This is a genomic window from Vreelandella sp. 162(4c), assembly GCF_058152265.1.
In genome coordinates, this window is sequence record NZ_CM176981.1 from 5,425,735 (window position 1) to 5,478,692 (window position 52,958).

52 protein-coding genes and 4 tRNA genes (1 of these 56 running past the window's edge) are annotated in these 52,958 nt (G+C 55.0%); 25 read left to right on the forward strand and 31 right to left on the reverse strand.

What is annotated here, in order from left to right; all coding sequences use genetic code 11:
- Window positions 1–97, forward strand: partial view of an ammonium transporter gene (gene amt / locus AC4EYZ_RS25065; RefSeq protein ID WP_474191932.1) — the final stretch only. The gene continues 3,284 nt to the left of window position 1, outside the view; only the last 97 of its 3,381 coding nucleotides appear in the window; the start codon falls outside the window, past its left edge; the stop codon is at window positions 95–97.
- A 123-nt stretch (window positions 98–220) separates the two neighbouring features.
- Here amt and AC4EYZ_RS25070 read toward each other — a convergent pair.
- The 5 genes from AC4EYZ_RS25070 to AC4EYZ_RS25090 form a co-directional block, all read right to left on the reverse strand.
- Window positions 221–295, reverse strand: a tRNA-His gene (locus tag AC4EYZ_RS25070).
- A 34-nt stretch (window positions 296–329) separates the two neighbouring features.
- Window positions 330–404: transfer RNA gene (locus AC4EYZ_RS25075), tRNA-His, on the reverse strand.
- A gap of 76 nt (window positions 405–480) precedes the next feature.
- Window positions 481–557, reverse strand: a tRNA-Arg gene (locus AC4EYZ_RS25080).
- Window positions 558–649: 92 nt separating this feature from the next.
- Window positions 650–726, reverse strand: a tRNA-Pro gene (locus AC4EYZ_RS25085).
- 36 nt (window positions 727–762) lie between these two features.
- The gene (locus tag AC4EYZ_RS25090; RefSeq protein WP_022523505.1) at window positions 763–921 is read right to left on the reverse strand and encodes a hypothetical protein; all 159 of its coding nucleotides are present in this window, start codon (window positions 919–921) and stop codon (window positions 763–765) included.
- A gap of 14 nt (window positions 922–935) precedes the next feature.
- Between AC4EYZ_RS25090 and folD the strand changes: the two genes are divergently transcribed.
- Together folD and mtnN are read left to right on the forward strand one after the other, a co-directional pair.
- A complete protein-coding gene (gene folD / locus AC4EYZ_RS25095; protein WP_009286677.1) occupies window positions 936–1,808 on the forward strand; it encodes a bifunctional methylenetetrahydrofolate dehydrogenase/methenyltetrahydrofolate cyclohydrolase FolD in 873 nt (290 codons plus the stop codon).
- Window positions 1,809–1,846: 38 nt separating this feature from the next.
- Complete coding sequence (gene mtnN, locus AC4EYZ_RS25100) at window positions 1,847–2,554, forward strand: 5'-methylthioadenosine/S-adenosylhomocysteine nucleosidase (protein ID WP_009286676.1); 708 nt, start codon at window positions 1,847–1,849, stop codon at window positions 2,552–2,554.
- 69 nt (window positions 2,555–2,623) lie between these two features.
- On the opposite strand, the gene pyrC is transcribed toward mtnN, so the two are convergent.
- Window positions 2,624–3,661 (reverse strand): dihydroorotase, encoded by a 1,038-nt coding sequence (gene pyrC / locus AC4EYZ_RS25105; protein WP_027959405.1) that lies wholly within the window; start codon window positions 3,659–3,661, stop codon window positions 2,624–2,626.
- A 224-nt stretch (window positions 3,662–3,885) separates the two neighbouring features.
- On the opposite strand from pyrC, the gene AC4EYZ_RS25110 reads away from it, so the two are divergent.
- Genes AC4EYZ_RS25110 through AC4EYZ_RS25120 form a run of 3 tightly spaced genes read left to right on the forward strand, consistent with a single transcriptional unit; the run spans window position 3,886 to window position 6,164 of the window.
- Window positions 3,886–4,302 carry a hypothetical protein gene (locus AC4EYZ_RS25110; protein WP_022523508.1) on the forward strand — a complete coding sequence of 139 codons (417 nt, stop codon included), beginning with the start codon at window positions 3,886–3,888 and terminating at the stop codon, window positions 4,300–4,302.
- Window positions 4,303–4,309: 7 nt separating this feature from the next.
- The gene (locus AC4EYZ_RS25115) at window positions 4,310–5,581 is read left to right on the forward strand and encodes an ATP-binding protein (RefSeq protein ID WP_027959404.1); all 1,272 of its coding nucleotides are present in this window, start codon (window positions 4,310–4,312) and stop codon (window positions 5,579–5,581) included.
- A 43-nt stretch (window positions 5,582–5,624) separates the two neighbouring features.
- Window positions 5,625–6,164: a response regulator transcription factor gene (locus AC4EYZ_RS25120; protein WP_009286672.1), complete on the forward strand. Its 540-nt coding sequence runs from the start codon at window positions 5,625–5,627 to the stop codon at window positions 6,162–6,164.
- A gap of 61 nt (window positions 6,165–6,225) precedes the next feature.
- Here the strand turns inward: AC4EYZ_RS25120 and AC4EYZ_RS25125 are convergent, their stop codons facing one another.
- Window positions 6,226–6,999, reverse strand: a complete 774-nt coding sequence (locus tag AC4EYZ_RS25125; RefSeq protein ID WP_022523510.1) for a 3-hydroxybutyrate dehydrogenase — start codon at window positions 6,997–6,999, stop codon at window positions 6,226–6,228.
- A 73-nt stretch (window positions 7,000–7,072) separates the two neighbouring features.
- Window positions 7,073–7,498 (reverse strand): [NiFe]-hydrogenase assembly chaperone HybE, encoded by a 426-nt coding sequence (gene hybE / locus AC4EYZ_RS25130; protein WP_027959403.1) that lies wholly within the window; start codon window positions 7,496–7,498, stop codon window positions 7,073–7,075.
- A gap of 183 nt (window positions 7,499–7,681) precedes the next feature.
- Between hybE and AC4EYZ_RS25135 the strand changes: the two genes are divergently transcribed.
- Window positions 7,682–7,945: a GrxA family glutaredoxin gene (locus AC4EYZ_RS25135; protein ID WP_027959402.1), complete on the forward strand. Its 264-nt coding sequence runs from the start codon at window positions 7,682–7,684 to the stop codon at window positions 7,943–7,945.
- 104 nt (window positions 7,946–8,049) lie between these two features.
- Window positions 8,050–8,817 carry a VOC family protein gene (locus AC4EYZ_RS25140; protein ID WP_027959401.1) on the forward strand — a complete coding sequence of 256 codons (768 nt, stop codon included), beginning with the start codon at window positions 8,050–8,052 and terminating at the stop codon, window positions 8,815–8,817.
- Between the two features lie 93 nt (window positions 8,818–8,910).
- On the opposite strand, the gene AC4EYZ_RS25145 is transcribed toward AC4EYZ_RS25140, so the two are convergent.
- Window positions 8,911–9,576 carry a CoA transferase subunit B gene (locus AC4EYZ_RS25145; protein ID WP_022523514.1) on the reverse strand — a complete coding sequence of 222 codons (666 nt, stop codon included), beginning with the start codon at window positions 9,574–9,576 and terminating at the stop codon, window positions 8,911–8,913.
- A 63-nt stretch (window positions 9,577–9,639) separates the two neighbouring features.
- A complete protein-coding gene (locus AC4EYZ_RS25150; RefSeq protein WP_009286666.1) occupies window positions 9,640–10,338 on the reverse strand; it encodes a CoA transferase subunit A in 699 nt (232 codons plus the stop codon).
- A 164-nt stretch (window positions 10,339–10,502) separates the two neighbouring features.
- On the opposite strand from AC4EYZ_RS25150, the gene AC4EYZ_RS25155 reads away from it, so the two are divergent.
- The 3 genes from AC4EYZ_RS25155 to AC4EYZ_RS25165 all read left to right on the forward strand — a co-directional run bounded on the left by AC4EYZ_RS25155 (window position 10,503) and on the right by AC4EYZ_RS25165 (window position 13,301).
- Complete coding sequence (locus tag AC4EYZ_RS25155) at window positions 10,503–11,399, forward strand: LysR family transcriptional regulator (protein ID WP_027959400.1); 897 nt, start codon at window positions 10,503–10,505, stop codon at window positions 11,397–11,399.
- Between the two features lie 106 nt (window positions 11,400–11,505).
- On the forward strand, window positions 11,506–12,387 hold the full coding sequence (yihG, locus tag AC4EYZ_RS25160; RefSeq protein ID WP_027959399.1) for a 1-acylglycerol-3-phosphate O-acyltransferase, YihG family: 882 nt from the start codon (window positions 11,506–11,508) through the stop codon (window positions 12,385–12,387).
- Between the two features lie 116 nt (window positions 12,388–12,503).
- Window positions 12,504–13,301, forward strand: coding sequence for a LysM peptidoglycan-binding domain-containing protein (locus AC4EYZ_RS25165; protein ID WP_027959398.1), 798 nt, complete (start codon window positions 12,504–12,506; stop codon window positions 13,299–13,301).
- A 92-nt stretch (window positions 13,302–13,393) separates the two neighbouring features.
- On the opposite strand, the gene gcvT is transcribed toward AC4EYZ_RS25165, so the two are convergent.
- Window positions 13,394–14,506, reverse strand: a complete 1,113-nt coding sequence (gene gcvT, locus AC4EYZ_RS25170; protein ID WP_230805175.1) for a glycine cleavage system aminomethyltransferase GcvT — start codon at window positions 14,504–14,506, stop codon at window positions 13,394–13,396.
- 123 nt (window positions 14,507–14,629) lie between these two features.
- Window positions 14,630–16,039, reverse strand: a complete 1,410-nt coding sequence (locus tag AC4EYZ_RS25175) for an alanine/glycine:cation symporter family protein (protein WP_022523519.1) — start codon at window positions 16,037–16,039, stop codon at window positions 14,630–14,632.
- Window positions 16,040–16,429: 390 nt separating this feature from the next.
- Between AC4EYZ_RS25175 and gcvH the strand changes: the two genes are divergently transcribed.
- A complete protein-coding gene (gcvH, locus tag AC4EYZ_RS25180) occupies window positions 16,430–16,819 on the forward strand; it encodes a glycine cleavage system protein GcvH (RefSeq protein WP_022523520.1) in 390 nt (129 codons plus the stop codon).
- A gap of 103 nt (window positions 16,820–16,922) precedes the next feature.
- Entirely contained in the window at window positions 16,923–19,817 is a 2,895-nt protein-coding gene (gcvP, locus tag AC4EYZ_RS25185; protein WP_414120263.1) for an aminomethyl-transferring glycine dehydrogenase, read from the forward strand.
- A gap of 64 nt (window positions 19,818–19,881) precedes the next feature.
- Here gcvP and AC4EYZ_RS25190 read toward each other — a convergent pair whose 3' ends face one another.
- Window positions 19,882–20,787, reverse strand: a complete 906-nt coding sequence (locus AC4EYZ_RS25190; protein WP_009286662.1) for a LysR family transcriptional regulator — start codon at window positions 20,785–20,787, stop codon at window positions 19,882–19,884.
- 218 nt (window positions 20,788–21,005) lie between these two features.
- On the opposite strand from AC4EYZ_RS25190, the gene ppnN reads away from it, so the two are divergent.
- Both ppnN and AC4EYZ_RS25200 read left to right on the forward strand, forming a co-directional pair.
- A complete protein-coding gene (ppnN, locus tag AC4EYZ_RS25195) occupies window positions 21,006–22,388 on the forward strand; it encodes a nucleotide 5'-monophosphate nucleosidase PpnN (protein WP_022523522.1) in 1,383 nt (460 codons plus the stop codon).
- 224 nt (window positions 22,389–22,612) lie between these two features.
- On the forward strand, window positions 22,613–23,347 hold the full coding sequence (locus tag AC4EYZ_RS25200) for a sulfite exporter TauE/SafE family protein (RefSeq protein WP_233974000.1): 735 nt from the start codon (window positions 22,613–22,615) through the stop codon (window positions 23,345–23,347).
- Window positions 23,348–23,468: 121 nt separating this feature from the next.
- Here the strand turns inward: AC4EYZ_RS25200 and AC4EYZ_RS25205 are convergent, their stop codons facing one another.
- From AC4EYZ_RS25205 to hemN, 11 genes are all read right to left on the reverse strand, one after another.
- A complete protein-coding gene (locus AC4EYZ_RS25205; RefSeq protein WP_009286659.1) occupies window positions 23,469–24,305 on the reverse strand; it encodes a DUF6694 family lipoprotein in 837 nt (278 codons plus the stop codon).
- A 104-nt stretch (window positions 24,306–24,409) separates the two neighbouring features.
- Window positions 24,410–25,399, reverse strand: coding sequence for a GTP 3',8-cyclase MoaA (gene moaA / locus AC4EYZ_RS25210; RefSeq protein ID WP_022523526.1), 990 nt, complete (start codon window positions 25,397–25,399; stop codon window positions 24,410–24,412).
- A complete protein-coding gene (locus tag AC4EYZ_RS25215) occupies window positions 25,396–25,800 on the reverse strand; it encodes a putative zinc-binding protein (protein ID WP_009286657.1) in 405 nt (134 codons plus the stop codon). Before AC4EYZ_RS25215 ends, moaA begins: the two co-directional genes overlap by 4 nt.
- Before the next feature lie 52 nt (window positions 25,801–25,852).
- A complete protein-coding gene (locus AC4EYZ_RS25220; RefSeq protein WP_474192359.1) occupies window positions 25,853–27,115 on the reverse strand; it encodes a molybdopterin molybdotransferase MoeA in 1,263 nt (420 codons plus the stop codon).
- On the reverse strand, window positions 27,112–27,690 hold the full coding sequence (gene moaB / locus AC4EYZ_RS25225; protein ID WP_474192358.1) for a molybdenum cofactor biosynthesis protein B: 579 nt from the start codon (window positions 27,688–27,690) through the stop codon (window positions 27,112–27,114). Before moaB ends, AC4EYZ_RS25220 begins: the two co-directional genes overlap by 4 nt.
- A 35-nt stretch (window positions 27,691–27,725) precedes the next feature.
- Window positions 27,726–28,547 carry a peptidylprolyl isomerase gene (locus AC4EYZ_RS25230; protein WP_474192357.1) on the reverse strand — a complete coding sequence of 274 codons (822 nt, stop codon included), beginning with the start codon at window positions 28,545–28,547 and terminating at the stop codon, window positions 27,726–27,728.
- Window positions 28,548–28,586: 39 nt separating this feature from the next.
- Complete coding sequence (narI, locus tag AC4EYZ_RS25235; RefSeq protein WP_039858452.1) at window positions 28,587–29,279, reverse strand: respiratory nitrate reductase subunit gamma; 693 nt, start codon at window positions 29,277–29,279, stop codon at window positions 28,587–28,589.
- A gap of 13 nt (window positions 29,280–29,292) precedes the next feature.
- Window positions 29,293–30,114 carry a nitrate reductase molybdenum cofactor assembly chaperone gene (gene narJ, locus AC4EYZ_RS25240; RefSeq protein ID WP_474192356.1) on the reverse strand — a complete coding sequence of 274 codons (822 nt, stop codon included), beginning with the start codon at window positions 30,112–30,114 and terminating at the stop codon, window positions 29,293–29,295.
- On the reverse strand, window positions 30,107–31,669 hold the full coding sequence (narH, locus tag AC4EYZ_RS25245; protein ID WP_226249902.1) for a nitrate reductase subunit beta: 1,563 nt from the start codon (window positions 31,667–31,669) through the stop codon (window positions 30,107–30,109). The genes narJ and narH overlap by 8 nt, the downstream gene beginning before the upstream one ends.
- Complete coding sequence (locus AC4EYZ_RS25250; protein ID WP_490204066.1) at window positions 31,666–35,448, reverse strand: nitrate reductase subunit alpha; 3,783 nt, start codon at window positions 35,446–35,448, stop codon at window positions 31,666–31,668. Before AC4EYZ_RS25250 ends, narH begins: the two co-directional genes overlap by 4 nt.
- Window positions 35,449–35,622: 174 nt before the next feature.
- On the reverse strand, window positions 35,623–37,008 hold the full coding sequence (hemN, locus tag AC4EYZ_RS25255) for an oxygen-independent coproporphyrinogen III oxidase (RefSeq protein ID WP_490204067.1): 1,386 nt from the start codon (window positions 37,006–37,008) through the stop codon (window positions 35,623–35,625).
- Window positions 37,009–37,249: 241 nt separating this feature from the next.
- On the opposite strand from hemN, the gene ubiU reads away from it, so the two are divergent.
- From ubiU to AC4EYZ_RS25290, 7 genes are all read left to right on the forward strand, one after another.
- The gene (ubiU, locus tag AC4EYZ_RS25260) at window positions 37,250–38,245 is read left to right on the forward strand and encodes a ubiquinone anaerobic biosynthesis protein UbiU (protein ID WP_088701521.1); all 996 of its coding nucleotides are present in this window, start codon (window positions 37,250–37,252) and stop codon (window positions 38,243–38,245) included.
- Between the two features lie 9 nt (window positions 38,246–38,254).
- Window positions 38,255–39,202 (forward strand): U32 family peptidase, encoded by a 948-nt coding sequence (locus AC4EYZ_RS25265; protein WP_474193200.1) that lies wholly within the window; start codon window positions 38,255–38,257, stop codon window positions 39,200–39,202.
- 137 nt (window positions 39,203–39,339) lie between these two features.
- Window positions 39,340–41,091, forward strand: coding sequence for a ribonucleoside triphosphate reductase (locus tag AC4EYZ_RS25270; RefSeq protein ID WP_474192654.1), 1,752 nt, complete (start codon window positions 39,340–39,342; stop codon window positions 41,089–41,091).
- Window positions 41,092–41,135: 44 nt separating this feature from the next.
- Complete coding sequence (nrdD, locus tag AC4EYZ_RS25275; protein ID WP_273190359.1) at window positions 41,136–41,300, forward strand: anaerobic ribonucleoside-triphosphate reductase; 165 nt, start codon at window positions 41,136–41,138, stop codon at window positions 41,298–41,300.
- A gap of 70 nt (window positions 41,301–41,370) precedes the next feature.
- On the forward strand, window positions 41,371–42,120 hold the full coding sequence (locus AC4EYZ_RS25280; protein ID WP_474192653.1) for an anaerobic ribonucleoside-triphosphate reductase activating protein: 750 nt from the start codon (window positions 41,371–41,373) through the stop codon (window positions 42,118–42,120).
- A gap of 119 nt (window positions 42,121–42,239) precedes the next feature.
- On the forward strand, window positions 42,240–42,686 hold the full coding sequence (locus AC4EYZ_RS25285; protein ID WP_022523538.1) for an Rrf2 family transcriptional regulator: 447 nt from the start codon (window positions 42,240–42,242) through the stop codon (window positions 42,684–42,686).
- A 127-nt stretch (window positions 42,687–42,813) separates the two neighbouring features.
- Window positions 42,814–43,290 carry a DUF4870 family protein gene (locus tag AC4EYZ_RS25290; RefSeq protein ID WP_342583993.1) on the forward strand — a complete coding sequence of 159 codons (477 nt, stop codon included), beginning with the start codon at window positions 42,814–42,816 and terminating at the stop codon, window positions 43,288–43,290.
- Window positions 43,291–43,362: 72 nt separating this feature from the next.
- Here the strand turns inward: AC4EYZ_RS25290 and AC4EYZ_RS25295 are convergent, their stop codons facing one another.
- The gene (locus AC4EYZ_RS25295; RefSeq protein ID WP_490204068.1) at window positions 43,363–44,574 is read right to left on the reverse strand and encodes an NnrS family protein; all 1,212 of its coding nucleotides are present in this window, start codon (window positions 44,572–44,574) and stop codon (window positions 43,363–43,365) included.
- A gap of 264 nt (window positions 44,575–44,838) precedes the next feature.
- Between AC4EYZ_RS25295 and hmpA the strand changes: the two genes are divergently transcribed.
- Complete coding sequence (hmpA, locus tag AC4EYZ_RS25300) at window positions 44,839–46,011, forward strand: NO-inducible flavohemoprotein (protein ID WP_009286645.1); 1,173 nt, start codon at window positions 44,839–44,841, stop codon at window positions 46,009–46,011.
- Between the two features lie 56 nt (window positions 46,012–46,067).
- Here hmpA and ubiT read toward each other — a convergent pair whose 3' ends face one another.
- The gene (ubiT, locus tag AC4EYZ_RS25305) at window positions 46,068–46,565 is read right to left on the reverse strand and encodes a ubiquinone anaerobic biosynthesis accessory factor UbiT (protein ID WP_022523541.1); all 498 of its coding nucleotides are present in this window, start codon (window positions 46,563–46,565) and stop codon (window positions 46,068–46,070) included.
- A 156-nt stretch (window positions 46,566–46,721) separates the two neighbouring features.
- Here ubiT and AC4EYZ_RS25310 point away from each other — a divergent pair, with 156 nt between their 5' ends.
- Window positions 46,722–47,333 (forward strand): cytochrome c oxidase subunit 3 family protein, encoded by a 612-nt coding sequence (locus tag AC4EYZ_RS25310; RefSeq protein WP_238326099.1) that lies wholly within the window; start codon window positions 46,722–46,724, stop codon window positions 47,331–47,333.
- Window positions 47,334–47,348: 15 nt separating this feature from the next.
- Window positions 47,349–47,651 (forward strand): cytochrome C oxidase subunit IV family protein, encoded by a 303-nt coding sequence (locus AC4EYZ_RS25315; protein WP_022523543.1) that lies wholly within the window; start codon window positions 47,349–47,351, stop codon window positions 47,649–47,651.
- A gap of 40 nt (window positions 47,652–47,691) precedes the next feature.
- Here the strand turns inward: AC4EYZ_RS25315 and AC4EYZ_RS25320 are convergent, their stop codons facing one another.
- From AC4EYZ_RS25320 to AC4EYZ_RS25340, 5 genes are all read right to left on the reverse strand, one after another.
- A complete protein-coding gene (locus AC4EYZ_RS25320) occupies window positions 47,692–47,889 on the reverse strand; it encodes a hypothetical protein (RefSeq protein WP_022523544.1) in 198 nt (65 codons plus the stop codon).
- A gap of 11 nt (window positions 47,890–47,900) precedes the next feature.
- Window positions 47,901–49,844, reverse strand: coding sequence for a nitric oxide reductase activation protein NorD (locus AC4EYZ_RS25325; protein WP_053857058.1), 1,944 nt, complete (start codon window positions 49,842–49,844; stop codon window positions 47,901–47,903).
- Between the two features lie 8 nt (window positions 49,845–49,852).
- Window positions 49,853–50,665: a CbbQ/NirQ/NorQ/GpvN family protein gene (locus AC4EYZ_RS25330; protein WP_022523546.1), complete on the reverse strand. Its 813-nt coding sequence runs from the start codon at window positions 50,663–50,665 to the stop codon at window positions 49,853–49,855.
- A gap of 64 nt (window positions 50,666–50,729) precedes the next feature.
- Window positions 50,730–52,085 (reverse strand): cbb3-type cytochrome c oxidase subunit I, encoded by a 1,356-nt coding sequence (locus AC4EYZ_RS25335; protein ID WP_022523547.1) that lies wholly within the window; start codon window positions 52,083–52,085, stop codon window positions 50,730–50,732.
- 38 nt (window positions 52,086–52,123) lie between these two features.
- On the reverse strand, window positions 52,124–52,576 hold the full coding sequence (locus AC4EYZ_RS25340; RefSeq protein WP_022523548.1) for a c-type cytochrome: 453 nt from the start codon (window positions 52,574–52,576) through the stop codon (window positions 52,124–52,126).
- Between the last annotated feature and the right edge of the window lie 382 nt (window positions 52,577–52,958).

The window sequence follows — 52,958 nt, forward strand, 5'->3', positions numbered from 1 at the left end:
CCACATGGGAATCAACTACGCGCAGGGGTATTTGCTGGGCAGGCCTGAGCCGCTCACCCATATGGCGGGTAACCGCATTAAGGTGATGCCGCGCTAGCTACAATAAAGGGGGAGTCTAAAAGCCAGAAACACAAAAACCCCAGTTAAGGGCATACTCTCTAAAAGAAGGGGTAAACTAAAAGGAAATTAAAAATAGCAGAAGCGATATATGCTGGGGTAATGGGGTGGATGATGGGACTTGAACCCACGACCACCGGAGTCACAATCCGGGGCTCTACCACTGAGCTACACCCACCACAACCTAAAACTGGAAACGCAAATATTGTCACTGGGGTGGATGATGGGATTTGAACCCACGACCACCGGAGTCACAATCCGGGGCTCTACCCCTGAGCTACACCCACCAAAGACAATCTTACGTAGAACAAATAGCATGCGCTTGAAGATATGATTCTGACAGGTTGTTACCACTGAATTAGGTGGCACGCCCAGCAGGAATCGAACCCGCAACCTACGGCTTAGAAGGCCGTTGCTCTATCCGGTTGAGCTATGGGCGCACATATAGTATTCATATAATACGAATACCGATGAGCACTAGACCACAACTGCAGCTTGGAAAAGCAAACTACTACCTTTCATGCTAAGTGATTGGTCGGGATGGAGGGATTCGAACCCCCGACATCCTGCTCCCAAAGCAGGCGCGCTACCAGACTGCGCTACATCCCGATTTTTATCACCTTAGACGCTACCGTGCTGCCCGTCTCAAGCGAGGCATATATTACTATTTTTAATTTTAAAGTCAACCATTAAAGTGATTGTTCGTGAAGGCGCTTTGCCTGGATGCTCCAGCGTGCGAAAATTACCGCCTTTAAAGCGCTGTGGCTTGAGCGCTTTAATGCCTAGGCTATTTTTAACATTCACAGGGACTCCATTACATGACCGCCCAACTAATCGATGGCAAAGCCATCGCTGCTACTGTCCGCCAACAGGTTGCCGAAAAGATCGCTGCACGCCGTCAAACCGGCGGACGGGCACCGGGACTAGCCGTGGTTGTGGTCGGGGACGATCCCGCCTCTCATGTGTATGTCAGCAATAAGCACCGCGCCTGCGAACAAGCTGGCATTCTCTCCTTTCAGCATGCCCTACCCGCTACAACCTCACAGCATGAACTGGAAGCCCTGGTTGATCAGCTCAACAGCGACCCGACCGTTGATGGCATCTTGGTTCAACTGCCACTGCCCAAGCATCTCGATGCCGAGCCCATTTTAGAGCGTATTCTGCCTGGCAAAGACGTCGATGGGTTTCACCCCTACAACATTGGCCGCTTAGCGCAGCGTATGCCCGCCCTACGCCCCTGCACGCCGAAAGGAATCATGACCCTACTGGCACAGAGCGATATTGCGCTACGCGGCTTAGATGCCACCGTTGTGGGCGCCTCTAACATTGTAGGCCGCCCTATGGCGCTGGAGCTGATGCTGGCAGGCTGTACCACCACCGTATGTCACCGTTTTACCCGCAACCTTGAAGATCACGTAAGCCGCGCCGACATCCTGGTCGTGGCCGTCGGCAAGCCGGGTATTGTGAAAGGCGAATGGATTAAGCCGGGCGCTATCGTGATCGACGTAGGCATCAATCGTCAGGAGGATGGCACGTTAAAAGGCGATCTTGATTTTGCCACCGCCGCCGAACGCGCCAGCTTTATCACCCCCGTACCTGGCGGCGTGGGGCCGATGACCGTAGCTACTCTGCTGGAAAATACCCTTGAAGCCGCCGAGAAGCACGATTTAGCTCCCCTAGAGCACGCCTGAGTTAAACAACACCACTTTTAATGTAGGAGCATGGCGCAGTGAAGCGTATTGGTATTATTGGCGCAATGGCGCAGGAAGTGAGCACCTTGGTGAGTCAGTTGGACAATCCCCAACGCTACGAGCACGCGGGTTTTGTCTTCCATACCGGCACGCGTTACGGCCTTGAGGTCATTGTGCTGCAGTCAGGGATTGGTAAGGTCAATGCCGCAGTAGGCACGGCTATTTTATTAGAGCGCCATCAGCCCGATGCCATTATCAATACCGGTTCCGCCGGTGGCTTTGCCGCCGATTTAGCCATTGGCGATGTAATCATTTCAGACGAAGTACGCCATCACGACGTCGACGCCGTGGTATTTGGCTACGAGATAGGCCAAGTGCCAGGGATGCCCGCCGCCTACTTGGCCGACAAATCGCTGCGAGAGGTGGCGCGTAATGCCATCGCCTCGTTAGGTGAAGTCCAGGTACGCGAAGGCTTGATCGCCACCGGTGACGCCTTTATGGCTGACCCTGCAAGGGTAGACGCTACCCGTGCCCAGTTCCCTAGCATGCTTGCGGTAGAGATGGAGGGCGCAGCCATTGCTCAAACGTGCCACCTCTACCAGTGCCCCTTCGTGGTGATCCGCGCGCTCTCTGACATTCCTGGCAGTGGCGACAACCACCTCTCCTTCGATGAATTTCTGGAAGTGGCCGCCGACCACTCATCGCGCATGGTTGACCAAATGCTTAAGCAACTTGGCAACGTCTAACAGGGCTTACTAAGCGCTTGGAGCCGTCGACCGTTAAAGCGTCGACGGTTCTTGTTAAGACCTGGCTTGTTAAGACCTAACCGCCCAGTTAAGCGTCTCCCCCGCCAGCAATGGAATAATGTTCTCTCCCTGAGCGTAAGGATAACTCTCCGGCAGTGTCCAACCCCGTCGCTCTAGCGTAATGGTGTCTGCGTTAGCCGATAACCCATAAAAACGCGGCCCATTCAGGCTGGCGAAGGCTTCCAACTTATCCAGGGCACCCATTTCATCGAAGGCGGTGGCGTAAAGCTCAATGGCCGCGGGGGCAGTATAGGCACCGGCACAGCCGCAGCTTGACTCTTTAGCCCCCTGGGAGTGGGGCGCGCTATCGGTGCCCAAAAAGAACTTATGGCTACCGCTGGTGGCTGCTTTAAGCAGCGCCTGGCGATGCTGCTCACGCTTTAGAATGGGCAGGCAGTAGTAGTGAGGACGAATCCCACCCACCAGCATCTTATTGCGGTTAAACAGCAGGTGATGCGCAGTAATGGTGGCGGCCACATTATCCGGTGCCTGGGCAACAAACTCTGCGGCTTGCTGGGTGGTGATATGCTCACACACTACTCTCAGCGCCGGATGGCGTTCCAGCAGCGGTTTTAGCACTGTTTCAATAAACACCGCTTCGCGATCAAAAATATCGATCTCAGCATGGGTGACTTCACCGTGCACCAAAAGTGGCATGCCAACCTTAGCCATCATTTCGATAGTGGCGTCACAGTGGGCCAAATCGGTCACCCCTGAATCGGAGTTAGTCGTGGCACCCGCCGGGTAAAGCTTCACCGCTTTGACAATGCCACTTTGTGCCGCGCGCTCGATCTCTTCCGGTGGAGTTGTATCGGTGAGATAGAGCACCATTAAGGGCTCGAAGGTACTGCCCGCTGGCAAGGCAGCAAGAATACGCTGACGATACTCAAGCGCCTGGGCCGTAGTGGTAACCGGCGGGGTGAGATTGGGCATAATGATCGCCCGCCCCATCTGCGCTGCGGTATGGCCTACCACCGCGTTGAGCGCCTCATCGTCGCGCAAGTGAAGGTGCCAGTCATCGGGGCGGGTCAGTGTTACAGTGTCCACGGCATGTCCTGTAGTGGTGTTAAGTCGGGTAAAATACGCCATGTACAGTATACGCAATTGCGCGATGGGATAAATCCGCTCCTCAAGTGCCCACACCCCAGCCCAAGTATCGTATTATGGCGGCGCTGTTTTAGAGACACAGCTCTTTCAAGATCCAGATCTAACGGTTAGTTTTTGCAGTCGTTTATAAAAGTTAGTTTTTGACGCTAAGGATTCGGTTGTTTATGCAGAACGTGCGCCGCTATGCGGATATTATTGCCAGCCTGGAAGGATTGATGTGGCTAAGCCTCGCTTGGTCGATTTCGCTCTCCGTTCATATCGGCAGCACAGAACCCACTCTTGCTAGCTTATTGGTGATTGGTGCTCTAGTGGTTTTCTGCTGGGCTCATCGGCCACTGCGTTACCTGTTGCGCCGCTACCATATTCGCAAGCGGCGCACCGATATGTGGATCCATACCCTGGCTCTGCCGTTGCTGCTGGCGATGTTCCTCCACATCATGCTTGAAGCGTTATTGGGTAGCGCCTGGTTGCCGCCTAAAATGCTGCTGTTCAATATATTGGCATCGGCTGGCTGGACAACCTACGTGATGACCCTGTTGATTAAATCTGTCATTCATGGCTTTAAAGCCAAAACCAAGTAAGCCCATCATGCCGACTGCCCTACCCCTCCCGCTTTCTACACCCAACCGTAACTTGGTGCGACTGACTATTGTGCGCGGCATCACCTGGACGGGTTTTTTACTGGCGATTGTGGTGGGCGTTGAACTGCTCGCCTTCGATTTACCGGTGACCGCCGTGGTGAGCGTGGTCATTTCAATGGGCGTACTCAATATTGCCACTTGGTGGCGCCTGGGCCGTCCCCGCGCGGTGACGCACCTTGAGTATTTGCTGCATTTACTTGCCGATATCACCGGCTTAACACTACTGTTCTATTTCTCGGGCGGTTCCACCAACCCTTTTATTACCTACTACCTGGTGCCGGTTACCATCGCCGCCGCCACCCTGCCCTGGCGCCATGCCTGGATCATCGCCGCATGCTCCATGGCGGGCTATACCTTTTTAATGTTCTCCTACCACCCCATCCCGCAACTGGGCCATATCAACAGTGATAGCCCCTTGAGCCTGCATATACTAGGCATGTGGCTTAACTTTGGCCTCTCTGCGGGGCTGGTAACCTTTTTTATCTACAAAATGGCTCACGCGCTGCGTAGCCGTGATCAGGCGCTCTCCCGCACTCGGGAAGCGGCCCTGCGCAATGAGCAGGTGTTGGCGGTCGCAACCCAGGCCGCGGGCACTGCCCACGAACTGGGCACACCACTCTCTACCATGGCAGTCCTCCTCAAAGAGATGCAGGCCGATGCCCCCGCCGATTCGACGCTTGATCAGGACATTAACTTATTGCGCCAGCAGGTCGACGTATGCAAATCACGTCTACAAAATTTGGTCTCCAATGCTGACCGGCGGCGTATGGCAGAACCCGAAGTGCTCGATGCAGAAGTGTGGTTAGCGGGGGTTGTTCAGCGCTGGTTGGTGCTCCGTCCTGATGTGAGCCATCAGTTCGATGTGGCAGAGAAACGCGGAAGACCTTGGCTGGCCGTCGATGCCACGCTCGACCAAGCATTGACCAATTTGCTCAATAACGCCGCTGACGCCAATCCTGAGCACATTGCCATACGCTTAGACTGGCAGAGTGAGAGCGTGGTGATCGATATTCGTGACCATGGCCCAGGTGTCGCCATGTCGATCGCCGACCAGTTGGGTGAGACGTTTATTTCGACTAAAAGCAAAGGCATGGGCATCGGCTTGTTTTTAACCCATGCCACCATCAATCGCTTTGGTGGTGGTGTAAGCCTGTATAATCACCCGGAAGGGGGTACGCTAACGGAAGTCACGCTGCCCCGCTGCGCAGCGCCAACTTAATCGCGCCCGCCCCAAGCACCGCCAGTTATGGATTGAGGACAACATGCAAACGCGAGAGCAACGCCTGCTAATCATAGATGACGATGAAATGTTTTGTCATGTGCTGAACCGTGCCCTTACGCGCCGCGGTTACGACGTTATAGTTGCCCACGATGCCGAGCAGGCCCTGACCATGGCCGCGCAGCATTCACCCACCATGGCGACCCTTGATTTAAAACTGGAAAACAGCTCAGGTTTAAAACTGCTTCCGGAGCTGCTTGCCACCGTGCCCCAGTGTCGCATTGTGGTGCTGACCGGCTACTCCAGCATTGCCACCGCAGTGGAGGCGATTAAGCTCGGCGCGGTTAACTACCTGTGTAAGCCGGTGGATGCCGACGATGTATTAACCGCATTCGAGCGCCAAAGCGGTGACCCGGATATTGAGCTTGCAGACAATCCGCCATCGATTAACCGCATCACCTGGGAGCATATTCAGAAAGTGCTGCAGGAGCACGACGGCAATATATCCGCCACCGCACGAGCGCTGGGCATGCACCGCCGCACCCTGCAGCGCAAACTACAAAAACGCCCCGTACGTCGTTAAAGCCTGCAACAAAGCACCCCGCCAACCACATCAAGGTCACTGGCGGGGCCAAACTGATTAATTAATGCGCCGTCCAGCCTAAATCGATATTAAAGCTTGAGCCAGTCACAGCACCGGCTGCGTCGGATGCCAGATAAGCGACTAATTGCGCCACCTCTTCAGGTTCGATCAAGCGCTTGATGGCCGCCTGTTTGAGCATGACTTTCTCGATGACCTCCTGCTCATCCATACCGTGCAATTTAGCCTGGTCGGCGATTTGGTTGTCCACTAACGGGGTTTTCACATAGGCAGGACATACCGCATTCGCGGTGATGCCTTGTTCACCGCCCTCTAGCGCCGCCGTTTTGGTCAAACCAATCATGCCGTGTTTGGCACTGATGTACGCCGCCTTCCCTGGTGAAGCCACCTGAGCGTGTATCGAGGCCACGTTAACGATGCGTCCCCAACCCTTTTCACGCATATGCGGCCAAGCCGCCTGTGTTAGTAAGAAAGGCGCCGTTAGCATCAAGTCCATAATCTGACGCCACTTTTCCTCGGGGAAGGTCTCAATCGGGGCAACGTGCTGAATCCCAGCGTTATTGACCAATATATCAACACCGCCAAAGCGCTTGACCGCATCCGCCACCGCCGCACGGCAGGCGTCGGGATCGGTTAGATCCGCCTCAAAGAACGCCGCGCCGGATTTTTCAGCGACCGCCTTACCCGCCGGATTAAAATCGACGGCAAGCACTTGATGACCTAATTCGCAAAAGTGCTTAACCACAGCGGCACCGATCCCGCTGCTAGTACCGGTTACCAGCGCAACTCGCGGTGTTGTAACGGCTTGGGAAGTCATGGGTAATTTCCTTTTTCACTGCGTGGATGGAAGATACTGTTTGTAGAAATCCTGACAGTATAGCTGGCTGCACTTAGGCGTTGAGCTCTTCATCGGGTTGCATTAAACGCGCCATCATTTGCTGCGCCAGCCTTGCGGCCTCCTGCATGCTCTCCAGCTCGCTTAAATCTCGCAAAATGGCGCGCTTATAGAGTCCGTAGCCGCCTGGCAAGCGCTCAAGAGATAGTGGGTATGTGCCTGAAGGCAGAGAAAGCGTAAGCGTATCCGCCAGAGTCTCGGTCAGCAGGGAGTGGTCAGGCACTGCAACCAGCCACAGCTCGCAGGGCGTAATCAACGCCCCCACCATGTGCTTAGCGCCATGATGCTGGAAGCATAGCGCATCAACCCCTAAACGCGGGTTCCAGTCACTTTTTCGTTTAATGGATGGCAAGTGCCTATCTCGGTACGCTTTCGACAGATCAGTAAGAAAGGTGTATTCGTCAGCGGTGAGCGTTTGCATAGGCTTGTTGGTTTTCCCAGGTGATAACGGACATTAATGGTTCGTGTAGCGAGCTACTATTGGCGAAACGAGCTCTGCTCAGCCACAATGGGCGCGAATTTATCGCTTAGCCAAACGGCTATTTACCCTTCAGTTACTGTCTACCTGATAACTTACTCAGTTTATCGTAAAGGAGCACCACCTATGTTCGTGGTTATTTTTGGTCGGATGTCATGTCCTTTCTGCGTACGCGCAAAACAGCTGGCCGAGCATTTGGAAAAAGTCGGAAAAATTGAAGGCTATCGCTATGTGGATATGCCCTCTGAAGGCGTCACTAAAGAAGATATCGCCAAAACAGCGGGTAAACCCATTCACACTGTCCCGCAGGTATTTGTCGATCAAACCCATGTAGGCGGCTTTACTGAATTTGATCGGTTTGTCCGCGATCAACAGCTACTTGCCGTTTAACCGCTCGTTAATAGCCGTTGAACCCTTGCTTACCCCGCTTGCCTATACTGAGCAGTTATTTAATGGCTCACGCTAGGTGTGCCACTTTAGGCAAGGAGTTCACCATGCAGCGTCAGGAGTTCGTTCAGCAGCTGTGGCTTGACTATGTACATACCCATCCCGACATCGGCGCCCTTAGACTTTGGCCACTATCAACGGCGGCTGAATATTTAACGCTGGTAACGCTCAATTACGGGCCCTTTGCCGCTGCCGCGCTTACCGGCAATTTAGCTCATATGGGCTATCGCGTCATGGGCCATTACGCCATGGCCGATAAAGGCCTATTGGTGCAACTACTCGCGCCAAGCGACGGCAGTAGTTGGCTGGTGCTGGCAGAACTGCAAATAGGCACATTGTCCAAGGCGCCCCGGGAAGCCATTGAAGGGCTGGTGCAACAATCTCACCCTCAGGATTGCAAGGGGCATAATTTGCTCTGCCGCGGTCGCCCCTGGCCGATGCCTAGCTGGGCGCTTTATCAACAGCTACAGCAAGCTCACCCCTTGGCTGCCTGGATAGCGGTGATGGGCCCTCGATTGCATCACGCTGGCTTTGATTGTGGGCAGTTGGGGGAACCCTTGAAAACGCTGGATCAACGCCTAAGTGAAGTGGGCATGCCAAGCCTTGAGGGCCAGCAAAACGGTGTCTTCACGGTATCATCACTGCTTGATCACCGCTTCTACCCCACCACACCACAGAAAACAGTCTTCGCCAATGGCGATGAACATCGCCTCTGCCTAGGCGGCCTGGCGTTAGCCCAAAAGCACGTTGAAGATAATCACGAGCGTATTGCCGATTTACTGCTACCCCACCATACGCGCTGTGAAATGGCCTGAGACGCTAGCAGTAATGGCGCTAGCGTCTCACTGTGCAGTTTATTTAACCCTCTAACCTTCGGCTGTTTATCATTCGGGCTAATGGGAGCGTACTTACTCGGCATCAAACGTCATTTCGGGAACATGGTCAGGCACAATCAGCTTGCCCGCCGTCTTCTCGACGATTTCCTCAACGCTTACGCCCGGAGCGCGCTCCTTGAGAATAAAGGCACCGTCTTTGATTTCAAGATAAGCTAAATCTGTCAACACGCGGTTAATGCAGCCTGCGCCGGTCAGCGGTAGTTCGCATTTTTCCAATAGCTTGGATTCGCCGTGCTTAGAGGCATGGGTCATAGTGCAAATGATATTGTCGGCACCGGCAACGAGATCCATGGCACCGCCCATGCCTTTGATCAACTTCCCTGGAATCATCCAGGACGCGATATTGCCCTGCTGATCCACCTCGAAAGCCCCCAGCACGGTGAGATCCACGTGGCCACCACGAATCATCGCAAATGATTCTGCGGAAGAAAAAATCGCTGCGCCTGGGCGCGCCGTCACCGTCTCTTTACCCGCATTAATCATATCTGGATCAAGTTCGTCTTCGGTGGGGTAGCGGCCCATCCCCAGCAGACCGTTCTCGGATTGCAGCATGACATCGATGCCATCCGGAATATAGTTGGCAACCAGGGTGGGAATACCAATGCCCAGGTTGACGTAAAAACCATCTTGAAGTTCGCGGGCGACACGCTGAGCCATCTGTTCTCGTGTTAAAGCCATGGTGACTTCCTCTTGTTGAATCGTTAAATGAGAAGCTAGTGTTGCGTTTGAAGGCGCGGCGTATTAGCTGCGCACCGTGCGTTTCTCTATCCGCTTTTCAAACGTGCCTTGAATAATCCGATCCACATAAATTCCTGGGGTATGGATCTGGCTAGGCTCAAGCTCACCCGGTTCAACGATCTCTTCAACTTCCACCACGGTAATTTTCCCCGCCGTGGCGGCCATGGGGTTAAAATTCTGCGCCGTATGGCGATACATTACATTGCCATAGCGATCCGCCTTCCAGCCTTTCACTATGGCAAAATCACCTACAATGGCTTCTTCTAAAATACAGTGTCGGCCATTAAACTCGCGAACCTCTTTCCCCTCACCAATCGGCGTGCCGTAACCGGTAGCGGTGTAAAAGGCGGGAATACCAGCGCCGCCTGCGCGCATTTTTTCCGCCAATGTGCCTTGAGGCGTTAACACCACTTCAATCTCATCGTTGAGCATTTGCTTCTCAAACAGGGCATTCTCACCTACGTAAGAGGCCAGAATCTTACTGATTTGGCGGTCTTCAAGCAGTATTCCCAAGCCAAAACCATCGACACCGCAATTATTGGATACCACGGTAAGGTCAGTGACGCCGCGTCGCTTGATCTCGGCAATCAGGTTTTCGGGAATACCGCAGAGCCCGAAGCCACCGGCGATGACGGTCATACCGCTTTCGATGCCTTCCATAGCCTCTTCGTAGGAAGCTACACGCTTATCGAATCCTGCCATTGTTGTGCCTCACATTGTTGTTGATGATCAGTATTATCGTAGATGAGTGCTGTCAAAAATTCGCGAACTGAAGCTTACGATAGTGCCAGTGTTGTGCGAGATGATATATTTGTTAAGTTTGTTTTTCTTATCAATTTATTTTTTAAACTTATAAAAGGTACTTTATGACCGTCAAACAGCTGCGCGCCTTTCTGGCGGTCGCCCAAACCCTCAGCTTTACTCAAGCCTGCGAGCGCCTGCATTTATCCCAACCAGCGCTAAGCCTGGCGATTAAAGGCCTGGAAGAGTCCCTGGGTGGCAAACTGCTGATTCGTAGCACCCGCAGCGTCAGATTAACCCCAGAAGGCGAGTCGCTACTACCGCTAGCCAAACATCTGCTGGCCCAGTGGGACAATACCGAGGAGCGTTTGCGCCAGCGCTTCACCCTCCAGCTGGGGCGCCTCAGCGTGGCGGCGATGCCCGCCTTTGCCGGTAACTTACTCCCTGCGGCGCTGGTTAAATTTCGCCAACAGTACCCCAAAATCAACATAACCGTGCACGATGTCATCAACGAGGAGGTTACCGCCATGGTGCGCTCCCGACAGGTAGAGATGGGGATCGCTTTTTCTCCGGAGGGTACCGGCAGCCTGCTCTTTACGCCGCTGTTTGAAGACCATTTTGTGGCGGTCGTGCCGACTGGCTCTCCGTTAACCCAGAGCACCCAGCTCGCCTGGTCGACGCTGCTAAGCCACGATTTCATTACTCTTCAGCGCCCCTCCATGGTACGTCGTTTATTGGAACAGGAGCTGAGCAAACAGGATATGGAGCTCACTGTGGCCTTTGAAAGCCACCAGCTTTCTACCGTAGGGAGGATGGTTGCCGACGGCCTGGGCGTCAGCGCTGTGCCTTCCATGTGCATTCGTCAAATGCATGAACTGGGCGCTCGCTGCATACCGCTGACAGCGCCCGCTATCTCCTGCCGGGTCGGCATTTTGACTCACCAAGAGCTCTCCGTAGCCGCCCATGCACTGCGCACCGTTCTCTTGAACACCGTCCAAGCCCCTTCACTGCCGCTCGTCTAAAACATCATCAAGCTAATGAATTGCTGTAGGTTTCTGCTGGGCAGCGTGGCTAGGATCATTTAGCATTCAGTATTACGCTATTGGTCTGACGGTAAGGAAACGTGGTATGCCTATTTTAAAGGGGCTGATTAGCGCTCTGCTGCTAACGCTCAACACGCTGTTCTGGGGCGTACCTCTCATTCTGCTGACGCTACTTAAAGTCATTGCCCCAGGGCAGCGGCTTAAGCAGTTAGTGTTGCAGGGGCTGAATGGCGTTGCGCTTAACTGGATAGGCGTCAACCTTTGGTGGATGCGGCACTGGCTCAAACCCGTGCTACACGCCAGCGTACCTGATAATTTGAGCCCACAGCAGTGGTGGCTGGTGATATCCAACCACCGCAGTTGGACGGATATCTTTATGCTGTTGATGGCGTTGCATCGGCGTATCCCCATGCCACGTTTTTTCTTAAAACGTCAATTGATCTGGATCCCCATCGTAGGGTTGGCTTTTTGGGCGCTAGAATTTCCTTTTATGCGCCGCTTTAGCCGCGAACAAGTCGCTAAAAATCCTAAGCTGGCCACCATTGATCGAGCAGCTACCGAACGGATGTGCCAGCAGGCAAGGCTCTCGCCCATTGCGATTTTTAATTTTGTCGAGGGCACCCGCTTTTCGGTTGCCAAACGCGATGCCCAGCAGAGCCCCTACCGCCACCTATTACGCCCTAAAGCGGGCGGCATTGCCCAAGTACTTAGTCTGCTAGGCAACCAATTGGATGGTATCCTGGATGTGACGATCAGCTACGCTAACCCCTCGCCGACGTTTTGGGGCTTTTTATGCGGCAGGGAAGCGCCCATAACATTACAGGCACGGCAACTCAGCATTCCTGAGTGGATGTACGCATCAGAAAACCACGAAGAAAAGCAGCATAAGGAACGCTTCCACACATGGATCAATGCACTCTGGTTGGAAAAAGATGGCATGCTGGACAGCCGAACCGATCACGCCTAACCAGCTGGCTCACTGTTTGGCTGTTAGCGGGACTACTGACCGGCTGTTCCAGCGCTCCTCCATCGTCATCCCAGCGAGCAGCCGCCCCTAGCGCCAGCCAGATCAGTGGCAACTGGGTGCAAGTACAGCGTGGCGACACGCTGGGTAAGCTGGCGGCCCGGGCTAACGTGCCACTGGAACGCTTGGAGCGCTTTAACCCAGGTGCCGATACGCGGCGCCTGGAAATTGGGCAACGTCTATTAATTCCTACCCAGCAGGAGCGGGCACCTTCAGGTGGCCCCTACCGCTATCAAATCCGTCCTGGTGATACGTTCTCGAGCATCGCCCGACATTTTGGCACTACCAGTGGCCGCATTCAGAGTGCCAACCCTAGTGCCTCTCCCACTAATTTGAGAATTGGCCAAATAGTCAGCCTCCCCCTTAGCGGTTCAGCGGCGCGAAGTTCATCTAGAAGCTCAGCAAACAGTAGCAGCTCTTCAAGCGCTAACAAGCCTGCCGCTGCACCTACCAGCAGCGCTCCCAGTCAGGCGCTACCCTCATCAGCCAGGCGCTGGCCCTGGCCGCTGGAGGATTATCGAGTGGTTCGCCGCTTCGGGCCAGACAGCCGAGGCACCCTGCAGCCCATGCTGCTGGCTACTCAAGCTGGCGCTCAGGCTAAAGCCGTCGCCCCTGGCGAAGTACGCTTTGCCGACGGTATGCGTCAGTTGGGTGAAGTGGTGATTGTGCACCATGCCAATAACCTCCAAACCGTATACGCCCTTTGCGAGCGCATTTTGGTCGAGGTAGGCAAACAGGTTAGCGCGGGAGACCCACTTTGTGAGGTAGGTCAAAGCAGTGCCACCCAACGCTACGATCTACTCTTTGATCTGCGCCAAGGCGGCAAACCCATCGATCCCAAGCAGGTTTTGCGCTAAAACACTCGCTTGAAACCGTCCCTCGTAATACTGTCCATTATAAAGCAACGGCCCCTAGCTTAAGCAGGGGCCGCGGGTAGATGGACACGCTTCTAGCCGCGATAGTAGCCCGGCTTTACAAACGGCATGGGAGTTACCACCATAGGTAACTGTTTACCGCGTACCACCGCGAATACAGTGCTTTGCGGTGCTTCCTGCTCGCGAGTGACATAACCCATCGCCACAGGCTTACCGACGCTGGGACCAAAGCTGCCGGAGGTAACGATTCCAATCTCATTGCCTGCCTCATCCACAAGCGGCGCACCCTCACGCACCGGCGCGCGACCTTCAGCTAACAGCCCAACACGCTTGCGGGTGTGATCTTTGGCATCGACCTGATGAAGAATCACATCGGCGCCTGGAAAACCTCCCGGCCGATCACCACCACGGCGCCGGGGCTTGCCAATCGCCCAGATTAGACCTGCTTCTACCGGGGTGGTTTGCTCATCCATATCGTGGCCATACAGGCATAAACCCGCTTCCAAACGCAGCGAGTCCCGTGCTCCCAGGCCAATCGCTTCGACCTCAGGCTCAGCTAGCAGTTGCTCAGCGAAGGCTTCGCAAGCATCGGCGGCGACGGAAATTTCAAAACCATCTTCACCGGTATAGCCGCTGCGGCTCACCCAAACCTCCTGCCCAGCAATGGTGAAGCGGCCATGCTGCATAAACACAAGCTCACAGGCTTCAGGGCAAAGCCGCTGCATGACATCCCGCGCCTGAGGCCCTTGGAGCGCCAGTAAGCCACGATCCAAAGGTTCAATTGTATGGGTTGACGCCAAATTGAGGCGCAGGTGAGTCAAGTCCTGATCTTTACAGGCGGCATTCACTACCAGATAGAAGTGATCACCCGCATTGACCACCATCAGGTCGTCAATAATGCCGCCTTCTGTGTTGGTGAACAGCCCGTAACGTTGGGCACCTTTCTCAAGGCTCATCAAATCGGCAGGAATCAAGGTTTCCAGGGCTTCGGCCACGCCGTCACCGGAAACGCTGATTTGCCCCATATGGGAGACATCGAACAGCCCGCACTTTTGACGGGTGTGTTCATGTTCTTTTTTGACCCCCAGCGGATACTGCACCGGCATATCGTAGCCAGCAAAAGGTACCATCTTGGCGCCTAGCTTGAGGTGCAGCGCATGCAGTGGCGTTTGCTTTAATTCAGACATAGGGGCTTTCCTCACTTAAAAGTGTTCGCTCAAAAAAGAGAACGGGAAGCCACTGATTAAGTGCCTTCCCGACTCTCCTGTTATTCACGTTCACCTACAGCGCCGATGAACGCGCTGCGGGTATTATTGGTCGTGATCCAGTGCTTCACCCGGCAATACGTCTTTGCCGTCGAAATAGTCCTTGGTTAGCTTAAAGACTACCGGCGAAAGCAGTGCCAAGGCAATCAGGTTCGGGATCGCCATCATGGCGTTGAAGGTATCCGCCATGAGCCAGATAAAGCCCAGTTGAGCGATGGCGCCCAGCGGGATGGCCAGTACGAACAGCACCCGATAGATCATAATAGAGCGAGTGCCAAACAGGAACTGGCAGCACTTCTCACCGTAAAATGACCAGCCTAGGATGGTGGTAAAGGCAAAAATCGCCAACGCAATGGCGACAATCTGATTGCCAAAGCCAGGCAGTGCAGCGTCAAACGAAAGCGCGGTCAGCGACGCCCCCGCTTCACCCTCTTGCCAAACCGTTGAGGTCAAAATCACCAACGCAGTAATCGTGCACACAAGAATGGTATCGATAAAAGTGCCCAACATCGCGATTAAGCCTTGGCGCACTGGATTTTTGGTTTTGGCCGCCGCGTGCGCGATCGGCGCACTACCCAAACCCGCTTCGTTGGAGAAGATCCCGCGTGCCACACCAAAACGAATCGCCGCCATGACGGCGGCGCCCGCGAAACCACCTGCGGCCGCCATGGGGTTGAAGGCATAGTAGAAGATCAAACCAAAAGCTTCACCGATCTGCCCGGCATTGACGATCAATACCAACAAGCCAGCCACTACGTAGGCAATGCCCATAATCGGCACCAACTTGCCCGCCACTTTAGCAATACGCTTGATACCGCCCAGAATCACCGCGCCAGCCAGCACCATAATGACCACACCCGTGAGCCAGTGCGGCACGCCGAAGGTGGCGTCCATGGCGTCAGCAACGGAGTTGGACTGAACGGTATTGCCGATCCCGAAGGCTGCGACAGCGCCAAAAAATGAGAACAGGCCGCCCAACCATAGCCACTTTTTACCCAGGCCATTCTTGATGTAAAACATCGGCCCGCCCACGTGGTAACCAGTGCTATCGGTTTCACGATAGCGCACGGCCAGCACCGCTTCAGCAAATTTAGTGGCCATACCCACCAGTGCGGTAATCCACATCCAAAACACAGCGCCAGGGCCACCTAACGCGATGGCTGTGGCGACACCGGCAATATTACCGGTACCGATGGTCGCAGAGAGTGCGGTCATCAAGGCATTAAAAGGAGATATTTCCCCTTCGTCTCCCTCTTTGGCAGCTGCCGCTTTACCCACCCCAGGTTTCGCATCACGCCCCGCCCACATTAGCTTGAAGCCCATGCCGAGCTTTCTAATCGGCATCAGTTTCAAGCCAAGCTGCAGGTAGATCCCCACACCGAGTAGCAGAATCAACATGACGGGCCCCCAGACCACGCCGTTGATCGCCCCTAAGAGGCTAGTTAATGCTTCCATGTTCATCTCCTCGCTTTGTTGGTATGCAATATTGGTGTGTATTATTGGCTTGTTGCGATTACGGGCTAGTCCTAACGACGCTATTGTTGGTTAGCGCACGATTTGAATGTTTTACACCATAAACTTAGCTAGCATCTAGGGTGATGTCGCTTGTGCATAGAGGATACCGCTTTTTTCATAACCCGATCTTCTGCACAAACCCGGCGAAAAGTAGCTGAACCGATAACGCCACCAAGCAAGCTTTGAAGCAACGAAGAAATTTGTTTCCGATTGGAAACACGTTAACATGCTTGCTTATTCGCTCGATCTACCCCAGTCACTAGTCGCCAAGGCGAACGACAACCGCTAGTATGCTCGGGCCCAGAAAACTGTTTCATATAGGAAAACACCATGAGCAATCTTCCTACCAATCTTCGTTACGCAGAAAGCCACGAGTGGGTGCTGGATAATAAGGACGGCACCGTAACCGTGGGTATAACTGATCACGCCCAGCAGGCGCTCGGCGATGTCGTGTTTGTTGAACTGCCTGAAGTGGGAACAGCGCTGAACAAAGGGCAAGAGTTTGGCGTTATCGAATCGGTAAAAGCTGCTTCTGATCTCTACTCACCGGTTGTTGGCGAAGTCATTGAGGTCAATGACGCTCTTGAAGACGCCCCTGAAACAGTCAATGAAGCGCCTTACGAAGGTGGCTGGATTATGAAAGTGCGTTTAGACAGCGACTCACTTGATGGCCTGCTCGACGCAGATGCCTATCAAGCAACGCTAAGCGCCGACGACTAAAGGCGGTAGCTGAATCATATATTAGGGCCTGCCTTTATCCTTTATGGCAGGCTCTTCGCTTAACGCCCTGCACGGTTCTCTCTTAACGTCCGGAATCTTCTTCATGTCTCTTGAAACACGCCGTCTGGCCGAGCTGGCCGATCACGATGCTTTTATCAAACGTCATAATGGTCCAAGTCAAGATGACGTGGCCACCATGTTAAAAGCGCTCAACATGCAGCACATGGAAGATCTGATTGAACAGACCGTGCCGAGCGATATCCGTCTTGGCCGTGAGCTAGCGCTTGATGAACCGCGTAGCGAATCAGAGGCGCTAGAGTACCTAGCGCAGCTCGCGCGCCAGAACCGCGTGGCTAAGAGCTATATTGGCCAGGGCTATTACGGCACCCATATGCCCGCGGTGATTCAGCGCAACGTATTGGAAAACCCAGGCTGGTACACGGCCTACACCCCCTACCAGCCGGAGATTTCTCAAGGACGCCTGGAAGGCTTGCTTAACTTCCAGCAGGTGGTCATGGATTTAACCGGCATGGAGCTGGCTAATGCGTCGCTGCTCGACGAAGCCACCGCTGCCGCCGAAGCCATGGCGCTGTGTAAGCGTGGTAATAAGAAAAGCAAATCCAACGCTTTTTTCGTCGCCGACGATGTTTTCCCGCAAACGCTGGATGTCGTTAAAACCCGTGCCGAGTTCTTTGGCTTTGAGCTGATCACCGGCCCTGCAGAAGAGTTGGCCAGCCACGATGTGTTTGGAGCCCTGGTTCAGTACCCCTCTGCCAGTGGTGAAGTGCGCGATCTGGCACCGCTATTAAGCGCCGCGGCTGAGCGCAATATAATGACCTGCGTGGCCAGCGATCTTTTGAGTCTGGTGCTGCTTAAAGAACCCGGCCAGCTGGGCGCGGATATTGTGGTGGGCAACTCCCAACGCTTTGGCGTACCCATGGGCTTTGGTGGCCCTCACGCGGCGTTCTTTGCTACATCCGACAAGCTCAAGCGCTCAATTCCTGGGCGTATCATCGGCGTATCAAAAGATAGCCGTGGCAACACCGCCCTGCGCATGGCAATGCAGACCCGCGAGCAGCATATCCGCCGCGAGAAAGCGACGTCCAATATCTGTACCGCCCAGGCGCTTCTGGCCAACATCGCAGGCTTTTATGCCACCTATCACGGTGCAGAAGGGTTGCGCAAAATTGCCGGCCGCGTTCATCGCCTAGCCACCCTGCTTGCCGAAGGCCTTAAGCAGGCAGGCGTATCGCTCGCTCATGACAGCTGGTTTGATACGCTACGTCTGACAGGTGTTGATGCAGGTAAGATCCATGGCCGAGCCATGACCCATGATATTAATCTGCACTACTTCGGCAATGGCGATGTCGGTATTAGCCTGGATGAAACCACCACCGCCCACGATGTAGCCACATTGTTTGATGTGCTGCTGGGCGATGAGCACGGCCTTGCCGTTGCAGTATTGGACGAGCAAGTGGTAGCTAGCGGCGCTTCCGGCATTCCCGCGGCATGCCAGCGCGAAAGCGACTTCTTGAGCCATCCCACCTTTAACCGCTACCGCAGCGAAACCGAAATGCTGCGCTACTTAAAGCGTCTGGAGAATAAGGATCTGTCGCTTGCCCATGCAATGATCCCGCTCGGCTCCTGCACCATGAAGCTCAACGCCACCAGCGAAATGATCCCCGTCTCCTGGCCCTCGTTTGCGCACCTTCACCCCTTTGCACCTCGCGACCAGGTGGCTGGCTATCATCAAATGATCGACGAGCTCTCGGCCTTCCTGGTCGAAGTCACCGGTTACGATCACCTCTCGATGCAGCCTAACTCCGGCGCTCAGGGTGAATATGCTGGCCTTGTGGCAATTCGTCGTTACCAAGCGGCCCAAGGCGAAGGTCATCGCGATGTCTGCTTGATTCCAAGCTCTGCCCACGGCACCAACCCTGCCTCGGCAGCCATGGTGCAAATGAAGGTGGTGGTGGTCGAGTGCGATCAAAACGGCAATATCGACATAGCGGACTTACGCGCTAAAGCTGAACAGCATAGCGATAAGCTCTCCGCCATTATGCTGACCTACCCATCCACACACGGGGTGTTTGAAACCAGCGTACGCGAAGCGTGCAAGATCGTTCACGACAACGGTGGTCAGGTGTATATCGATGGCGCCAATATGAACGCCCAGGTAGGGTTAACCCGTCCTGGCGATTTTGGCGGCGATGTGTCTCACCTTAACCTGCACAAAACGTTCTGTATTCCCCACGGTGGCGGCGGCCCGGGCATGGGCCCTATCGGCGTGAAAGCCCACTTGGTGCCCTACGTTTCAAACCATGTGGTAACACCTATCAACGGCGTCAACACTGATAGCGGTGCAGTCTCCGCGGCTGCCTTCGGCAGTGCTTCCATTCTGCCCATTTCCTGGGCCTACATTAAGATGATGGGTGCCCGCGGGCTGCGGGAAGCTACCGAGCTTGCCATCCTAAACGCCAATTACATTGCCAAACGATTGGAAGCGGCATTCCCGATTCTATACCGCGGTCAGAACGGTACCGTTGCCCACGAATGCATAATCGATATTCGTCCGCTCAAAGCGGCCTCTGGGATTAGCGAGGAGGATATCGCCAAGCGTTTGATGGATTACGGTTTTCACGCACCAACCATGTCGTTCCCAGTGCCGGGCACGCTGATGATCGAGCCGACTGAGTCTGAGTCGCTGTATGAAATCGACCGTTTCTGCGATGCGATGATTGCCATTCGTGACGAGATCGCCCGAGTGGAGAGCGGCGAATGGCCGTTGGATAATAATCCGCTGGTCAATGCGCCACATACCCAGGCGGATCTAATGGATAGCGACTGGCAGCGGCCTTATGACCGCCAGTTGGCCGCCTTCCCGACCGCGGCTGTTCAAGCCGCTAAATACTGGCCCGCCGTTAACCGCGTCGATAACGTTTTCGGTGACCGTCAGTTAATCTGCTCCTGCCCTAGCATCGACGAATATCGCAACTAGCGGCAAAGCTGGCAAGATGTGAAGCGATAGCGCTCTAAGTAACGAAAACGCCCTTGGTGCCTAATCAATTAGACGGCATCAAGGGCGTTTTTTCTTGCAGACGCTGAGCGTGAAAACCGTCTAACAGCTTCGCGTAGCGCTTAGGCAGCACCGAGTCGCGGCGGCGCAGCAAATAGAGCACTTCATTGACCGCATTGGGCAGGTTCAACGCTTTTACCTGGCGCTGCCAAGGCGAAGTTTCCAATACCAATCGCGATACCACGCTAAAGCCCAATCCCCTGGCCACTGCATCCAGCACCATGCTGACTTCATTGGTAAAGCCTTGATGGCGGAAATGGGTCATTGAGCGAAACTCGTCGGGGTAATTGGCTCGCAGCAGTGCATTGGCATGGTTAATGCCGTCGTAATAATTGAGAAAGCCGATGCCCATTAAATCTGATAACGTGCTGCCCGCAAAATCTGCAGGCACCACCAAGCAGAGCGGTTCTTCATGCCAAATGCTGCAGCTAAGCTCAGGGTGCCGCATTGCCTCGGTGACTATCCCGATGTCATAACGCCCTTCAAGCAGGTCATTGACGATTTCGTGGTTGAACGCAAAGCTATAGTTGACCGTTAAATTGGGGTGCATTTGCTGCTGCCCCAATATATACGGATAGAACATCAGGCCAACGCTACCCGGCGAGGCAATGCGGCAGTCACCGCTATCCAAAGAGTCATCGTCTAGCCCGTGACGGAACTGTTCATGCTCAGCAAATAACTTTAAAGCGTAATCGTAAGCACGCCGCCCCGATTCGGTTAATGTAAAGCTACGCCCCTTGCGCTCTAGCAGCTCTTTATTTAAATAGTCTTCTAACTTGCGTACATGCTGGCTTACGCCCGGCTGGGTCATTTCTAAACGTTGCGCCGTACGGGTAAAACTGCCTGTTTCAACAAGCGTAATAAAAGTACGAAAATAGTGGGCATTGAACATAGTGAAGCGCCATGGTCTTTGATAACGGTCTTTAGCAGCTCTCTTTGAGAACCCGCTTTAGGCAACAGTTTAGTAACTAACAAAAAACGCTATTGCCGCCGCCCTATAAAATAGACCTCATAATAGCACACCCCGGCGAGCCAGCCGCTGCGCTGTACCCACCGCTTGGGCGTGGTAATATGCCAAGAGACATCAAACGATTAGGGACAGCCCCGCTAATGACCGAAAACGTTCAACCTCGCGCCACTCTTTCCAGCATCATTTCCCCCGAGGGGAGCCTCGAAGTACTCTCTCAGCATGAAGTTAATCGACTGCATAAAACTTCTCAAAGCGGTCTGCACGACCTTCTTCGGCGCTGTGCGTTGGCAGTACTCAATTGCGGTAATCCCAGCGACGATAGCCTGGCGATTTTAGAAGCCTATAAAGATTTCGATATTGAAGTGCTGCAGCAAGACCGCGGCATTCGCTTAAAGCTCACTAACGCCCCCGCCGAAGCCTTTGTAGATGGCCGCATGATTCGCGGTATCCGCGAGCATCTATCCTCGATCATTCGCGACATCGTTTACGTCTACAATGAGATTCAGCACCACAATCGTTTTGACCTGAGTACGGGAGAAGGCACCACCAATGCGGTCTTCCATATTCTGCGCAAAGCGGGCACGCTCAAACCCGGCCGCGACCCTAGCCTGGTGGTGTGCTGGGGCGGTCACTCTATCTCCCGGGAAGAGTACGAATATACCAAAGATGTGGGCTATCACTTGGGTCTGCGCGATTTAGATATTTGTACCGGCTGTGGCCCTGGCGCAATGAAAGGCCCCATGAAAGGCGCGAACGTTGCCCATGCCAAGCAGCGGCGTAAAGAAGGCCGCTATTTGGGTGTTTCAGAGCCCGGCATTATCGCTGCCGAAGCGCCTAACCCCATCGTCAATGAACTGGTTGTCATGCCAGACATTGAAAAACGCTTGGAAGCCTTTGTGCGCCTGGGCCATGGCATTATTGTGTTTCCTGGCGGGGTGGGCACCGCAGAAGAGATTCTCTATCTGCTGGGCATTCTGCTGCACCCCAGCAACCAGGATATTCCTTTTCCGTTAATTTTCACTGGCCCTGCTGATTCTGCGGCCTACTTTCAGAAAATTGATGAATTTCTGGTCTATACCCTCGGTGAGGATATCCGCCGTTACTACACCATCATTACCGGCGATCCGGTCTCGGTTGCACGCACCATGCGCCACGGCATCGATGAGATCGCTGAATTCCGGCGCACCCATCAGGATGCTTTCTACTACAACTGGCGATTGACCATTGCGCGCGACTTCCAGGCAACCTTTGAACCGACACACGACGCCATGCGTGGCTTAGCGCTCCACCGCCAGCAGCCTACCCATGAGCTCGCTGCTAATCTGCGCCGCGCTTTCTCGGGGATCGTCGCAGGCAACGTCAAAGAGGCTGGCATTCGAGCCATTGAAGCTCATGGCCCCTTTGTACTGACCGCAGAGCCCGAACTAATGCAACGCCTTGACGAGCTACTCACCTCGTTTGTAGCCCAAGGGCGCATGAAACTCGATGGCCAGCACTATGTGCCCTGCTATGTGCTGAAATAACAGCGTTTAGGCTCTGCCTGAAAACTGGCTGCGCTCGACCATACGGCGTTAAAAATCGGCTCAAAGTACTCATTTACACAACGTAAACTCCGTCTTTTCGCCGATTTTTGCCTTGTCTGGCCTTCGCTCGCCGACTTTTCAGACAAAACCTAATCCTGAAGAAAATCAATACGCACAGCTGCCGGTTGCGTGGCGGCTGTGCGCTAAAAAGGGCCGGTAACCTTATGCTGTTAATTGCGTTTATAGCGCTACTCGTTGCAGGTATCGTCAAAGGCGCCATCGGTTCAGGTGTCCCGGTTATTGTCGTACCCATTCTCACCATGCTGTACGACGTTCAACTCGCTATCGCTCTATTAGTCGCGCCTAACCTATTTAGTAATGCTTTACAGGTATGGCAATATCGACGCCACCTACTACCCTTGCGCTTCTTGGCAGCTTTCTCCATTGCTGGCGGGCTAGGCATCGTTCTGGGCACTTGGGGATTAGTCGTTTTATCTCCCGAAATACTGTCACTGGGTGTCGCGGGTGTGATCGTGCTTTACCTGATCATCAAAGTGATGAAACGTCGTATCGCCCTGCCTTTTAATATCGCTGCGCGACTAGTGATCCCTATTGGCCTACTCGCTGGCGTGCTTCAAGGCGCTGCAGGCATGTCGGCGCCAGCCTCGGTTACGTTTCTCAATGCGATGCAGTTGAAACGAAGCGTATTTATTGGCTCCATCTCGGTCTTCTTCGTCGCCATTACCAGTGTTCAAATACCGGCGCTTTTAAACGCGGGCATTTTAACCCTGGAACGCTTTTTGTTTAGTATTCTTGCCCTTGTGGTGATACTCGCCGCCATGCCCCTAGGCGCCCGCCTGGGTAATCGGCTGCCCCACCGCTGGTTCGATAATTTGGTTATGCTGCTGCTGGCAAGTATCGCCGGTAAAATTTTTATCGATACGCTGATGGCTGGCTAGCCCCACGGTAAGCCTTGGCTGCCATTTTTCTCACTTCAGCTAAACAGTGTTGAGATGTTTGCGCCCTATCGGATAACCGCTAGGGCGCTGTGGTTTTTGCATCGCTTACTCCACACAAGGCTCACTCCAAACGGGAGAAAGCAATGCCACCATACTCCTTCTGCAGTTGCTCAAGCCTGGCCAGTTCGTGTTCCGTTAGCTCAGGGGAGTCCCATAATGGCTGCTCATCAAGCCCTTTCAACCCTTGCAAGGTGACCGTCAGCTCTGCATCGCTGGGTATTTGAGCATTCCCCCATGGGCCAAAGCGGTTAGGCGCAAGGCTCCACTCCAGTGTTTCACCAGGCTCAATGCCACCAGGAACAACGTAGTAAAACGTTTCGTCTACCCAAGCTGCTGAGTGATCAGGGCTCGTCACCACGCCCCTCAACAGAAGCTCAGAAATGGCCTGATCCGTGTCATTGGTCACTGTAAGATCAATCACCGGTTCCGGAGCGCCATAAGGGCTTGAGCCAATGTAATAGCGAGCACTGTCAATGGTAAACCGCGCTAACTGCTGCTGATCACTGGTGGCTTTTGCACGCTTCTCTTCCAGCCGCTTTAAGGTGCGAATAGCCTGTTCGCGTTCGCGTGCCCGACGCTCGCGCAGAATTTGATCGGCACGCTGAATCACCTGATCCCCCGTTAACCCATGCATTTGCACATTGGCAGTTTCGGCGATCTCAGCGGCATTCATGCGGTGGGGGTTGAGAATATCGATACCACTAAACGACGTCGACGTGGCAATAATGATCAAGCCTTGATCAAACTCATCGCGCTTGTAGGTGGGCAAGGAGTTACGCACTTTCTCAACCGAGACAACCGACGCAGGCATGGAGCTAGTATCAATTTTGGGATCTGAGCAACCAGCTATCATGAGTACTGATAGTGATATTGCAGACAGCCTTAGCAGGCTCCACATACAATCACCTCAACGCAACCAAAAATAAAAAATTGTCGAGGAGCTTAACGGAAAGCGCTATTCACCACTAGCCCCTGCTAGCTTTGAACGCTGACCGAATCGTATTACCCGCCTGTTGCATTCATAAACCTCACTATTTGAACTTCACCATCCGTCGTGAAGTGATGGCGCTCAGGTTTTTTCTTCATTGCCGCCACAATGCTCGATTTAAGCCGCTGGGTATCACCCGGATAACGTCGCATTACGGCGCGTAAATCTACCGAGTGCTCATTGCCCAAGCAAAGGAGTAGTCGCCCTTCAGCCGTCACCCGAACACGATTACAGGCAGAGCAGAAATTGTGGCTATGGGGAGAAATAAAGCCAATCCTCGACTGGCTGTCTACCATGCGGTAATAACGGGATGGCCCTAGGGTGGTCTCGGTGGTGGGTAAGAGTTGATAGTGGTTTTCTATGGTCTCGCGTACCGCATCGGTGGAAAGAAAGGTTTCACCACGGTTATGCTCGCTGATAGCGCCCAGCGGCATCTCCTCAATAAAGCTTATATCGACTTGTTCATCCCGGGCAAAGTTTACCAAGTCGATAATTTCGTCGTCATTGCGCCCCTTGAGCAATACGGCGTTGAGCTTAATCGACTGAAAGCCAGCGCGGCGCGCTGCACGGATACCCGCGATCACCTGATCAAGATCCCCCGTCCGGGTTAATGCTTTAAAGCGTTCGGGCTTGAGCGAGTCGAGGCTAATATTGAGCCGATGTAGCCCGCCTTGCCGCAAAGCATTGGCATGCTTGACCAACCCTGAGCCGTTGGTGGTCATCGCCAGCTCGCGCAGACCTTCCAATGCACCGAGTTTTTGCACTAGCGTGAGTACGCCCTGGCGTACCAGCGGCTCACCGCCAGTTAGGCGGATTTTCTCCACACCCAGCTCGACAAATGCCTGTGAAAGCGCGGCTATCTCCTCAAGGGTAAGCAGTTGGGCGCGTGGCAGAAAGGTCATTTCCTCAGCCATGCAGTACACACAGCGAAAATCACAACGATCAGTTACCGATATACGCAGGTAACGCACCGTACGGCCATACCCATCGACTAGCGCACTCATTCCATGGGTTCCTCTTGGGTATTGGCATTAACGGGCAGCCGTGCAATGAGTTCTTTTACTTCTGCGGTGACGTCGATGATTGTTTGCTCATCATAAAACTGGCCCCGCCGCTTGCGCAGGCCGTTTTCATATAGCTTTACGTGCTCTGTGGGTATCACATCCGCTTTGGCGAGACAGTGGCTGGCGCAGTGCATCTGGCACCCGTCAATGGCTACAATAGGGCGCCCTGAGCGGGCAATGCGCACCAGACCGGGCACACCACCGCCCACACCAGCAATGCAGGACATTTCTGCCTCTCCTGCATGGTCAAGACGCAGGGCAACGCTATTGGCAAGTTGCGCCACATCAGAGCAGCCGGAGCAGGCATAAATCAGTGTGCGGGGTTTGTGTTGTGAAGACATACCCTCTCCTATGAAAAAAAACGAGGTCAGTGGCCACGATAGGAAAAGCTGTTCAAGCGGCGAACTGATTGATGGGGTAATAGTGATAGGTGGCCCCTTCAGTTACCTCCGTGGCGGGGTTAATCATTAAATAACCATGGGCCTGGCTAGCCGCGCTGAGCATATGTGAGCCCTGCCCGCCCGCTAGCTGCGCCACGGGAGCCCCCTGTGACCAATCCATCACCACCCGTAGTAGCTCGCAGCGCCCCTGGGGGCCACGCTGAGAAAAGCCCGCTTTTACCGGATAACGCTGTAGAGCCGCTACGGCTCTACCTTGCATGGCATGGATAAACGGCAGCGCCAGCAGCTGCCAGCCCACCAGGGAGGCCACAGGATTACCCGGCAGCGCCATTAACGGTGTGGAAGAGGCAGGCTCCGCGCCCAGATAACCGAACGCAAAGGGCTTCCCTGGCTTCATGGCGACACCATGAAAATGTAAGCCACCGCGCTGCTCGATCACTGGGCGTACATGATCCTCCTCGCCTACCGAAACGCCTCCGGTGCACATCACCACATCCGCAACGGTTTGTGCGTGCTCAAAGGCCTGATGCAATGACTGCGGTGAATCAGCGATGATGCCCAAATCCAGCACGTCGCACTGAGCTTGCGCTAGCAGTACGTTAAGCATGGCGCGGTTGCTGTCGTATACCTGTCCCGGTGATCGCACTGTACCTGGGGCAATCAGCTCATCGCCGGTGGAAAGCAGCGCCACCCTCAGACGCCGTTTGACAGTCACGGTATTGATTCCATGGCTTGCCAGCAGCGCAATCGACGCGGCATCAAGAAGCTTACCCGCAGCGAGCAGCGGGGTGCCTATGCGAGTCTCCTCGCCCTGGCGGCGAATGTTAGCGCCTAGCACCAAGCTACCCTCGAGGTGTATATACCCGCGCTGATCAAGAGTTACCCGCTCTTGAGGCACCACAATATCTGCCCCCATGGGCACCGGCGCGCCGGTAAAAATACGCGCGCAGCCTCCTTCCGCTAGCAGCATGACGCCTGCACCAGCTGGTACGCGCTGGAGAATGGGTAAGCCCGCGCCGCTAGGTGCCGCTTGGTAATCCGCCAGACACAGCGCATAACCATCCATGGCGCTATTGTCCACACCTGGCATATCGAGAGGTGCGACCAGCGTTTCTGCCAGCACTCGACCCGCCGCTTGTTCTAGGGTGATGATTTCTACTGCATTAATGGGCGTGGCAGCGTCGATAAGCCGTTGGCGTGCATCAAACAGATCTAACAAGCCGGGCGTGACTATTTCTGCGCAGTGACAGTTCATAAGGGTTCCAGATCACTGGTAAAACTCGCTGCATGGCGTCCGCTGCAGGGAGTCACTGAAGGGAGTACCATGGCGGCAAAGTTACAGGGGCGAGTGCGGGCGTCCAATTGCAAAGAGATAATTCTGTCCCACGCTAAGGCGCATGCCTTAGGCGAGCCAGGCATTGCAAACACCATCGTTTGATTGGCCACCCCTGCCACGGCGCGAGACTGGATCGTCGCCGTGCCGATTGTCTTCAGGGAGTAGTGGCGGAACAGCTCGCCATACCCCTCAATCGCTTTGTCGAACAGCGGTATCAACGCCTCGGGAGTCGTATCCCGAGCGGTAAAGCCAGTGCCGCCATTAACCAGAATCGCGTGGATATCTGTTCTCGCAATCCACTCCGAGACAACGGCGCGAACCTGGTAGGTATCATCGACAACGATACGCCTCTCCAACAGGACATGGCCGCTTTCATTCAGACGTTTAACCAGCAGGTCACCGCTGCCATCTTCATCGAATCCACGCGTATCGGAAACCGTTAGCACCGCGATGCCAAGCGGAGTAAAAAGTGCATCTACAGGAACATGGGACATCAAACCTCTCCTCTTAGCCTTACTGTTGCATCAAGCTATTGCATCAAACTGCCACCCGCATCGTCATCCAGAACAATCCCTTCGACGCCTATTTCGCTCTCTAACGCCAGCAAATAGTGACGTAGCGCGCGACGAGTTGCCTGCTCCCGTAGGCTATGGCGCACCCGGTCAATAACTTGATCGAAAGGTAACGCCCTACCTTCTCTGCGCTCGTCAATACTCACCACATGCCAGCCATAGCGAGACGCCAAGGGGCGCTCGTGCAGACCTTCGGGCAAGTGCTGCAAAGCGCGATCCAACTCTGGAACCGTCTGCCCTGATACCAACCAGCCCAAATCACCATCCAGCTCTTTTGAAGGGCACGCGGAGTGGTGCTGAGCAAATTCGGCAAACCGTTCGGGTATCTGATTAAGCTGTTCGAGTAGCTTTTCGCCAAGCTGGTAAGCGTCGTCGCGACCCTGGGAGTCATCGGGTGCGGCCGCAAGCAGGATATGCCGAACGCGTAACTGCACCGGTTCGCTGAAGCGCTCGCGGTGGGTCTCAAAAAAGCGCTGGCAATCGGCTTCCCCCGGTTCCGGCACATCAAGCTCCTGTTCGAGCAGGGCAGCAATCGCCGCGTCTTCCTGTGCTTCGCTAACTTCCTGTGTCGATAGTAGGCCCAGGACGCTAGCACGCTGGCGCAGCAGCTCTCTGACCACCAACGCCCGGGCTGCCTGAAGCTGAGCCTCCCCCGCCGTTTCGGCGGGGTGGTACTGCATCTCCAACGCAATCGTTGCTTCATCGATAGGGGTGTCGCCGACGCGTACCGGAGGCGCAGCGACGCCCCCAGGTAACTGTTCGATATCAATCATCTGCATGTTATTTCTCCTCTAGGCCTGGCCGAGCACAAGCAGTTGTTAGCCGCGGCGGCGGACAAGCTGATAACGACGAGTCACATAGCCAAACGGCGCGCTCCACACATGCACCAGCCGCGAAAACGGGAACAGCAGGATGATGGTTAAGCCGATAAAGATATGCAGTTTGTAGATCCACGACACTTCCTGCATGTAGTCCGCCGCACCGCCGCTGAAGAAGACAATCGACTGCGCCCAGCTGGAGAGTGTCAGCATCATTTCGCCGTCCATATGGCCCAGCGAGAAGATGATGGTCACCATACCCAGGCACGCTTGTAAGACGATCAAGCCCAGGATCAAGGTATCCATCATGCTCGACGATGCCTTTACGCGAGGGTTGGCCAGGCGCCGATAGAGCAACATGGCGCCGCCCACCACGCACATGGCACCGGCAATACCGCCCACCACGATAGCCACTAGCTGCTTAGTGCCAGCGTGCAGGAACGGTTCATAGACCCAGTGCGGAGTGAGCATGCCTACCAGATGGCCGAAGAAAATCACGATAATACCGATATGAAACAGGTTGCTGCCCAGGCGCATATTCTTTGAAGAGAGCATCTGGCTAGAACCGGTCTTCCAGGTGTACTGACCATGATCGAAACGGAGCAGGCTACCCAGCAGAAACACCGTGCCAGCGAGATAGGGGTAGTAACCGTAGATCAGATGGGTTAAGTAATGCGCAATCGCGTCATACATGGTGATTCTCCTATTAACGATCGGCGGAAGGAGCGGAAGGAGCGGAAGAGGCATTTAAAGACGGGGCAGGCATAATGCGCACCGGCTGACTCTGAACGGTGTGTTTGCGCTCGGCCAAGCGGCGGCCTTCGGCAGACTGCAGCGCGCAGTCTTCGTCAGAGGTTGCCGAGAAGCGCACCGCTTCTTCTTCCCATACGGCGTCCAAGGCTTCGGGGGTGTTATCAGGCACTTCTTTCTTAACCTGGGGCCGATGCTCTTCGACATCGCCCTCGGCGCCGATTAACGCCAACAGTGACAGCGGTACCAGCGCGTGATCCGCTCCCCGCTCCTCCAGCCGCGCGGTCAGCAGCGCCAGAATATGGCGTATTTCGCCCAGCCAGCGGCCGATCTCGGCTTCATCGCACATTGAAAGGTATTCAAGAAATACCGGTAGATGATCGGGCAGTTCACGGGCATCCAGCTCAAAACCGGCCGCGCTGTACTCGGCCATGAGATCCACCATGGCCTGGCCACGGTCACGTGATTCACCGTGAACGTGTTCGAATAGCAGCAGCGACGTAGCCCGCCCCTTATCGAACATGGCGACGTACTCGGCCTGCAGCTCAAGCAGGTCGCCCTCTTGTAGACGCTGACACCACGCCATAAGCGACGATTTGAGAGCCGCCCCCAGGCGGCGCTCGGCATTGAGAATTTCGATGAGCTCGCCGCTGGCATCCTGCAGTTCCTGGGTCGGGTAATCGAGCAGGCGGGCCAGTACGCGTAGGCTACGCATACCCTGTAGCGGCTCGAACGACGGCTCTACCGGGGTCAGCGATTGGGTAGCGGCTTCAGTCATGACGAGACTCCTCAAGTTGTGGCTGCGGGTCGAAGACCTCTACCGGTTTCACCAACACGCTGGTCTGCTTACGGCCATTGAACAGGTTGGGCTGGCTCTCACCGTGGCAACCATCACCAAAGGTAAAGCCGCACCCTCCCCGTTCAGGGAAGGCTTCGGTGGCCATTTCCCGATGGCTGGTGGGGATCACAAAACGATCCTCGTAGTTGGCAATGGCCAGGTAGCGGTACATCTCCTCTACCTGGGCCACGCTCAGCCCCACGGCATCGAGCACTTCGGCGTTGGGGGCGCCCTCCACGTGTTTGCCACGCATGTAGACACGCATCGCCATCAAACGCTTGAGTGCCAACACCACGGGCTCCTCTTCGCCAGCAGTCAACAGGTTAGCCAGGTACTTCACCGGGATACGCAGTGATTCGATCTTGGGCAGGATGCCATCGAACTCTACATGCCCCGCCTCAGCGGCGGACTGAATCGGCGACAGCGGCGGCACGTACCACACCATCGGCAGCGTGCGGTATTCCGGGTGCAGCGGCAGCGCCAATCCCCAGTCGATAGCCATCTTGTAGACCGGTGAGGCCTGGGCGGCTTTGATGACGTTATCCTGGATGCCATCCCGCTTGGCCTGGGCAATCACTTCCGGATCGTTAGGATCTAGGAAAATCTCGCACTGGCGGTGGTAGAGGTCACGCTCGTCAGGGGAGCTTGCCACTTCCTCTATACGGTCAGCGTCATACAGCAGCACGCCGAGATAGCGAATGCGGCCCACACAGGTCTCGGAGCAGATGGTCGGCTGACCGGCCTCGATACGCGGGTAGCAGAAGATACACTTCTCGGACTTACCGCTTTTCCAGTTGTAGTAGATCTTCTTGTAGGGGCAGCCGGAGATACACATACGCCAGCCACGGCACTTGTCCTGATCGATTAGAACGATGCCGTCCTCTTCCCGCTTGTAGATCGCACCGCTAGGGCAGGACGCCACACAGGTGGGATTCAAGCAGTGCTCGCAGAGGCGCGGCAGATACATCATGAAGGTGTTTTCGAACTGGCCGTAGATATCTGCCTGCACCTTGTCGAAGTTGGCGTCTTTGCGCCGCTTGGCGAACTCGGTGCCAAGAATCTCTTCCCAGTTCGGGCCCCACTCGATCTTTTTCATGCGCTGACCGGAAATCAGCGAGCGCGGACGCGCCACCGGCTGGTGCTCACCGATCTTGGCGGTATGCAGGTGTTGGTAGTCGAAAGTGAACGGCTCATAGTAGTCATCCATCTCGGGCAAGTCGGGGTTGGCGAAAATGTTCGCCAGCACCCGCCATTTGCCACCAATACGCGGTTCAATCCGACCATCGTTACGGCGCATCCAGCCGCCCTTCCACTTGGCCTGGTTCTCCCACTCTTTGGGATAGCCGATACCGGGCTTGGTCTCGACATTGTTGAACCAGGCGTACTCCATACCTTCGCGACTGGTCCAGACATTTTTGCAGGTCACTGAACAGGTGTGGCAACCAATACACTTATCAAGGTTGAGAACCATGCCTACCTGGGAACGAATTTTCATTTCACGGCCTCCTGAACGCTGTCATTGCCTTCACCATCCAGCCAGTCAACGTGTTTCATCTTGCGCACTAACACGAACTCATCGCGATTTGAGCCGACAGTGCCGTAATAATTAAAACTGTAAGAGAGCTGCGCGTAGCCGCCGATCATATGGGTTGGCTTGGGGCAGACACGGGTGACCGAGTTGTGAATACCGCCCCGCGTGCCGGTGACCTCAGAGCCAGGGACGTTCACGTTGCGCTCCTGGGCGTGGTACATCATCACCATGCCCGCTTTGACCCGCTGGCTGACCACTGCCCGCGCGGCAATCGAGCCGTTGGCGTTGTAGACCTCGATCCAGTCGTTGTCCTCGATATCGATCTCAGCCGCGTCCGCCTCGGAGAGCCACACCACCGGGCCGCCTCGGTTAAGCGTCAACATCAGCAGGTTGTCCGAGTAAGTAGAGTGGATGCCCCACTTCTGGTGCGGCGTGAGAAAGTTCAGCGCCTTGCTCTTGAAGCCGTTGTCGGCGGGAAGCTGGAAGCCTTTGGCCGCCTTGGTATCGATGGGCGGACGATAGACCAGCAGGCTTTCGCCAAAAGCGCGCATCCAGGCGTGATCCTGATAGAACTGCTGACGGCCACTCACGGTGCGCCAGGGAATCAGCTCGTGAACGTTGGTGTAACCGGCGTTATAGGAGACATGCTCATCCTCGAGGCCGGACCAGGTCGGGCTGGAGATAATCTTGCGCGGCTGGGCGACGACATCGCGAAAGCGGATTTTTTCGTCATGTTTGGGCCTTGCCAGGTGAGTATGATCACGCCCGGTAATTTTGGAGAGTGCATCCCACGCTTTTACTGCCACGGCGCCGTTGGTTTCCGGTGCCAGGGTCAGAATCATCTCGGCAGCATCGATAGCGCTGTCGATCAACGGACGCCCTTTATGCGGGCCATCCAGCTTGCGATGGTTGAGTTTGCCCAGCAGCTCGACTTCCGCATCGGTATTCCAAGCGATGCCCTTGCCGCCGTTACCGATGCTTTCCAGCAGCGGCCCTACGGAGGTGAAGCGCTCATAGGTTTCAGGATAGTTGCGCTTAACCTCAATCAGCGATGGCATGGTCTTGCCGGGAATCGGCGCGCATTCGCCCTTCTTCCAATCCATCACCACCGGTTGAGCCAACTCTCCTGGCGAGTCGTGCTGCATCGGCAGCGTGACCAGGTCAGTCTCTTCGCCCAGGTGGCCTACACACACCTTGGAGAATGCTTTGGCAATACCCTTGTAAATATCCCAATCGCTACGCGATTCCCAGGCCGGGTCGGTGGCGGCAGTCAACGGGTGAATAAAGGGGTGCATGTCAGAAGTGTTAAGGTCGTCCTTCTCATACCAGGTCGCCGTAGGCAGCACGATATCCGAGTAGAGGCAGGTGGTGGACATGCGGAAATCCAGCGTCACCAGCAGGTCGAGCTTGCCTTCCGGCGCCTCGTCACGCCATACGACTTCTTCGGGCTTCTGGCCGCCGAAGTCGCCCAGGTCTTTACCCTGAATACCGTGGCGGGTACCCAGCAGGTACTTGAGCATATACTCATGGCCCTTACCGGAGCTGCCCAGCAGGTTGGAGCGCCAGATGAACATATTGCGCGGGAAATTCTCTGGCGCGTCCGGGTCTTCCGCGGCAAAGCGCAGCTCACCGCTCTTGAGCTGCTGAACAGCATAGTCGGCTGTCGACATACCCGCGGCTTCGGCTTTTTTCGCTAGGCGTAGCGGGTTAGTGTCCAGTTGTGGTGCTGACGGCAGCCAGCCCATGCGCTCAGCACGCACGTTAAAGTCAATCAGGCTACCGGGGTAATCCTCGGCCTTGGCCAACGGCGAAAGAATTTCTTTAATCTCAAGCTTCTCGTAGCGCCACTGGGAGGAGTGACTATAGAAGAAGGAAGTAGAGTTCATGTGGCGCGGCGGACGCTGCCAGTCGAGGCCAAAGGCCAAAGGCGTCCAGCCAGTCTGCGGACGCAGTTTTTCCTGACCAACGTAGTGGGCCCAGCCGCCACCGCTCTGACCGATACAACCACACATGACCAACATGTTAATCAGGCCGCGGTAGTTCATGTCCATGTGGTACCAGTGGTTCATACCGGCACCAACGATGATCATGCTACGGCCGTTGGTTTTATTGGCGTTATCGGCAAATTCACGGGCAATGCGGGTGCACTGCTCTGCAGGAACACCGGTGATTTTCTCCTGCCACGCGGGGGTATAGGGGCGAATCTGATCAAACGAGGTCGCGCCATCATCTTCGCCGTCGCCGACAAAGCCACGATCGATACCGTAGTTGGCACACATCAGATCAAAAACGGTGACCGCCAGCATTTCGCTGCCATCGGCTCTCTTTAACCGCTTGGCGGGCAAATTGTGGAACAGCAGGTCGTCAGCAGCGCCGACACCGGCCCCTTTGACGTGTTCAAAGTGTTCGTGCTCAATGCCACCGAAATAAGGAAACGCCACGCGAGCGACGCTATCGTGGTGATTGGCCAAACTCAGTAACGGCTTGATCTCGGTGCCTGCGGCGTCCAGCGATTCCAGGTTCCACTTGCCCACTTCGTCGCCGGTTTCGCCCCAGCGGAAACCGATGGAACCGCGTGGTACCACCAGTTGGTCACGGGTTTCGTCCCAGGCAACGGTTTTCCACTCGGGATTGTTTTCCTGGCCCAGGGCAGCATCAAAATCACTGGCACGCAGTTGGCGGCCCGGTGCGAAGCTGCCATCTTCACGCACTTCCAGTTCCACCAGGAACGGCATGTCGGTATAGCGCCGCACATAGTCAGTGAAGTAAGCACTCGGGTTATCGAGGTGGAACTCTTTGAGGATGACATGGCCCATGGCCATCGCCAGGGCGGCATCGGTGCCCTGTTTGGCGGACAGCCATTCGTCGGTGAGTTTGGAAACCTCGGCATAATCCGGGGTGATCGAAACCGTCTTGGTGCCCTTGTAACGTACTTCGGTAAAGAAGTGGGCATCCGGGGTACGCGTCTGGGGCACGTTGGAGCCCCAGGCGATAATGTAGCCGGAGTTGTACCAGTCAGCGGACTCGGGAACGTCGGTCTGCTCGCCCCAGGTCATCGGTGACGCCGGCGGCAAATCGCAGTACCAGTCGTAGAAGCTCATGCAGACGCCACCAATCAGCGAGAGGTAGCGGCTACCTGCGGCGTAACTGACCATCGACATGGCAGGAATCGGCGAAAAGCCGAGAATACGGTCGGGGCCGTACTGCTTGGCGGTGTAAACGTTAGAGGCCGCCACCAGCTCGTTGAGCTCGTCCCAGTTACCGCGAACGAAGCCGCCCATGCCGCGAGCACGCTTGTACTGTTTGGTCTTGGCGGGGTCTTCGACAATAGACGCCCAGGCGTCGACCGGATCTGGGTTAGCCTTGAGCGCTTCGCGCCATAGCGCCAGCAACGGCTTGCGGATCAACGGGTACTTGAGGCGGTTAGCGCTGTACAGATACCAGGAGTAGCTGGCGCCGCGGGGGCAGCCACGCGGCTCATGGTTAGGCAGGTCGGGACGGGTACGGGGGTAGTCAGTCTGCTGGGTTTCCCAGGTAACTAAACCGTTCTTAACGTAGATCTTCCAGCTACAGGAGCCGGTGCAGTTCACCCCGTGGGTACTGCGTACTACTTTGTCGTGCTGCCAGCGGGCACGATAACTATCTTCCCACTGGCGGGATTCGCTGCGTAGCTCACCGTGTTCGTTGGCAAAAGGCTCGCGGGACTTGCGGAAGAAATTCAGCCGATCTATGAAGTGACTCATGGTCGATCTCCAGGCTCCTCGGAAATTTGCATACCCGACAGTGCGGGTTCCATGGAGTGGATTCTGCGTGATCGACAAGCGAATTACTGCGTGATTACCTCCATATACACCCTGTCTACCCCCAAGGTGATAGAGCGGCCAACGTAAAGGAATAGACGGTTGGCACTGTTGAAATTACACCGTGCGCGAATAACGGTTTTCCGTTGGTTTCAGGTAGGCGTCGAACGCCATGGCCAGGTTGCGGATCATCAATCGCCCTGAAAGCAGCACCTCGATGTCATGGTCGCGCAAAGCAATTAACCCGTCGTCCGCCATCTCTTCGAGGCTCGCCAAGGCACTCGCGAAGTAGCTGCGAAAATCGATATTGTGCCGGGCCTCAATAGCGGCAAATTCAAGTCGGCCGTGACACATCAGAGTATTAATGACATCGCGGCGCAGGCGGTCGTCATCGCTAAGACGATAGCCACGGAAGACCGGTAAACGCCCTTCATCCAAGCGATGCTGATACTGGGCAGTGTCCTTGACGTTTTGGCTATAGGTATCGCCCACCTTGCCAATCGAGGTAATGCCCAGCCCAATCATGTCGCAGTCGGCGTGGGTAGAGTAGCCCTGAAAATTGCGCTGCAGAGTGCCATTTTCACGGGCCAGGCTCAGCTCGTCATTCGGAAGGGCGAAGTGATCCATGCCGATGTAGACATACCCTGCAGACGTCAGGCGGTTAATCGTAAGCTCCAGCAGCTCCAGCTTGCGCTCGGGTGGCGGCATGTCTTCGGGGCGAATTAGCCGCTGAGCTTTAAACAGTTCGGGCAAATGGGCGTAGCTATAAGCGGCAATGCGATCTGGTTGCAGGTCAATAATCTTGGTTAGCGTGGTATCGAAACTCGCCACCGTCTGCAGCGGTAAACCGTAGATCAGGTCAACGCTGACCGATTCAAACCCCGCCTCGCGGGCAGCCTTGACCAGGGATACCACCTGCTCTTCGCTCTGGACGCGATTGACAGCTTGCTGCACGTCGTGATCGAAATCCTGCACACCGAAGCTCAACCGATTGAAGCCCAGCGCGTAGAGCTCGTACACCTGTTCGGGTGTCACGGTGCGAGGGTCTACCTCCAGCGAGAATTCACGCTCTTCAGGTGCGGCGAAGTGAAAGGCTTCGTCCAGCGCCGCCATCAGTTCGCGTAGCTGGGCATTGCTTAAGTAGGTTGGGGTGCCGCCGCCCAGATGCAGTTGGGTCATTTGGCGGGTGGTATCGAACAGCGCTCCCTGAACACGTATCTCCTGTTTTAACCACTGGAGGTATTCGGCAGCTCGCTCGGTATTATGAGTAATGATTTTGTTGCAGGCGCAGTAGTAGCACAGGCTTTTGCAGAACGGGATATGCACATAGACCGAAAGCGGCTTGGGTACTGCGACCCGATTACTGCGCTCGGAGGCGCTACGGTAATCATCCTCGGCAAACGCGGCATGAAACTGGGGCGCAGTGGGATAAGAAGTGTACCGCGGGCCTGGGCGGTCATATTTCTCTACCAGGGGGCGATTGAAGAGCAGTTCATCTTGCATGATCGAAGTAGGTCTCTGAAAAGGGGCTCTAAAAGAGGTCTCTGAAATGGAACTCTGGAAGTGGGTGCAGCAAGCATTGGTTAATATTCATACAATATACGTTTTAAAAACTGCCTGCATCCAGCTTGCCTACTCTGCAGCGTTATCCTCTTTTGAAAGCCACCCCGATATGACCTGTGTCAAAAGCCGACAAAAAATAGGTGACTAAAATGCTCGGACTTTCCCCGCAAGGAGTCTCGCTATGGAGCTTGTATGTCCCGCTGGCAACCTGCCCGCCCTCAAGCGCGCTGTAGATGAAGGTGCCGACGCTGTCTATTTCGGTTTCCAGAACATAACCAACGCACGGCAATTCGCCGGGCTAAACTTTACCGACAAACGTGCCCGCGAGGGGATCGATTACGCCCACCGACATGGCAAACGCGTTTTTTGCGCCATTAATACCTATCCCCAGCCCGATGGCTGGCAACACTGGACTCGGGCCGTAGACCAGGCCGCCGAACTGGGCGTGGATGCGCTGATTCTCGCCGATATGGGACTGCTCGACTACGCTACTCGCCATCACCCTGAAATCTCGCGGCACCTTTCAGTACAGGGTTCGGCGACCAGCCATGAAGCGCTACGCTTTTACCACCAGCATTTCGGCATCAAGCGCGCCGTACTGCCAAGGGTACTGTCAATCACTCAGGTCCGCGACCTTGCCAAGCAAACACCGGTAGAACTGGAGGTGTTCGCTTTCGGCAGCCTGTGCATCATGGCCGAAGGACGCTGCTATCTCTCCTCCTACCTGACCGGCGAATCGCCCAATACCCGGGGCGTCTGCTCGCCAGCGGCTCATGTCCGCTGGGAAGAAACGCCTGAGGGCTTAGAGTCGCGCCTTAACAATGTTCTTATCGACCGCTACGCCGAAGGCGAGCGCGCGGGCTACCCCACCCTATGCAAGGGTCGCTTCGAGGTGGCGGGCGAGACCTATCACGCCATTGAGGAACCCACCAGCCTCAATACCCTGGAGCTATTGCCGGAGCTACGCGACCTGGGTATTAGCGCCGTCAAAATTGAAGGCCGTCAGCGCAGCCCCGCCTATGTCTCTAAAGTGGCCGGGATCTGGCGTCAGGCGCTCAACCGCCTAGAGGCTCAGCCTGAGCGCTTTGATCCAGAACCCGCCTGGATGGCAGGCCTTGCCGAGCTTTCCGAAGGTGCCATCACTACCCTAGGCGCCTACGAGCGCCGCTGGAAATAGGAGCCTACTATGCCGAACACTACACCTCCCCCATCACCAACCTTATCAACCGGCCCTCTTCAACTCTCCCTCGGGCCGGTGCTTTTTTACTGGACTCGGCAACGCTACGCCGACTTCTACCGCGAGTCGGCCGACTGGCCGGTAGAGATTATTACCCTGGGCGAAACCGTCTGCTCGCGGCGCCGCGATATGAAACTGGACGACTGGCTAGGCATTGGGCGCGAGCTCACCCAGGCGGGCAAGCAGGTGGTACTCGCCAGCCAGACCTTGATCGAGTCCGAAGCCGACTTGCGTGACTTGCGCAAGCTGTGTGACAACGGTGATTTTATCGTCGAGGCCAATGACCAAAGCGCCCTGCAACGCCTCTCCACTGCCGGACTGCCGTTCATCGCCGGTGCTGCGCTCAACCTCTACAACCCGGCGACACTGGGCGTTATGGCCCGTGCTGGCATGCGGCGTTGGCAAGCGCCGGTGGAAATGTCACAGCAAGACTTAGCCAAGCTTATTAACGATTGCCGCCAGGCAGGCGTTCCCCACCCATGCGAAGTCTTCGCCTACGGGCATCTCCCCTTGGCCTGGTCGTCACGCTGTTTTACCGCCCGGCGTCACCAAACACCCAAAGACCGCTGCAAGTTCGTCTGCCAAAAATACCCCGAAGGCTTGGTGCTACGTTCACAAGAGTCCCGGGATGTTTTTACCCTGAACGGTATTCAAACCCTTTCCAGCGCCTGCCAGGATCTGCGCCATGAACTGACGTGCATGGCGGATATGGGGGTATCAGTGGCACGTCTCAGCCCACGGGCGGAAGGCATGGCCGAGGTGGTCACGGCTTTCGACCAGGCCCGCCACGGCAGGTTAGCTACGCCCGATCCTTTGGCGCTGGTGGATGCTGAAATCTGCGACGGTTACTGGTATGGCCGACCGGGTATGGATAACACCCGCACGATGATTGGCTAAAGCCATAGCCTAGGCGCCACCACGCCTTACTATTTTTCCCCACCATTTTTGACCTGGATCATTTATTGCAAAATCCTGAACGCTTACCCTTCAACACCACATATAGTATTTATTTTTATTAAATCTAGCATATATAGGTGAATTGGGTGAAAAGCTCCACAAGCGTTCAGGTAGCAAAGCATCATATTGACGTCGCCTCGACGGTCAATGAGTACCTCCAACGCGCCGACTGGCGTGTTCACGCCAATGCCAACCAGGGGTATTCATTGGGCGGTTTAATCCTCAACGTCTCGGGCAAGTTGATAGCCAACTACTGGCTCGATGAGATTTACCCCCACGCCGTGGGGGAAGCTCATAGGGAAGGTGATTTGCATATTCACGATCTGGATATGCTGTGCGGCTATTGCGCCGGCTGGTCGCTGCGTACTTTGCTGCTAGAGGGATTCAATGGGGTGCCGGGACGGGCGGAAAGCAACCCGCCCCGCCACCTTTCAAGTGCCCTTGGGCAAATGGTTAATTTTCTTGGCACCTTGCAGAACGAGTGGGCCGGGGCACAAGCCTTCAGCTCTTTCGATACCTATCTGGCCCCCTACGTGCGCAAGGACGGCCTCACCTATGCACAGGTCAAGCAGGCGCTTCAGGAATTCATCTACAACCTCAATGTGCCTTCGCGCTGGGGTAGCCAGACGCCCTTCACCAACCTAACCTTCGACTGGGTCTGCCCCGACGACTTGCGCCAACAGGTACCGGTTATCGGTGGAGAGGAGCAGCCGTTCAGTTACGGCGAACTGCAGGTTGAAATGGACTTGATCAACCGGGCCTATTTGGAAGTGATGGAGGCCGGGGACCGCCACGGGCGTGTGTTCACCTTCCCGATACCCACTTATAACATCACCCATGATTTCGACTGGGAAAGCGACAACGCCGAGCGGCTCTTCGCACTGACTGCCAAGTACGGCCTGCCCTACTTTCAAAACTTTCTCAATTCGGATCTGGAACCTCACATGGTGCGTTCCATGTGCTGCCGCCTGCAGCTTGATTTGAGTGAGCTGCTCAAACGCGGCAACGGTCTGTTCGGCAGCGCGGAGCAAACCGGATCGTTGGGAGTAGTGACGATCAACTGTGCCCGGTTGGGTTACCGCTTTGCCGGCGACCGGGCCGGGCTGTTCAGCGAGCTGGATCGCCTACTGTCGCTCGGGCGCGATAGCCTCGAACTCAAGCGCGAGCGCATTCAGCAACTAATGGATCAAGGGCTCTACCCCTTTACCCAGCGCTACCTGGGCACGTTACGCAATCATTTCTCTACTCTGGGTGTGAATGGGCTCAACGAAATGGTGCGCAACTTTACTGGGGATCGCTGCGATATCGCCGACGCCCAAGGGCTGCAGCTGGCGCTGGATCTTCTTGACTACGTTCGGGAGCGGATGCGCGAATTTCAAGAACAGACCGGCCATATGTATAACCTTGAAGCTACTCCTGCAGAGGGCACCACTCACCGCTTTGCCCGGGAGGATCTGACTCGCTTTCCTGACATTCTTCAGGCCGGTACACCCGAGGCGCCCTACTACACCAATTCCAGCCAATTGCCGGTGGGCCATACCGATGATCCCTTTGAGGCACTGAGCCATCAAGACCCCTTACAGACTCGCTACACCGGTGGCACGGTATTGCATCTCTATATGCGCGAACGGATTACCTCGGCCTCCGCCTGTCGCAAGCTGGTTAAAACGGCGCTCTCTCACTTTCGCTTACCCTACCTCACAGTCACACCCACCTTTTCGATCTGCCCGGTGCATGGCTACCTGGCGGGTGAACATGAGTTCTGCCCCAAGTGCGACGAAGCACTGTGGGCAAAAAAGGCGAGCGCAATCGACGCCGCCACGGCTTGAGGCATTTGCCTCACTTTTTATCAACTCGTTTAAGGAACACACTAATGCAAACCTCTCAATATGCTAGCTTGCCCACTGAGCAGCGCCAGCGCTGCGAAGTCTGGACCCGTGTCATGGGTTACCACCGCCCGGTAAGTCAGTTCAATGTCGGCAAACGTGCCGAACACCAGGAGCGCCGCCATTTTACTGAAGCCGCCGCCTCTCGGTAGCTAGCCTTCACTTTTCTCTAACAACGGCTGGGGGGTCTGGCGACAGGCGCCCCAGCAGTGGGGTATCACTATGGCTATGCAGACGACACTTGACGACATCACAACTAAATTATCTTCGGTTCGGCTGCCGATTGCCGGCCTTGTGCCCATGACCACCCTGGATTATCCCGATCATCTGGCGTGCGTTGTCTTTCTCCAAGGCTGCCCGCTACGCTGCGGCTACTGCCACAATCCCAACATGATCTCGCCACGCCGAGGTGAACCCCAGGAGTGGCAAGCGATACTGGAATTCCTGAGCACCCGGCAAGGCCTGCTGGAAGCGGTAGTTTTCAGCGGTGGTGAGCCCACCCTGAATGCCGATTTGTCCGATGCAGTAAAGGAAGTGAAAGCATTGGGCTTTAAGGTGGGACTACATACCGCCGGCCCTTATCCTGACCGCCTCACCCAGCTATTACCGCACCTTGACTGGGTGGGGCTGGATGTAAAAGGACGCGGAAAAGCGTTTGACCGCATCTGCGGCCGTCCCGGCATCTGGCAGTTGCATGCCCGCAGCTTGGAAGCTTTGCTCGACAGCGGACTCAATTTCGAGTGCCGTACCACCATTCACTGGAAAGATTTTCAGCTTGCCGATGTGGAACGCCTGGCACTGAGTCTTGCCGACTGTGGGGTACGCCACTATGCGCTGCAGGTGGCCCGCAGCGAGCAATGCTTCGATCCCACCTATTCTCAGCCAGTTGCCAATACTCCATCTACAGCTCAGATGAATGCGCTGGTAAGCCGTTTGAAACCGTACTTTGACCAGCTTGAGCTAAGGCAATAACGCTTTCCTTCTTGACTCAGGTCAGCATTAGTACCCCCATGTTCTGATTGCAACTTACTGAACGTTCATACAACATGTTTCTTTTACAGTTGGATTACTCTCGGAGCAAAGCACACTCCATGCATCTCACTCGATTCACCGATTATTCAATACGCGTGTTGATCTTCCTCGCCGTGAAAGGCGAAGAGCGTTCTACTATCAATGAGATCGCAGAGACCTTTGATATTTCTCGCAATCACCTGATGAAAGTCGTTCAGGAGCTTAGCCAGAAGAACTACGTTACCGCTATTCGGGGCAAGAACGGTGGCCTATTGCTCACGCGAGACCCCGCTACTATCGTGCTGGGTAAACTCGTGCGCGAAATGGAACATGGCATGGAGCTAGTCGAGTGCTTTCATAGCGATAACAACTGCATCATCACCCCTTCTTGTCGGCTCCAGCCCATTCTAAACGAAGCATTGTCAGCGTTTCTGGAGGTGCTTGACCGCTATACCTTGGCAGATGTGTTGTCCAATCGTTACCCGCAGTTGGCAGGACTAATGCGTATCCCCACCGTCAATGTCTGACAATCACTAGAAACAACCCTATTAATTTCAGCTAAGGAAATTCTGCATAGTTGCTCTACAATAAATGCATTAAAAATGCATTTTAACGCGCTATTAATGGTTCCCACTTTGCGGAATGAGGTTCTCTATGGCTATTTCCCCATCCTCCATGCCCTCCGCATCTCACTCCGCGGCCACTTCAACGTCGACTTCCTCTAATACGTTTAAGAAAAGCCGCGGACGTGGCACGGCTATCGTTGTCTATATGCTCTTTCTGGGTAGCGTATTAGCGGTGGTCACCGCCCCCATAGGGGTACTCATTGCCCACATGAAAAGAAACGATGCCGAGGAGTGGGTCGCTTCCCATTTGCAGTTTCAGATTAGAACGTTTTGGTTAGGGCTATTAGGCGGGGTGTTGTTCACTGCCATTTGGCATCTACTGGGCTGGATCGGGCTACCGGCAGTAGCCCCCTGGGCTCTGGGCTACCTCTATTTTACAGCCTGCCTGATCTGGATGGTGGGCCGTTGCGGGGTAGGCATTACCCGCCTCACCAACAACCGTCCAGTGGCTAACCCACGCAGTCTTGCCTTTGGCGGTGCCCGGGTCACCCTGGCTGATCGCTAATGAGCGTTTGAATACCTCAATGGTTTTAATACGCCTGCATCCGGACGGATGCAGGCGCCATCTATTATTCGTTCAACCATCCTGACCATCGACTCGCGCCTGCATCAACGGCCAAGTGTAGTGCACGACGAATATTGCGTAGGCAACGCACCAGAAGATGATGCTCAGCGTATAGGTCCAGTGGGTGATCTGGGGAAATAACGCCAAGACGGGTGAGCGCACCAAGGCGGCTATTAGCATTAAGCCCAGCGCCACACCAATACCGGGCAAAGTGCGTATGGGGCGGCCCGTATGACCTAGCGAAACCCTGGCCATCATGGCCAGCATCATGGTGCCCATGCCACCAATGGTCAGGGCGTGCACGGCAAGTTCAACGCGCATCAGCCCCATGAGTGCCAAGACCCACATGATAAGCCCTAGCGGAATGCAGGCGTAGCTACCGTGCAGCCCCCAAAGTAAAGGTTCACGCCAGCTATGCAGCCCACCCCAGCGCGCCATGCGAACAGTGTTGGCCAACGCCGCTAAGAGCATCACTCCCCCCATTAATAAAGCAGGAATGGCAACCCCCAACATGATGACCAGTTGCAGCACGACTACGCCAGCCGTACTCAACAGCGTCACTCCTTCGAGCAAAGCAATAGGTTCAGGTTTGGTGCGGCCCAAACGATTGGCAGTGAACATGGCAATCACACGTCCGCCCACTACGGTCATCATCAGTGTGATTAACAGTACGGCCAAGTAGGCGGCTTGGCGGATCAGCTCGGCGTCACCCTGCATCACCCCTAAGTGCATCGCCAGGTTAGCCGTGGCAAACAGCAACAGCACAGGTATAAAGATCAAGTTGCGCCAACGCTTTGCGGTAATAACCAGACGCGCCATAGTAATGGCGACCACTGGAAGAAATGCAAGGTCAACCGCCAGCAGCAGCCATCCTGGCAAATCCATGGGAAAAGCCATCAGCACCCTACCTAATAGCCATAACGCCACCAGACCCAGTAGCGGCCCGCCGTTTAAACTTGGCAATCCGGTCCAGTTTTGTACAGCGGTAAGCAAAAACCCCCCAACCACCGCCGCTGCAAAGCCAAACAGCATTTCATGCTGATGCCAGAACACCAGGCCGCCATAAGGGCGCAGCAAAATATTGCCATGCCAAAAGCCAAGCCATACCAGTAGAGATAAAATACTGAACAGCGCGGCCAACAGGAAAAAGGGCCGAAAAGCCAGCCGTAACAACGGCAGTTGCTTGAGTTTGGAGGCAGGTTGGGAGGAGGTGATAGTCGACATAGCATAATACCCCACTGAATTACTTGGATTTGCATTGTGCGCCAGGCCAATAGCAAAAACCATGACAAGTATCAAAAATGCATCTTATAGACACAGATAAGCTTCATCGTCACTCCATACCAAGCGCTTTTGCATTGTGTTCAGGCCTTGTTGTTCAAATGGCTGGCAGCCCCTCTCCTCAACAGAGCCCCTGCATGGTTGGTATTTATCGCTTTTGGCGTTAAGATGCATTTGTAATGAATCTTAACGCTTGAGGTATTATCCGTGCTAACACATGAGCAAGAAAAGCTGATCAACGCGACCGCTCCCGTCGTGGCCGAACACCTGAATGCGATTACGCAGCGCTTCTATCCGCTGATGTTTACCCGTTACCCAGAGGTTAAGCCGCTCTTTAATGAGGTTCATCAGCAAAGCGGTGGTCAGCCCCGTGCCCTGGCCAACGCCGTGTTGGCCTATGTGCAACTACGCAGTAATCCAGCTCAGGCGCGTGCTACTCTGGATGTTGTGGTCAGTAAACACGTCTCGCTAGGCATTCTTCCCGAGCAGTACCCTATTGTCGGTGAATGCCTGCTGGCAGCGATTGACGAAGTGCTGGGTGAAGCTGTCACCCCGGAAATCGCCGACGCATGGGGCGCTCTATATAACGAGCTTGCCGCCCTGTTAATTGACCTCGAAGACCAGCGCTATCGTGAGTTTGAGCAACGCCCGGGGGGATGGCGCGGCACACGCCGTTTCAAGATTGCCAGTACCCAGCAGGAAAGTGCTTTAATTCGCTCTTTTATCCTTGAGCCCGAGGATGGAGGTCGTGTGGCTGAGCATGAGCCAGGTCAGTATATCGGTGTACGTCTAACCATTAATGGCGAGCTGGTTTATCGGCATTACAGCCTCTCAGACACGCCAAATGGTCAAAGCTATCGAATCTCGATCAAACGCGAAGAACAGGGCCAAGTCAGCCGCCACTTCCACGATGTCTTACAACCTGGCGACACCTTGGAACTGTTACCGCCAGCAGGTGACCTCACGCTGATTGAAGGTGACGAGCCTCTGCTGCTTGCCAGCGGCGGCGTAGGGCAAACGCCCCTGCTTCCCATGGCAAGACATGCCTTGTCCCTTGGGCGGCAAGTCACCTATCTACACGCTGCCCTGGATGCCGACCACCAGGCTTTTAAAGGCGAATTAGAAGCGCTTAAGAGCGAGTACCCTCAACGTCTTAAGGCTGTCCGTATTCATGAGCGCGGCAACGAAGCCGAACATATTGGTCGTATCGACCACAGCTTATTAGCTCACTACCTGCCTGATCTTAAGGCGCGCTGCTATTTCGTCGGCCCCCAAGGATTCATGACAGCGATTAACAGCGCTTTGTCCGAACTGGGTGTCGACGAGGATCGCCGACACTTTGAGCACTTTGGCCCCTCGCGCCCCCTCGACGCAGCTTAATAATGGGCGGCCTCGGGATATCCCAAGGCCGCTTGTGAACATTTCAGAAGCCTGGGTCACTCTTTACGTACCAAACGCTCCAGCCCCAACAACAGTTCCCCCACACGCCCTTGTGCAAGGCCTTCCTCGCAACCGTCAAGTAGATTCTTGAGCGTCAACCCCAGCTCTGTATCCCCTTCAATGATTAAGCGACGCTGGAAAAACAGGCTGTCGGGATCCTCGCGGCGCGTGGCAAGGCACAAGAATTCCCGCCAACCTCCCCGAATGGTTGCCTCGCCTTTCTCGCGACATAATATCAAGCGCTGGGATTCAAGCGTCAGACTTAGCGTCACACCTAAATCGGCGATGGTGAGACTAATGCGCCGACCTTCCAAAGCATCGAATTCCCCCTCAGCAAGCGGCATAGCAAAAGTACGGTTGAGTAAAGGCTCGACTATACGTTGCTTAATTGTAAACGGTACCCGTGGATCAAGGAGACGTATCAAATGGCTAGGCGTTATAGGAGGGGAAATTGAAAAAGAGGGCATGGAAAAAGGTAAAGACAGCAATGACATAACAGTCACTCCGAAGTAAAGGCATCATCGGCAAACACTAGGCCACTGATGCTAAGCGTTGCCGTGGCGCTGGGTAGTGACGCGTGTCAAATAAAAGAAATATTGCACCAAAATTAACATGTATTTAAAATGCACTTAATATATTGACGAAAACTAATGAGCCCTGATACCTCGGCACAACGCTTACCGAGTGGAGTATTAATGAGGCACGACCTGCCCAATCCCGGCTGGGGGCCGCTTTCAGCGCTACCTGGCAATCCACTGATGTGGGTATTGATACTGAGCGAAATGCTGGTTTTCACCGCCTTCTTTGCGCTCTATGCCGGTCAACGCGCCCTTGACCCTGCACTATTCAATGAATCCCAACATCAGCTTGACCCGGTGCTGGGCGGCCTCAATACCCTGGTGCTCTTGACCAGTGGGCTTTTTGTAGCCTTTGCCGTTGAGGCCATAAGCGCTCAGCGCATACAGCGCAGCCGACAGTGGTTAGGCGCCGCTATACTGTTGGGCCTACTGTTCTGCCTCATTAAGGTTTTTGAGTATACAAGTAAGTTTGCCGCTGGAATAACGCCAGAAACGAACGCTTTTTTTGGTTTTTACTATGGTTTAACCGCCTTCCATTTTGCTCACGTTGTGTTCGGCTTAGCGCTACTAGGCTTAGTGAGCTGGCGCACCTCCACCGAGAACGTAGAAACGGCGGCAGCCTTCTGGCATATGGTGGACTTGATTTGGATCCTGCTTTATCCACTGATTTATCTGCTGAGATAATTTTGTGAGGAAACAATGAGGGCACTGCCCGGTACGCGACGTTTACTGATTACTTGGGGCGTATTAATGGCGCTGACCCTGGTTTCCATGGTTTCCGCTCGGCTAGATCAGACCACCGACTGGCAGGCGCTTCCCCTATGGTCAGCCGCCATGATAATGATGGCGACCGGTTTCAAAGCCCACTGTGTGCTCATGGTCTATTTAAACTTGCGCGCCGCGACCCCAGCCTGGAAGGGAGTTTTCATTGCCCTGACACTATTAACGTTAACGCTGATTGCCGCGGGCTACCTGGCCGGTCGCTTTCATTTAGTGGGGTAGCCTCACAGGATTGGATTTAGCGCAGTGCGGAATCAGTACCTCAAGGCCGCTGCGCGGCGTTTGCCCAGGCTTCCAGCGACCGACCCAACCGCATCAAACCATAAACGATAAAGGGAACCAGCAACATCAGCGCCACGCCCCAATCTCGGTTATTGATAAGCCATACCAGCGGCACGACTATCCCTAAAGCGACCAAAGACCACAGACTAATCGCCGCTACAAAGCGCAAGCGCACCATAGATAACCTCCTTAGGAAGCAACAATCTGGCGGTAGATACTCGGCAGCGCCAAGGCGAGATGCTCCGGACGCTGGACAATGGCATAACCCCCTCGCCCAAACAGATGAGGAATATAGCGCCCCGCCTCCCGGTCAATCGTTACCCCGAACACGCGCACTTCTTCCCGTCGCGCTTCAAGTACCGCTTTGTGCGTATCCTCTATACCATAGCGCCCTTCATAATAGTCGGTATCGTTAGGCTTACCGTCGGTCAGAAGTAGCAGCAACCGGTGCCGATTGGGCCGTTTGGCAAGCGCTTGGGAAAGGTGCCGAATAGCGGGCCCCATACGCGTGTAGTGGCCTGGTTTGAGCGCTGCGATCCGCCGTGACACCCGCTCGCCCATTGGCTCATCGAAACTTTTCAGCGTATTGACCCAAACACGGTGACGACGGTGGGAGGTAAAGCTGTGAATGGCATAGTCATCGCCGCACCCCGCAAGGCCGTGCCCCAATACCAGCAGCGCCTCTTTAGCCACATCCAGCACCCGCCGGTCTTCCAGCCAGGCCTCAGTGGAAAGGGATACATCGACCAGGATCGAAACCGCCAAATCCCTCGCCTGGGTACGGCTAGCTTGATAGAGACGGTCGCTGGCTTCACCGGTCGCCGCCAGATCACAGCGGGAGCGGATGACGGCGTCCATATCCAGCTCGCTGCCATCCAACTGGCCACGTAGCGTCTCACGACGCGGCCTAAGTGCTTCAAACTCGCGTCGGACTCGGCGAATGCGCCGTTTTGTCGTTTCATCCGGCTGCCAGTTCTCCCCCTCCTCGCTCTGCACATCGCTGAGTACCACACAGTGGTCAGGCATATAGATTTGCTTACGATGATTCCATTCCGGATAGGTATGGCGCCCACGCAGACTTCCCCCACTCACCTCACCGGGCGCCAGATCAAGATCAAGCTTTAACTTGGAAGCCGCCTTCTTACGGTTAGCACTGAGCACAATTTCATCAATCTGGTCGGCCGCCTGTTTGGCCTCATCATCGTCTTCATCCTCTACATGACGATTGAGATTGACCATTTCGGCCCAGGAAAGCATCTTTTCGGATGCATTGAGCATTAAAGAGTCATCGCGGTCGGCCTGATCCTGCTCGCGCCGGTCAGCCTTACGTTTACCATGATCATCTTGTGGCGAATTCTTCCCTGCGACCGGAGCCTCATCATCTTCCTGCTCGGTTCGTGCCTGCTTATGGGTACCCAGGGCAACGGCTTGCCCCCATAGCGGCACCGGAAGTGGCGGCCGGTATCCACGCGGCGCATGGAAGTTGTCCAAAGGCAGGGACTCATCGAGGATGGCGATATTCATCACGTCGGCCCAGCCGCCCTCGGGCGGCGTTTCTCCAAGCTGAATGCAGAGAACGGATTCAAGCGCTGCTTCCATCGGCGGCAAGCGCTTGCGCTGGGGGCGAATGGCCAGCAATGCCTGACATAACCTGGCGTGACGCTGAGCGAGCCCAGGGAAGTGGGCCAACACAGCCCGAGTCGCCCGGTTTACTTCACGCAGCTGGAGAAGGTCTTGCTGTAGCGGATCGTCGACGACGTGCACATACCGGGTCTCCGCCAGGTACGCTACCAGCCAAAGGTAGAGATCCCGGTTCAAGGAAGCCTCGGCGAACAAGGCAATGCGTGGCGGTAACAACAGGCTTTCTTCGTCACGGCGTGCTTGATCGAGCACCTCCTCATCAAGCCCAAGCCTTTGACGTAAGGATAAGCGATGCGACGAACTACGCCCCGCAATAGCAGCAACATCAATACCCGCCTCGCCGCCTCCGGCGCGGAAAAAGACGCCAAGCATGGGCCGCAGCGTATCAAGGCGCACTGCGGCTTCGGGATGGTCTGGGTAGCTTGCCGCACTGGAAGCCCAACGGTGCCAATGGCGGCCTACAAACTCTTCGACTTCAAGAAAATCAAGCATCCGTGCCCTCACCCAAAGGTTGCTTGAATGGCTTCCATCAGCCCTTCCTGAACATCTGCGTCATCACTTAGCGGCTCCACTAAGGTAGCCCGGGCAGCTTCCAAAATGGGCACCCCGGCGGCAATCAGGGTAGCGCAGTAAACCAACAGGCGAGTAGAAACACCCTCTTCTAAATCCTGCCCCTTCATGGCCCGCAGGCTGGCGGCAAGATTGACCAGCGCGGCGCACTGCTCACCGGGCAAACCACTCTCCCGCGCGACAATATCGCGCTCGACTTTGGGTGGTGGAAAATCAAATGACATGGCCAGGAAGCGCTGGCGGGTACTCGGTTTAAGCGATTTGAGAATATGCTGATAGCCAGGGTTATAAGACACTACCAGCATGAAGTCATCCGGCGCTTCGAGCAGTTCCCCGGTACGTTCCAACGGCAGTAGTCGGCGGTCATCGGTGAGCGGGTGAAGCACCACGGTGACATCTTTACGCGCCTCCACCACCTCATCGAGATAGCAGATCCCCCCTTCGCGCACTGCTCGAGTAAGCGGGCCATCGACCCAGCGGGTCTCACCGCCCTGCAACAGATAGCGGCCTGTAAGGTCGGCTGAAGTCAGGTCGTCGTGACATGAAACAGTAAACAGCGGACGGCCCAGCTTAGCGGCCATATGGCTAACAAAACGTGTTTTACCACACCCGGTAGGACCTTTAAGTAACAGCGGCAGACGTTGACGAAAGGCGTGCTCAAACATAGCGCATTCGTTGCCGACGTTCTCGTAGAAAGGTATTTCACGCTTATCGATAGGATTAGCGACAGAAGATAGAGGCATGGCAAGACTCCATTGCCGGAAAATAAATAAAAGAAGCAAAAACGGCCCCGCAGGGCCGTTTAGTTCAGACCGAGCCTGCCCCAGCGGTAATTTGTGTGCCACCAGCAGGCACTTGCTCACGCGCGGGCCCGAAGAAGGAGTAGATCAACATGATCGCCCCCACAGCCACGGCCACGCCAGCGCCCAGACGCATGATGTAGAACAGGCCTAATTGATCCTGTACTTCCATGTAATTCATACCCAAGACGCGCTGCAAGTGAGTCTGCACGACCCCGGCGAAGGTCAGGGTAAACGTCATGAAGCACATAGCACTGGTGACGATCCAGAAGCCCCACATGTTCAGCACTTGGTTATAAGGCTGTACACGGCGGATCTGCGGCATGGCGTAGGTAATCACGCCAAGAATCAGCATCACATAGGCACCATAGAAAGCTAGATGGCCATGAGCGGCGGTTACCTGAGTACCATGACTGTAGTAATTCACGAACGAGAGGGTATGCATAAAGCCCCACACACCAGCGCCGAAAAAAGCAATAGTTGGGCAGCCTAAGGCCCATAGCATGGCCGCTTTATTAGGATGGTTACGACTGCCCTTCCAGAACATGGTAAAGGCGAACACCACCATGGCGAAGAAAGGCGCCACTTCAAGCGTCGAGAAGATACTGCCGATGGGCTGCCAGTAGCCAGGTGCGCCAATCCAGTAGTAGTGGTGCCCGGTGCCCAGCAGGCCGGAGAATAGTGCCAACCCAACAATGATATAGAGCCATTTTTCGATCACTTCGCGATCCACACCAGTCATTTTGATCAGCAGGTAACCCAGCAAGGAAGCCATGATCAACTCCCATACGCCTTCCACCCAGAGGTGAACCACCCACCACCAGTAGAGTTTATCTACCGCTAGATTGGTCGGGTTGTAGAAAGCGAATAACCAAAATACTGCCGCTAGCCAAAGCCCCAGCATTAACACCAGATTGATAGCGGTCTTGCGGCCCTTGAGCAGCGTCATGCTGGTATTGAAAAGAAACATTAGAAAAGAAATGGTGATGAGTATTTTCACCCAGAACGGTTGCTCAAGAAACTCGCGCCCTTCATGGATACCGAACTGGTAGCCGACCAGCGCAGCGGCGCCAGCAAAAGCAAAGATCGCCAGCTGGATATACGCCAGATTGGGACTGTGAATTTCCTGTTCGGCTTCCTCTGGCATCAAATAGTAGGTACAGCCCATAAAACCGATCAGTAGCCACACAATCAGCAGATTGGTATGGCTGACACGCATGATGTGAAAGGGCATCACTTCAGCCATGAAGTTGGGCCAAGCATAGACAGTGGCGGCCAGCAGACCGAAGACTATTTGTAGCGTAAATAGCGCCATAGCCACCGCAAAAAAGGGTAAAGCGACCTTTTGGGTTTCATATTTCATTGTACGGTTCTCCTTGATTCATCCTTCGGCTGCTTTTTTCAGCCAGCAGGATGTGGGGGCCAGTCCTGGTCGTTAATGCTATTGGTCCATTCGAGGAAGTCGATTAACGAATTCATATCTTTTTCGCTAAAATCAAACGCGGGCATTTGGCGACGCCCTTCGATCCCCAATGGCTGTGCACGAATCCAGGCATTGATACCAGCTCTCGCAGCCTCTGGATTCTCGAGACCCCCATAGCGCTCCCAGACATTACTTAGCTCAGGCGCAAAATAAGCCCCTTCTCCCATAATGGTATGGCAGTTGATACACATGTTTTTTTCCCACACTTCTTTACCATGTTTCACGGAATCGGTGAGGCCTTCGCTGTCCGTGGAAACGTTGACCATGTACCAGTGGCTATGAGCCGTAAGCGCGGCAAATAGCAGGAAGAAGAACAGCGAGCCGCCATAGAAAATATTGCGGGCCGCTGATTTAGTTAGACCATCAGCCATAAGCCATACTCCCTTGCTAGTCAGATCCGACCTTCGGCTGGGAAGCCAAAAGGCATACGTTTATTAAGATGCATATTATTTACATTTTTAAGATTAGCAGAAGAATCCCTCTAGCAACATTGCCACAGGTCAATTTTTGGCAAGAGCGATACCCTTGGTAAATTTAAGATTACGAATTAATTCGAGCCAGAACGCGGCTGGGTTTCTTAATAGTACCTAACCACTCTGTGCGATTTTCACCAGGACATAGCCGTTCTAGAGGTAGGCTGATGCTATGACTTCTCAGATTTCACACGGGCATGTACCACTGCTGCTGATATGGGTTGCACACTCTTAAAACAGAGGGAATCAAGCTTCATACTTGACAAAATACAAACTAGCC

Bases quoted from the DNA above. Each gene is read 5' to 3' on its own strand.
- folD (WP_009286677.1), top strand. From the start codon at position 936: ATGACCGCCCAACTAATCGATGGCAAAGCCATCGCTGCTACTGTCCGC.
- AC4EYZ_RS25110 (WP_022523508.1), top strand. From the start codon at position 3,886: ATGCAGAACGTGCGCCGCTATGCGGATATTATTGCCAGCCTGGAAGGA.
- AC4EYZ_RS25115 (WP_027959404.1), top strand. From the start codon at position 4,310: ATGCCGACTGCCCTACCCCTCCCGCTTTCTACACCCAACCGTAACTTG.
- AC4EYZ_RS25120 (WP_009286672.1), top strand. From the start codon at position 5,625: ATGCAAACGCGAGAGCAACGCCTGCTAATCATAGATGACGATGAAATG.
- AC4EYZ_RS25125 (WP_022523510.1), bottom strand. From the start codon at position 6,999: ATGACTTCCCAAGCCGTTACAACACCGCGAGTTGCGCTGGTAACCGGT.
- hybE (WP_027959403.1), bottom strand. From the start codon at position 7,498: ATGCAAACGCTCACCGCTGACGAATACACCTTTCTTACTGATCTGTCG.
- AC4EYZ_RS25135 (WP_027959402.1), top strand. From the start codon at position 7,682: ATGTTCGTGGTTATTTTTGGTCGGATGTCATGTCCTTTCTGCGTACGC.
- AC4EYZ_RS25140 (WP_027959401.1), top strand. From the start codon at position 8,050: ATGCAGCGTCAGGAGTTCGTTCAGCAGCTGTGGCTTGACTATGTACAT.
- AC4EYZ_RS25145 (WP_022523514.1), bottom strand. From the start codon at position 9,576: ATGGCTTTAACACGAGAACAGATGGCTCAGCGTGTCGCCCGCGAACTT.
- AC4EYZ_RS25150 (WP_009286666.1), bottom strand. From the start codon at position 10,338: ATGGCAGGATTCGATAAGCGTGTAGCTTCCTACGAAGAGGCTATGGAA.
- AC4EYZ_RS25155 (WP_027959400.1), top strand. From the start codon at position 10,503: ATGACCGTCAAACAGCTGCGCGCCTTTCTGGCGGTCGCCCAAACCCTC.
- yihG (WP_027959399.1), top strand. From the start codon at position 11,506: ATGCCTATTTTAAAGGGGCTGATTAGCGCTCTGCTGCTAACGCTCAAC.
- gcvT (WP_230805175.1), bottom strand. From the start codon at position 14,506: ATGTCTGAATTAAAGCAAACGCCACTGCATGCGCTGCACCTCAAGCTA.
- AC4EYZ_RS25175 (WP_022523519.1), bottom strand. From the start codon at position 16,039: ATGGAAGCATTAACTAGCCTCTTAGGGGCGATCAACGGCGTGGTCTGG.
- gcvH (WP_022523520.1), top strand. From the start codon at position 16,430: ATGAGCAATCTTCCTACCAATCTTCGTTACGCAGAAAGCCACGAGTGG.
- gcvP (WP_414120263.1), top strand. From the start codon at position 16,923: ATGTCTCTTGAAACACGCCGTCTGGCCGAGCTGGCCGATCACGATGCT.
- AC4EYZ_RS25190 (WP_009286662.1), bottom strand. From the start codon at position 20,787: ATGTTCAATGCCCACTATTTTCGTACTTTTATTACGCTTGTTGAAACA.
- ppnN (WP_022523522.1), top strand. From the start codon at position 21,006: ATGACCGAAAACGTTCAACCTCGCGCCACTCTTTCCAGCATCATTTCC.
- AC4EYZ_RS25200 (WP_233974000.1), top strand. From the start codon at position 22,613: ATGCTGTTAATTGCGTTTATAGCGCTACTCGTTGCAGGTATCGTCAAA.
- AC4EYZ_RS25205 (WP_009286659.1), bottom strand. From the start codon at position 24,305: ATGTGGAGCCTGCTAAGGCTGTCTGCAATATCACTATCAGTACTCATG.
- moaA (WP_022523526.1), bottom strand. From the start codon at position 25,399: ATGAGTGCGCTAGTCGATGGGTATGGCCGTACGGTGCGTTACCTGCGT.
- AC4EYZ_RS25215 (WP_009286657.1), bottom strand. From the start codon at position 25,800: ATGTCTTCACAACACAAACCCCGCACACTGATTTATGCCTGCTCCGGC.
- AC4EYZ_RS25220 (WP_474192359.1), bottom strand. From the start codon at position 27,115: ATGAACTGTCACTGCGCAGAAATAGTCACGCCCGGCTTGTTAGATCTG.
- moaB (WP_474192358.1), bottom strand. From the start codon at position 27,690: ATGTCCCATGTTCCTGTAGATGCACTTTTTACTCCGCTTGGCATCGCG.
- AC4EYZ_RS25230 (WP_474192357.1), bottom strand. From the start codon at position 28,547: ATGCAGATGATTGATATCGAACAGTTACCTGGGGGCGTCGCTGCGCCT.
- narI (WP_039858452.1), bottom strand. From the start codon at position 29,279: ATGTATGACGCGATTGCGCATTACTTAACCCATCTGATCTACGGTTAC.
- narJ (WP_474192356.1), bottom strand. From the start codon at position 30,114: ATGACTGAAGCCGCTACCCAATCGCTGACCCCGGTAGAGCCGTCGTTC.
- narH (WP_226249902.1), bottom strand. From the start codon at position 31,669: ATGAAAATTCGTTCCCAGGTAGGCATGGTTCTCAACCTTGATAAGTGT.
- AC4EYZ_RS25250 (WP_490204066.1), bottom strand. From the start codon at position 35,448: ATGAGTCACTTCATAGATCGGCTGAATTTCTTCCGCAAGTCCCGCGAG.
- hemN (WP_490204067.1), bottom strand. From the start codon at position 37,008: ATGCAAGATGAACTGCTCTTCAATCGCCCCCTGGTAGAGAAATATGAC.
- ubiU (WP_088701521.1), top strand. From the start codon at position 37,250: ATGGAGCTTGTATGTCCCGCTGGCAACCTGCCCGCCCTCAAGCGCGCT.
- AC4EYZ_RS25265 (WP_474193200.1), top strand. From the start codon at position 38,255: ATGCCGAACACTACACCTCCCCCATCACCAACCTTATCAACCGGCCCT.
- nrdD (WP_273190359.1), top strand. From the start codon at position 41,136: ATGCAAACCTCTCAATATGCTAGCTTGCCCACTGAGCAGCGCCAGCGC.
- AC4EYZ_RS25280 (WP_474192653.1), top strand. From the start codon at position 41,371: ATGGCTATGCAGACGACACTTGACGACATCACAACTAAATTATCTTCG.
- AC4EYZ_RS25285 (WP_022523538.1), top strand. From the start codon at position 42,240: ATGCATCTCACTCGATTCACCGATTATTCAATACGCGTGTTGATCTTC.
- AC4EYZ_RS25290 (WP_342583993.1), top strand. From the start codon at position 42,814: ATGGCTATTTCCCCATCCTCCATGCCCTCCGCATCTCACTCCGCGGCC.
- AC4EYZ_RS25295 (WP_490204068.1), bottom strand. From the start codon at position 44,574: ATGTCGACTATCACCTCCTCCCAACCTGCCTCCAAACTCAAGCAACTG.
- ubiT (WP_022523541.1), bottom strand. From the start codon at position 46,565: ATGTCATTGCTGTCTTTACCTTTTTCCATGCCCTCTTTTTCAATTTCC.
- AC4EYZ_RS25310 (WP_238326099.1), top strand. From the start codon at position 46,722: ATGAGCCCTGATACCTCGGCACAACGCTTACCGAGTGGAGTATTAATG.
- AC4EYZ_RS25315 (WP_022523543.1), top strand. From the start codon at position 47,349: ATGAGGGCACTGCCCGGTACGCGACGTTTACTGATTACTTGGGGCGTA.
- AC4EYZ_RS25320 (WP_022523544.1), bottom strand. From the start codon at position 47,889: ATGGTGCGCTTGCGCTTTGTAGCGGCGATTAGTCTGTGGTCTTTGGTC.
- AC4EYZ_RS25325 (WP_053857058.1), bottom strand. From the start codon at position 49,844: ATGCTTGATTTTCTTGAAGTCGAAGAGTTTGTAGGCCGCCATTGGCAC.
- AC4EYZ_RS25330 (WP_022523546.1), bottom strand. From the start codon at position 50,665: ATGCCTCTATCTTCTGTCGCTAATCCTATCGATAAGCGTGAAATACCT.
- AC4EYZ_RS25335 (WP_022523547.1), bottom strand. From the start codon at position 52,085: ATGAAATATGAAACCCAAAAGGTCGCTTTACCCTTTTTTGCGGTGGCT.
- AC4EYZ_RS25340 (WP_022523548.1), bottom strand. From the start codon at position 52,576: ATGGCTGATGGTCTAACTAAATCAGCGGCCCGCAATATTTTCTATGGC.